The sequence below is a fragment of the Streptomyces sp. SID12488 genome (assembly GCF_010548275.1).
GTDB lineage: Bacteria > Actinomycetota > Actinomycetes > Streptomycetales > Streptomycetaceae > Streptomyces.
This window is the reverse complement of sequence record NZ_JAAGLT010000001.1, coordinates 850,024-905,673: the sequence shown is the minus strand read 5'-3', so window position 1 is coordinate 905,673 and position 55,650 is coordinate 850,024. Positions and strand designations below refer to the sequence as shown.

The window sequence follows — 55,650 nt, the reverse complement described above, 5'->3', positions numbered from 1 at the left end:
TGGTGGCCGGCGCGACCTCGTAACTGACCGCGAAGTCCTCCGTGGTCTCCCCGAAGTTCCAACCGGCCCTGAACGCGGCGATGTTCGCCGCCGCGATCTCGGGCTTCTTGGCGAACTTGGCCTTCAGGAACTTCTCGGTGCCCTCGGTGGGCCGGTGGTACATCCAGCTCAACAGGCCCAGCGCGAACATGTTCTTGCTGCGCTCGGCCTCCTTGCGGGAGAGCGCGAACTCCTTCAGCGCCTCGACCGTGAGGGTGGTCAGCGGCACAGGATGCAGGCTGTACCCATCCAGCGAGCCGTCCTCCAACGGCGAGGCCGCGTACCCCACTTTCTGCATGGCCCGCTTGGTGAACTCGTCGGTGTTGACGATGATCTCCGCGCCGCGCGGCACATCGGCGATGTTCGCCTTCAGCGCGGCCGGGTTCATCGCGACCAGCACGTTGGGCGCGTCCCCGGGCGTGAGGATGTCGTGGTCGGCGAAATGCAGCTGGAACGAGGAAACGCCCGGCAGGGTGCCTGCGGGCGCTCGGATCTCGGCGGGGAAGTTCGGCAGAGTCGACAGATCGTTCCCGAACGACGCGGTCTCGGAGGTGAAGCGATCCCCCGTGAGCTGCATACCGTCCCCGGAATCCCCCGCGAACCGAATAATCACCCGATCGAGGCGGCGTACGTCCTTCACGCCCGCTGGATTGCGCTGCTCTCCCACGACGGCTCCGACGGCTCCGACGTCCGAGCCGGCCTTCTCCGCTGAACTCTCCGCTGGACTGCTGACCTGGCTGGTCACTGAACTGGACCTCCTTCGAGGCGGCGGCCTGGGACCGGTCCTCCCGCGGACCCTCCCAGGATCAACAGTACGTCGGTAAGGGTGGCCTTCCCGGGACCGATCGCATGATGGACGCCATTTTGAGACGGTACGGCGCCCGGACTTGTCACGATTTCCTGCCCCGCGGCACTGACAGCCTGTCAGGTGTCAAGTGGTCAGGTGTTGAGGTAGGTCAGAACGGCCAGTACACGCCGGTGATCGCCGTCGCTGGGGGAGAGCCCCAGCTTCAGGAATATGTTGCTGACGTGCTTCTCGACGGCACCGTCACTCACGACGAGCTGACGAGCGATGGCCGAATTCGTCCGGCCCTCCGCCATGAGCCCCAGCACCTCGCGCTCCCTGGGAGTGAGCCCGGCGAGCACGTGCTGCTTCCGGCTGCGGCCCAGCAACTGGGCCACGACCTCCGGGTCGAGCGCGGTACCCCCCTGGGCCACCCGCACCACCGCGTCCACGAACTCCCGCACCTCGGCGACCCGGTCCTTCAGCAGATACCCGACGCCCCTGCTGGACCCGGCCAGCAGCTCGGTCGCGTACCGCTCCTCGACGTACTGCGACAGCACGAGCACACCCAGTCCCGGATGCGATTTCCGCAGCTGTACGGCGGCTCGGACCCCTTCGTCGGTATGGGTGGGCGGCATCCGCACATCCGCGACGACCACGTCCGGGAGCTCGTCCTGTGCGGCGAGCTCGGTAATGGTCTTGATCAGCGCGACCCCGTCACCCACACCGGCGACGACATCATGCCCACGGTCGGTCAACAACCGGGTCAGGCCCTCTCTCAGCAGCACCGAATCCTCGGCGATGACCACCCGCACCCTGTCTCCCACGATTCCCGGCTCCCCACCCTGTCCGAACACAAGGCTCCAGCATCCCAGTATTCGGACGAGGAAGGGGTTGTTGTCGACGGGTTTTCCCACCCCCGGGTCGCGAGCGCGAGGCGGCTGCCGCCCAGGCGGTACTTTTCCCACCCAGTGGCATCCCTCAAGCGCCGCCCCGCATTTCCAGCCCGTCCGGCGATTGAGGACAAGGCCCGTTCAGGGCCGGAGGGGGGTCTGGGGGCACAGCCCCCAGGAACAGGATGGGATGGGTAAGGGCGGCGGGGGCGAAACAACCCGACCACCACCCCCGCGCCCACACCAACCTCACCCCCGCCAAGGCAACTCCGCAGTCACCCGAGTAGGCCCACCCACCGGCGAATCCACCACCAGAATCCCGTCCACCGCATCGAGCCGCCCCGCCAACCCCGCCAACCCTGACCCGCCGGAGGCATCCGCACCGCCCACCCCGTCATCCACCACCTGCAGCATCAGCCGGTTCTCCACCCGCCACACATCCACCGACGCCCCCGTCGCCCGCGCATGCTTGCTGATGTTCTGCAGCAGCTCCGACACCGTGAAGTACGCGATCCCCTCGATCGCCGCGGCCGGCCGCTCCACCAGGTCCACCTCCACCCGTACCGGCACCACACACCGCGAGGCCACCGCGGACAGTGCCGCATCCAGCCCCCGGTCCGTCAGCACCGCCGGATGAATCCCGCGCGCCAGATCCCTCAGCTCCTGCAACGCCGTCTTCACCTCACCGTGCGCCTCGCCCACCATCCGCGCCGCCGCCTGCGGATCCTCCGTGAGCTTCTCCTTCGCGAGCCCCAGATCCATGGCCAGCGCCACCAGCCGCGCCTGCGCCCCGTCGTGGAGATCCCGCTCGATACGCCGCAGATCAGCCGCAGCCGTGTCGACGACGACCCCCCGGTCGGACTCCAGCTCGACGACCCGCGTCGCCAGCCGCGACGGGCTGAGCAGCCCCTGCACCATCAGCCGGTCCACGAGGGTCAGTGCCCGCACGATCCAGGGCGTGGCCATGGTGAACAACAGCCCGACCAGCGCGGTCACCGTGATCTCGAACGGGTTGTCGAGATAGATGCTGTGGGTCTCGTCGCCGTACAGCTGCAGGCCGTCCTGTCCGCCGTACATCGGGAGGAGCCAGAACCACACCGGATAGGTGAACAGCGCCCACCCGTACACCCAGAAGATCACCGAGACCACGAACGAGAACACCGCCCACGGCATGTGCAGCACCGAGTACAGCAGATGCCGCCACGAGGTCCCGCTCTTGAGCACGGCCCCCATCCAGGCCGCCGCCCCGGGCTTCCGCCCCCGCACCGGCTCCGGTTCGGCCACATCGAGCCCGAGCAGCCCACGCGCCATCTTCCGCTCCAGCACACCGAACCCCCGGCACCCCGCCAGGCCCACGGCCAGCACCGGAATCCCCAGGAAGGTGATGAGGAGAAGCGAGCCGGTGAAGGCGAGGGTGACGGCGTACGAGAACACCAGCAAGCTGACCGGCAGGCTCAGCAGCACATACCCGAACTCCCGCCAGCTGCGCGCCTCGACGGGCGCCCGCAACGCGGCCGGCAACCGATGCCGCCGCTCCCCGGTGCCCCCGCCGGCCGTGCCGTGGAATCCGGCCCCGGGGCCGCCCTGCCGCCCGTACCCCTGTCCGTACTCCATGGCCATCGGTCCAGTCCGTTCTGCTAGGTCGACTCATCAGTCGTTCGGTTCAGCCGACTGGCCAGCCATCTGCCTGTCTGACCGCTTGCAGGTGTCCTGCTCGTCTGTCATCAGCCTGCTCGCACCGAACGCCACGGACCATGGAGCACGTAGGCGTCTTCCCCCGGGGGTTTTCCCTACCTACGCCTGGACACCCGCGCCCCGACACCTACGCCTCGACCCGTTCCCGCCAGGGCAGCTCGGCCGTGACCGTCGTGGGGCCGCCCTCGGGCGAGTCGATGACGAACAGCCCGTCCACCGCGCCCAGCCGGTCCGCGAGGCCCGCCATCCCCGTACCGCCGTCGAGCCGCGCACCGCCGCGCCCGTCGTCCCAGACCTGGATCAGCAGCCGGTCGTCGGTGCGCCAGACGTCGACGGAGGCGTTCCGCGCCCCGCTGTGCTTGCTGATGTTCTGGAGCAGCTCGGACACCGTGAAGTAGGCGATGCCCTCGATGGCGGCGGCAGGCCTGGCCGGCAGGTCGGCGCTCACCTTCACCGGCACGGTGCACCGCGTGGCCACCGAGGACAGCGCCGCGTCCAGCCCGCGGTCGGTCAGCACGGCCGGATGGATCCCGCGCGCCAGGTCACGCAGCTCCTGAAGCGCGAGCTTCACCTCTCCGTGCGCCTCCTCGACCATCGCCGCCACGTGTTCGTCGGCCTGGCCCTCCAGGAGCTTCTCCTTGGCGAGCCCGAGCCCCATCGCGAGGTTCACGAGCCGGGCCTGCGCCCCGTCGTGCAGATCGCGCTCGATACGCCGTAGATCGGCTGCGGCCGTGTCGACCACGACCCCCCGATCGGACTCCAGTTCGGCGATACGGCGTTCCAGCTCGTCGGAGGGCGACAGCAGCCCACGCACCATCATCCGGTCCACGTTCGTGAGCCCCCGTGCCAGGAACGGCAGCACCGGCCACAGCACGAAGAGCGACGCGAGCACGACGGTGAAGGTGAGGATGCCCCAGGGCAGCCTGATGAAGTCGTACAGCATGGTGCGCCAGCCGACCGGGTCCTTGAGCGCCAGCATCAACCGCCCGAAGAACCCGAGCTGTTGGCTGCGGGCGCCCCGCCCGGCACTCAGCGGCAGCGGACTCGGCTCGTCCACCCGCACTCCGAGCAGAACCCTGGCCCGCGCCCGTTCGAACCGGCCCAGCAGACGCGCGCCCATCAGTGCGGCGGCGAGCACCGGAAGACCGATCACGGTGAAGGTGAGGGCGGAACCCACGCTCACCACGGTCACCACGTACACGAAACCGAACAGCGCCATCGGCAGGTTGGCCAGAAGGTGAGCGATCTCCTTCCAGGTGTGCGGTTCGAGGGCGAAACGGACAGGGGGCAGGCGGTCGCCCTCGGGTTCCGCGCTGGTGGCGGTGATACGTGCGGTCATGCCCGCCAGCCTGCCCGTCGGCGCGCCACGGCGCCATGAGGTGGACCGCCCGGCGACCCGGGGGAAAACCCCACCTTGCGCACCACTTGCACACCAGCCGGACATGGCCATGTGTGACGGGCTGCTTACGGTCTCTTTAGCAGGCCCTAGACTCCCGTCCGTACAGATCGCCGAACACCAGGGGCGAGATGTCACGAGGCCAGGGAGCGAGGGACGGACATGCCGGGACCGACCGCCGTAGCCACGACAGAGCACATCGCAGCGTCGGAGTACTTCCAGTCCTACTCCGTCGTCGGACTGCTCGCCGCCGTCGGCGTGCTCTTCGTCGCGGTCGCCTTCGGGGCCGGGCGCCTGCTGCGCCCCGTGGTCCCGACCCCCGAGAAACTCCTGACCTACGAGTGCGGTGTCGACCCCGTCGGCGAGGGCTGGGCCCACACCCAGGTCCGCTACTACGTCTACGCCTTCCTCTACGTCATCTTCGCCGTCGACTCGATCTTCCTGTTCCCCTGGGCGACCGTCTTCGCGGCTCCCGGCTACGGCGCGGCCACCCTCGTCGAGATGTTCGTCTTCCTCGGCTTCCTGGCCGTGGGCCTGCTCTACGCATACAAGAAGGGCGTCCTGACGTGGACGTGACGCCAGAAGCGAATTCGCCGGCGCCTGTACCTGTACCTGTACCTGTACCTGTACCTGTGCCACCGCCTGTCCCTGTCCCGGTGCCCGTGCTGCTGCCGGAGCCCAAGCGGCTGGGCGCCCTCGCCCGGCTGGCCCCCGAGCCGATGAAGGTGGTCCTGAACTGGGGCCGCCGCTACTCGCTCTGGGTCTTCAACTTCGGCCTCGCCTGCTGCGCGATCGAGTTCATCGCCGCGTCAATGGCCCGCCACGACTTCATCCGCCTCGGCGTGATCCCCTTCGCCCCCGGGCCGCGCCAGGCCGACCTGATGGTGGTCTCGGGCACGGTCACGGACAAGATGGCCCCGGCGGTACGGCGCCTGTACGAACAGATGCCCGAGCCGAAGTACGTCATCTCCTTCGGCGCGTGCAGCAACTGCGGCGGCCCGTACTGGGACTCCTACTCCGTGACGAAGGGCGTCGACCAGATCATCCCGGTCGATGTCTACGTCCCCGGCTGCCCGCCCCGGCCCGAGGCGCTGCTCCAGGGCATCCTCAAGCTCCAGGAGAAGATCGCCCGGGAGTCCCTGGGCGAGCGGTACGCGTCCGGACCTGCGGCGCGCCCCTCACCGGCCGCGCTCCAGAGCCCCCTGGTGCAGCCGCCGACTGCGGGAGAGGCAACATGACGGCGGCAACCGGCTGGCTGCCCGCCCCCACCGAGGACCTCTTCGGTACGGAGGCCACGGCCGAGGAGTCGTACGACGTCCTGACCGTCGACGTCCCCCCGGCGTCCTGGACCGCGGCCCTGGAGACAGCACGCGACCGCCTCTCCTGCACCTACTTCGACTGGCTCAGCGCGGTCGACGAACCGGGCACGGGCTTCCGCGTCGCCGCCCACGTGGTCGCCCTCTCCCCGGTCCGCCGCCTCCTCGTACGGACGACGGTCCCGCACGAGTCCCCCGTACTGCCCTCCCTCGTGAACGTCTACGCGGGCGCCGCCTGGCACGAGCGTGAGACGCACGAGATGTTCGGCGTACGGTTCGAGGGCCACCCCGGACTGGACCACCTCCTCCTGCCGGAGACCTTCGAGGGCCACCCGCTCCGCAAGGACTTCGTGCTGGCGGCCCGCGTCGCCAAGGCCTGGCCGGGCGCGAAGGAACCGGGGGAGTCGGAACACGGCGGCCCCAAGCGCCGTCAGATGCTCCCGCCCGGCGTCCCCGACCCCAACGAATGGGGCCCCCTGAAGGGCCAGTTGCCCCCGGCCCCGACCCGCCCGGCCCGCGCCACCGCAGGCCGCGCGACAGGCGACCGCCCGGTACGCCGCACCCGCACGGCATCGGACGGCTCAGCGAGCCAGCCCCCGGCAAGCGAGACCCCGACACCGGGGGGCACCCCCACAGAGGCCGCGCCGACCACACCGACCCCGACGGCCGCACCCCGCCGAGCGCGCAGCGCGAGCGAGGGCTCGGCATCGCAGCAGCACCCGCGAACACCGGCGACCGAGGCCTCCGAGCCACCACCGACGGCGGACGCCCCCTGGCACCACGCCCGCCCGGCCTTCGACGAACCCACGACGGTCCCCGAGCCGACCGAAGACCCCGCCCCCGAAGACCCCGCCCCCGAGAACCCGGTGCCGGGCAACCCCTCAGGAGGCTCGCAGTGAACGACGCGCTCGACGTCGCCCTGCGACTCCTGATCGTCTTCGTCGTCTTCCTCACCTTCCCCCTGATCGTCGGTCAGGCCGAGCACAAGGTGATGGCCCACATGCAGGGCCGCCTCGGCCCGATGTACGCAGGCGGCTTCCACGGCTGGGCCCAACTCGTCGCCGACGGCGTGAAGTTCGCGCAGAAGGAAGACATCGTCCCGGCCGGAGCCGACCGCCGTATCTTCCAGCTCGCCCCCGCCGTGGCCCTCCTGCCGTACCTCATCGTCCTCCTCGCCATCCCGATCGGCCCGGGCGACGGCGCCGTCGGCGAGGTCGTCGACGCGGGCATCTTCTTCGTCCTCGCCGTCATGGGTGTCGGTGTCCTCGGCTCGCTCATGGCCGGCTGGGCGTCGGCCAACAAGTTCTCCCTCCTCGGCGGCCTGCGCACAGCCGCGCAACTCCTCGCCTACGAGCTCCCGATGCTCCTCACCGCCGCCTCGGTCGCGATGGCGGCGGGAACGGTGTCGCTCCCCGGCATCCTCGACGCCTTCCAGTGGTGGTGGCTGCCCTGGCAGATCGTCGGCGCGATCGTCTTCTTCGTGGCCGGCCTAGCCGAACTCCAACGGCCCCCCTTCGACATGCCGGTGGCCGACTCGGAGATCATCTTCGGCGCCTACACCGAGTACACCGGCCTCCGCTTCGCCCTCTTCCTCCTCGCCGAGTACGCCGGGATCGTCGTCCTGTGCGGCCTGACCACCGTCCTCTTCCTGGGCGGCTGGCACGGCCCCTGGTCCGCCGACGGTCTGGGCTGGGTCTGGACCCTCCTGAAGACGGCGCTGCTGGCCTTCGTCGTGATCTGGCTGCGCGTCACCTACCCCCGCCTGCGCGAGGACCAGCTCCAGAAGCTCGCCTGGACCCTCCTCGTCCCCCTCTCCCTCGCCCAGATCGCCCTCACCGGCATCGTGAAGGTGGTGATCTCGTGACCATGGCCGAGCCGCTCCCGCCCGCCAGGTCCCGCATCCCCGGCATCGGCCTGGCCAAGGGCCTGGCCGTCACCCTCCGCACGATGACGAAGAAGACCGTCACCGCGCAGTACCCCGACGTCCAGCCCGACCTCCCGCCCCGCTCCCGCGGAGTCATCGGCCTCTTCGAGGAGAACTGCACGGTCTGCATGCTGTGCGCCCGCGAGTGCCCGGACTGGTGCATCTACATCGACTCCCACAAGGAGACGGTCCCGGCCGCCGCCCCCGGTGGCCGCGAGCGCAGCCGCAACGTCCTCGACCGCTTCGCCATCGACTTCTCCCTCTGCATGTACTGCGGTATCTGCATCGAGGTGTGCCCCTTCGACGCCCTCTTCTGGTCCCCGGAGTTCGAGTACGCCGAGACCGACATCCACGAACTCACCCACGAACGCGACAAGCTCCGCGAGTGGATGTGGACGGTCCCGGCCCCGCCCGCCCTCGACCCCGCCGCCGAGGAACCGAAGGAAATCGCCACCGCCCGCAAGACGGCGGAGAAACTGGCGGCCACACAGGCCACACAGGCCACACAGGCCGAGCCGAACGAGCCCACAGATCCCACCGAGCCGCAGAAGGGAACGTCGTGACCCTCGCCGCCGCAACCCACGGCTTCCTCTCCCCGACCGGCGTCGAGATCGCCTTCCTCCTCGTCGGCCTCGTCACCTTCGGCGCCGCGCTCGTCACCGTCACCACCCGGCAACTGGTGCACGCCGCCCTGTGGCTGGTGGTGACTCTCGGCGGCCTCGCTGTCGAATACCTCCTCCTCACAGCCGAGTTCATCGCCTGGGTACAGGTCCTCATCTACGTCGGTTCCGTCGTCGTCCTCCTCCTCTTCGGCCTGATGCTCACCAGGGCCCCCATCGGCCACTCCCCGGACGCCGACTCCGGCAACCGGTGGGCCGCCCTCACCGTGGCCCTCGCCTCGGCCGCCGCCCTGGTCTGGGTCGTCGTCGACGCCTTCCGCGCAACCTGGATCGACCTGGACGGCGACGCCGCCGGTTCCACCGCCGTCACCGGCGCGAGCCTCTTCCAGAACTGGGTCATCCCCTTCGAGGCCCTCTCCGTCCTTCTCCTCGCGGCCCTGGTCGGGGCGATCGTCCTGTCCCGCAAGACGAAGGCGGAGTCGAGCTCTCCCCCTGTGAACTCCCGAGCCGCGACCGGTGGTTCCCCCTCTGTCCGGGATTCCCGGAATCACCCGATCGAGCGAACCAACCCGGCCGATCAGGACGGTGCCCTCTGATGCACCTCGCCTATCCCGCCGTACTCTCCGCCCTCCTCTTCTGCACCGGCATCTACGGCGTCCTCGCCCGCCGCAACGCGATCCTGGTCCTGATGTCCGTCGAGCTGATGCTCAACGCCGTCAACCTCAACCTCGTCGCCTTCGACGTCTGGCTCAGCAGGACGGCCCGGGACACCCTGCACTCCGGCCAGGCCCTCACCCTGTTCACCATCGCCATCGCCGCCGCAGAGATCGGCATCGGCCTGGCGATCGTCCTCGCCGTCCACCGCAACCGAGGCACCGCGGACATCGACAAGCTCCGCGACACCGCTGAGCCGCTCGGCCCCGACGAGGCCACCGTCACGGACACCACGGAAGACGAGAAGGCTGAGGCCACCGCGTGACCACGACCACCCTCGCCGTCCTCGTCCCCCTCCTCCCGTTCCTGGGTGCCGCGGCCGGCCTACTCCTGGGCCGCACGGCCCCGGGCTTCGTACGCCCCCTCGCAGCACTGCCGCCCCTCACGGCCCTCGCCCTCGCCGTGGTCGTCGCCGTACGCCAGGGTGGCGACCGGGCCGTCGACGCCGCCACCGAGCTCACGCCCACCGGCTCGGTCCCCGTCGAACTCGCCCTGCACATCGACGGTTTCGCCGCCCTCGTCGCCGTCCTGGTCGCCCTGGTCGCGACCTGCGTGCAGATCTACTCGACGGCCTATCTGCGCGACGACCCGCGCTACCCCTCGTACGCCGCTCTTGTCTCCCTCTTCACCTCCGCGATGCTGCTCGTCGTCTACTCCGGCGACCTGATGGTTCTGCTGGTCGGCTGGGAGATCATGGGCATCTGCTCGTACTTCCTGGTCGGCCACTACTGGGAGACCCCGGAAGCCCGCGCCGCCTCCCTCAAGGCGTTCCTTGTCACCAAACTCGGTGATGTCCCCTTCCTGATCGGCCTGTTCGCGCTCGCCACCGACGCCGGGTCCTTCCGGATCACGAAGATCCTCGGCACCGTCGCGAACGGCGGACTCGACCACCCGACGTTGGTCGCCCTGCTGCTCCTGGCCGGTGTGGCGGGCAAGTCGGCGCAGTTCCCGCTGCACACCTGGCTCCCCGACGCGATGGCGGGCCCCACTCCCGTCTCCGCGCTGATCCACGCCGCGACGATGGTCGCCGCCGGTGTCTACTTCATCGCCCGGCTCCTCCCGGTCTTCGCGGCATCGTCGGCCGCACTGGTCGTCCTCGCCGTCATGGCCGCCGTCACGATGACCGGCTCCGCCCTCGCCGCCCTCGCCCAGGACGACATCAAGCGGGTCCTCGCCTACTCGACGATCGGCCAGCTCGGCTACATGACCGGCGCCCTCGCCGTCGGCGACCGCGGTGCAGCCGTCTTCCACCTCCTCACCCACGGCGCCTTCAAGGCGCTGCTCTTCCTCGCGGCGGGCGTGATCATCCACGCTTCCGGCACCAACTCGCTGGCCGCCATGTCCCGCATGGGCAACCTGCGCGCCCGCATCCCCGACGCCTACTGGACGATGACCGTGGCGCTCCTCGCGCTCGCCGCGATCCCGCCCTTCAGCGGCTTCTTCTCCAAGGAGTCCGTCCTCGGCGCCGCCGAACACGTCACCTCCGGTCACGCCGAGGGCATCCCCGGTGCCGCCGGCTGGATCGTCCTCGTCGCCGGCCTGGTCTCAGCCCTGCTCACCGCCGCCTACGCGACCCGGCTGTGGCTGCTCGCCTTCCGGGGCCGGGGCACCGAAGCCCCCGACCACGGCAGGCAGCCCGTGGCGATGACCGCGGTGCTCTGGGTGCTCGCGATCCCCTCCCTCGCCCTCGGCGGGCTCGCCTATGGCAGGCTGCCCGACTGGTTCGACGGTCACGACCTGACCCCGACGCTCACCACCTCCGTCCTCGGCACGGGAGTGGCCCTCGTCGGCGGCCTCGTCACATACGGAGCCTGGCGCCAGATCACCGCCCTGGCGGCCCGCGTCCCCCTGGGCGCCGTCGCGGCCCACCCGGACGCGGACGGTGCCCAGGTAGAAGCCGAGGCCATCGCCACCCACACCCCCGCCTACGGAGACATGGTCACCGCACCCGACCCGGCGGACCCCGGACGCCTCCTGCTCGGCCCGCTGCACAGCCACGCGGCCGTCGGCTTCCACCTGGACGGCCTGTACACGGCGCTGTTCGTCCGCCCGGTCCAGGCCGCCGCAACCCTCGTCCGGTTCCTGGACCGAGAGGTCGTCGACACCTACGTACGCGGTGCGAGCGCCGTGCCCCGCCTGCTGGGTACCGCCGTACGGCGCGCCCAGACCGGCAACGTCCAGACCTATGTGAGCGCGCTGCTCGCCGGCACCGTCGTCCTGGTGGTCGCCGTCCTCCTCGTCGCCACGGGAGCGTGAGCAGGCGTGATCGATATCAACGAGTCAGTGATGCGGTTCCTTCTGGCATTTCTCGTCGTGGGCCCGCTGATCGGTGCCGTCGCCGCTCTCCTGCCGGCCCCGCCCGGACTGAAGGGGAAGTCGCCCGAGCAGGCCGTGCTGCGGCACGGTGTGACTGTCACCGGCGTGGTGCTCATCGCCGCGATCGCCCTGGCGCTCGGTTTCGACCACGACCATCCGTCGAAGATGCAGGCCACGACCGACATCAGCTGGATCCCCGCACTCGACGTGCGCATCCACCTCGGCGTCGACGGCATTTCCCTCCCCCTTCTGGTCCTGAGCGCGCTCCTGACCTTCCTCTGCGCGCTCTACTCCTACTTCAAGCTGCCCGCCGGGCCCTCCCCGAAGGCCTTCGTCGCACTCCTCCTCGTCCTGGAGTCCGGCACCCTCGCGACCTTCGCCGTCCTCGACCTGCTGCTGTTCTTCCTGGCCTTCGAGATGGTGCTCATCCCGATGTACTTCCTCATCGCCCGCTGGGGCGGTGAGCAACGGACCCGGGCGGCCTGGAAGTTCATCCTCTACACCCTGCTCGGATCCGTGGTCATGCTGCTGGGCCTGCTCCAGATCGGGATCAAAGCGGGCACGTTCGACATCATGGCACTCACCACTGACAACGGCTCAGGACTGAGCACATCCGTGCAGGTCACGGCCGCTTTGGCGATCGGGATCGGGCTCGCGGTCAAGACGCCGATGTGGCCGCTGCACAGCTGGCTGCCGGACGCCCACACCGCCGCCCCGACCGTCGGCTCGGTGCTGCTGGCCGGCGTCCTGCTCAAGATGGGCACGTACGGGTTCGTGCGCATCCTGCTGCCGATCACGCCCGACGGATTCCGGACGTTCGCGCCCTACCTCGCGGCCTTCGCCGTCGTCGGGATCATCTACGGCTCCCTGGCCTGCCTGGCCCTCGCCCGACGGGGCGCGAAGGGCGACCTCAAGCGACTCATCGCCTACTCCTCCGTCGGCCACATGGGCTTCGTCCTGCTCGGCATCTCGACCATGACCCCGACCGGCGTGAACGGCGCGCTGTTCGCCAACATCGCCCACGGCCTCATCACCGGCCTTCTCTTCTTCCTGGTCGGCGCGCTGAAGGACCGCACGGGCACCACCGACCTCGACACCCTCGCCGACCGCACCGGCGCCGCCCTCTACGGTCGGGCACCGCGCCTCGGCGGCCTCGTGGCCTTCGCGGCCGTCGCCTCGCTCGGACTGCCCGGCCTCGCCGGGTTCTGGGGCGAGATGCTGGCCCTGTTCGGCGCGTTCGACCCTGCCGACGACCTCAGCCGCCCCGCGTTCCTCACCTACACGGCGATCGCCGCCTTCGGCACCCTGCTCACCGCCGCGTACATGCTCATCGTCGTACGCCGCGTCTGCATGGGCGCCGCCCCACAGCCGGACGCCCCCCAGCTCGCCGACGTACAGACGTACGAACTCGCGGCTTGGAGCCCTCTCGTCGTCCTCACCGTCGTCGCCGGACTCTGGCCGAAGGCCCTCCTCGGCCTGACCGACCCGGCCGTGCAGCAGCTCCTCTCAGGAGGCCCCCGATGAGCTCCCCGGCCCAGTCCGCGGCTCAGTCCGTCGTCCAGTCCGTCGACTGGCTCGCCATCGCGCCGCCCACCGTCGCGGCCCTCGTGGGGCTCGCCGTACTGGTCGCCGACCTGTTCATCGGCGAGAACAGGAAGGCACTCCTCGGCTGGACCTCGGTCGCCGGCCTGACCGCCTCCGCCCTCTTCCTGCTGCCCCTCCTGGAGGGCGACCGTTCCACCTTCTGTCTCACCGGCAGCACGCACGCGTGCAGCTACACGGCCGACCGCTTCACCCTCGTCATCCAGTTCCTGGTGCTCGGCGGCGCGCTGCTCGCCGCCCTCCTCTCGGTCACCGCCCTCAAGGACGCCGACCGGGGACTCCCCGACGGGGAGTACTGGTTCCTGCTGCTGTCCTCCGCCGCCGGAGCGGCCCTGCTGCCCGCCTCCCGCGACCTCGCGACCCTGATCGTCGCCCTGGAGGTCGCGTCCCTGCCCGCCTTCGCCCTTGTCGGTATCCGGCACGGCGACCGGAGGTCCTCCGAAGCGGCCCTGAAGTTCTTCCTGTCCTCCGTGACGGCGACCGCGGTCAGCCTCATGGGCATCAGCTTCGTGTACGCGTCCACGGGCACCCTCTACCTCACCGAGATCGCCGCCCGGATCCAGCACGTCGACCCACAGCTCCACACCCTCGCCCAGGCAGGCGTCGTCCTCACCCTCATCGGCTTCGCCTTCAAGACGGCCGCCGTGCCCTTCCACTTCTGGGTACCCGACACCTACGTGGGGGCGCCCCTGCCGATCGCCGCCTATCTGTCGGTCGTCGGCAAGGCCGTCGGCTTCTCCGGCCTGATCCTCGTCACGGTCGTCGCCTTCCCGTCGTACGCCGACGTCTGGGGCCCCGCACTGGCGGCCCTGGCCGCGCTCACCATGACCGTCGGCAACGTCGGCGCCCTGCGCCAGCAGACCACGCGCGCGTACAGCGCGGTACGCCTGCTCGCCTGGTCCTCCGTCGGCCAGGCCGGCTACCTCCTGGTGCCGCTCGCCGCCGCCGCGTATTCCGACGACGCCCAGAAGTCGATCGGCTCCACCGTCGCGTACGCCCTCATGTACGCCGCCGTGAACCTGGGCGCCTTCGCGGTGGCGGCCCTGGTGGCCCGTACGAAGCCCCTGAACCGCGTCAGCGACTACCGGGGCCTGTACGCCACCCGCCCCCTGGCAGCGCTTGTCCTGGGCTTCTTCCTGCTGTGCCTCGCCGGACTGCCGCCGGGCATCATCGGCCTCTTCGCGAAGGTCACCGTCTTCTCCGCGGCCGTCGACGCCGGACTCGGCTGGCTGGCCGTGATCATGGCTGTCAACGTGGTGATCGCCCTCTTCTACTACCTCCAGTGGACGGCCCTGCTCTTCCGCACTCCCGAGGGAGCCGAGGAACGCCACCGTGCCCCGGCCCCCCTCACGGCCGCGATCGCCCTGACCGCAGTCCTCGGCATCGCCCTCTCCGGCGCACCCCAACTGGTACTGCGCTTCGCCGACACCAGCCTCTTCTGACCCCCGCCGCCCGCACGCGCGCGTGGCCCTCACCCGGACGGCCCACGCGCGCCTCCGAGCACGCAAGGGAACTGCGAATCCCCGCCTGGCGTTGACCAGTACGGAAGGTTCCACTGGACCTGACGTCAGGGTTCCCCTGCCGCACCACTAGGAGGGCGTACCGTGCACCGCCGGCACAACGGGCTCAGGACAGCCCTGCTCCTCGGGGGACTGTCCGCACTCATCATCGTCTTCGGCAGCTTCTTCGGCCGTACGGGCCTGGTGATCGCACTCTTCGTCGCGATCGGCACGAACGCGTACGCGTACTGGAACAGCGACAAGCTGGCTCTACGCGCGATGCGTGCCCGCCCGGTGAGCGAATTCGAGGCTCCGGCCCTGTACCGCATGGTTCGTGACCTCTCCACCCAGGCACGCCAGCCCATGCCACGCCTGTACATCTCGCCCACCGAAGCACCGAACGCGTTCGCGACGGGCCGCAACCCGCGCAACGCGGCGGTGTGCTGCACCGAAGGCATCCTGCGCATCCTGGACGAGCGCGAGCTGCGCGGCGTCATCGGCCATGAGCTGAGCCATGTCTACAACCGCGACATCCTCATCTCGTCGGTCGCCGGCGCCCTGGCCTCCGTGATCATGTTCCTCGTCAACTTCGCCTGGCTGATCCCGATCGGCCGCTCGAACGACGACGACGGGCCCGGCATCCTCGGCATGCTGATGATCATGATCCTGGGCCCGCTCGCGGCCACTGTCATCCAGCTCGCGATCAGCCGCTCCAGGGAATACGAGGCCGACGCGTCGGGCGCCCAGCTCACCGGCGACCCACTGGCCCTCGCGAGCGCCCTGCGCAAACTGGAAGCGGGCACGAAGCAACTCCCGCTGCCCCCCGAGCCGCGTATCGAGACCGCGAGCCACATGATGATCGCGAACCCCTTCCGCCCAGGCCAGGGACTCTCCAAGATGTTCTCTACGCACCCGCCGATGGCGGAGCGCATTGCCCGGCTCGAAAAGATGGCAGGTCGCCACCAGTGAAGACAATCCTCAACGTCATTTGGCTCGTCCTGAGCGGCTTCTGGCTGTTCCTCGCCTATCTGGCAGCCGGCGCGCTGCTCTGCATCACGATTATCGGAATTCCGTTCGGTATTGCCTCTTTCCGAATCGGTGCCTACGCCCTGTGGCCCTTCGGCCGTACGACGATCGAGCGGCGCGACGCGGGCGCCCCCTCCTGCATCGGCAACGTCCTGTGGCTGGTCCTCGCGGGCTGGTGGCTCGCTCTGGCCCACGTCGTCACCGGCGTTCTCCTCTGCATCACGATCATCGGCATCCCCTTCGGTATCGCCAACTTCAAGCTCATCCCCGTCTCGCTGCTGCCGCTGGGCCGCGAAATCGTGCCGACGGACGAGCCATTCAGCTCGCGCTGGTAGCGCGCGCCCCCAGGTTGTCCACAGGCCGCCGCGATTGTCAGTGGCGGCCTGCATGATGAATCCATGACCGCGATCGAGCAGTTGCTGACACGGGTGGCCGCTAAGGCACGCAACACCCGGCCATGGGGCTGGCCTTCACTCCCCGCCCCCGTGGACGCGGCGACGCTCGACCGCGCCGAGACCGCCCTCGGCTTCTCTCTGCCGCCGCTCCTCGCCGAGCTCTACCGTCGGATAGGAGACGGCGGATTCGGCCCGTCCTACGGCTTGTTGCCCCTGCTCGAGAGCTCGTCCGCCGGTGAGCCGCCCGTGGTCGCCCAGTACCTCGCCAACCGCGCGGAGGCCCGCAAGGACCCAGGCTGGTTCTGGCCCGAGGGGATCCTGCCGATATCCCACTGGGGCTGCGGGATGTACGCGTGCGTGGACTGCCGTACACCGGAAGGCGCCGTCCTGCTCTTCGAGCCGAACGCCGACGACGCCGACCACGCGTGGTACACCGACGCCCCGGGCCTCACGGAGTGGCTGGCCACCTGGCTCGACGGCTCGGGCTGGTACGAGGAGTCCAGCGATGCCACGGACCTGGAGCCCTGGCCCGAATTCCGCACCCGCACGGCGACAGCGATGCCGCCTGCACCGGTCCAGGCCCCGTAGCCGACGCGGATTCCGTCAGCGGCGAGGTCCGGCCGACGGCCGCGAAGGCGAAGCCGACCACCACCGCCGTACGCCGTACGCGACCACCCCCAAACCCAGCACGCCCGCGCCCACGACCACCGACACCGCCGGAAGCGCGAACGCCAGCGTCACACAACCGAGGAACCCCACCCCCGGCACCACCCGTGACGCCGGAGCCGAACTCAGTGTCCAGGCGGAGGCGTTGGCCACCGCGTAATACGCCAGAACCCCGAAGGAGGAGAAGCCGACAGCGCCCCGTACGTCCACCGTCGCGGCCAGCACCGCGACCACCGCGCCCACGGCCAGCTCGGCCCGGTGCGGCACCTGGAAGCGCGGATGCACGGCGGCCAGGGCGCCGGGCAGATGACGGTCACGGGCCATGGCCAGCGTCGTCCGTGAGACACCCAGGATCAGGGCGAGCAGCGAGCCGAGCGCGGCCACGGCGGCACCGGCCCGGACGACAGGGACCAGCCCCGGCACGCCCGCCGCCCGGACCGCGTCTGCCAGGGGGGCGGTCGCGTGCCCGAGCCCGTCGGACCCCAGCACGGAAAGGACAGCCACTGACACCGCCGCGTACACCACCAGCGCTATGCCCAGGGCCGTCGGGATCGCGCGCGGGATGGTGCGCGAGGGATCCCGGACCTCCTCGCCGAGGGTCGCGATCCGGGCGTACCCGGCGAACGCGAAGAACAGCAGCCCGGCCGCCTGAAGCACTCCGCCCACACCCCCGGAGGCCCCGGCCTCCAGCCGGCCGGCGTCGGCGGCATCGGAGGTCAGGCTCACCACCACCACGGAAGCGAGGACAGCGAGGACCACCGCCACGATCGCCCGCGTCAGCCAGGCGGACTTCTGGACACCGCCGTAGTTCACCGCGGTCAGCGCCACCACGGCCACGACTGCCACCGCGTGCGCCTGATCCGGCCAGACATACGTGCCCACGGTGAGCGCCATCGCCGCACAGGAGGCCGTTTTCCCGACGACGAACGACCAGCCCGCGAGATAGCCCCAGAAGGCGCCGAGCCGCTCACGCCCGTAGACGTAGGTGCCGCCGGAGGCGGGATAGAGGGCGGCCAGCCGGGCGGACGACATGGCGTTGCAGTAGGCGACCACGGCCGCCGTGGCGAGCCCGAGCAGCAGCCCGGACCCGGCCGCGCGTGCCGCGGGTCCCAGGGCCACGAAGACACCGGCCCCGACCATCGAGCCGAGCCCGATGACCACGGCGTCCCCGACGCCAAGGGTGCGGCGCAGTTCAGGGGGCGATTCCGCACCGGACTGTGTCATGCGCCGCACCCTACTGACCGGTGCAACCGCCAGGCACCGCGTTGACGTCGTGTACAGGAACACAACACGAACAACGGATCAACCCGGGCGCACGGACACGACGAGATCGGCAAAGTCGCAAGTCACAGCGCCGGGACAGTTCGAGCACAGCACAGAGGGGCAGGTTCAGGGCATGAGCATCATCGGCTGGATCATCCTGGGGCTGTTGGCCGGGGCCATCGCCAAGTTCCTGCTGCCGGGGCGCGACCCGGGCGGTTTCATCGGTACGACGGTCATCGGCGTCGCGGGCGCGTTCCTCGGTGGCTGGATCTCGGCGCGCTTTTTCGACCACCCCATCAGCAGACAGTTCTACGACGGCACCACGTGGGCGGCGGCGATCGGCGGTGCACTGGTGCTGCTGATCGCGTACCGCATTCTCTTCGGCAACTCGCGAGACTGAGCGCGTACCTGGTCCGCAGCCGGGTCCGCAGTCGGCAGAAGGGAGGGGTGGGTGCCCTGCGCACCCACCCCTCCCTGCAACCCCTCGTGGACTACCGGTAGTTCACGAACTGCAGCGCGAATTCGAAGTCCTTGCCCTTGAGGAGGGCGATGATGGCCTGAAGGTCGTCGCGGTTCTTCGAGCTGACGCGCAGCTCTTCCCCCTGAACCTGGGCCTTCACGCCCTTCGGGCCCTCGTCGCGGATGATCTTCGCGACCTTCTTGGCGTTCTCCTGCGAGATGCCCTCCTCGATCGAGGCGAAGAGCTTGTACTCCTTGCCGGAGAGCTGGGGCTCACCCGCGTCCAGGGACTTCAGTGAGATTCCGCGCTTGATCAGCTTGGTCTCGAACACATCGAGGACCGCCTTGACCCGGTCCTCGGAGTTCGCCTCCATGAGGATCTTCTCGCCGGACCACGCGATCGAGGCACCCACGCCCTTGAAGTCGTATCGCTGGGAGATCTCCTTGGCGGTCTGGTTGAGGGCGTTGTCGACCTCCTGCCGCTCGACCTTCGAGACGATGTCGAAACTGGAGTCGGCCATGTCCTGTGGCTCCTTGTATGGGGTGCTTGTCGGAATCTGTGGGGTGCGTATCGGCGTGCGTGGGGACAGCAGCCGAGCCCGGCGTACGTCCCGGGCCGCATCCGCATAAGGGTAGCCACCCCCTCCCCTCCGGGCGCCGCTCAATCGGGTGGCGGAGCACCCCGGTCCATCAGGTATCGTTTACGTCGTTGCCAAAGAGCACCGCCGAAAAGCGGTTCGAAAGGGCAGCAAACCCTGGCGGTGTGCCCGAGCGGCCAAAGGGAGCAGACTGTAAATCTGCCGGCTCAGCCTACCCAGGTTCGAACCCTGGCGCCGCCACAGGTGAGAGAGACCCTCTTTCCGCTGCGATTACGCAGCGGAAAGAGGGTCTTTTCGTTGCGGTCGCACACTGAGGCCATGAGGGAGAGTGACCCCATGTCATCGCTGTCACGGCCGTCGTTCGTGTCGTCGTCCCGTCGCCGGAGCTGTCCCGAGTGCCGGCGGGAGATCGCTGTCGTCGCCGGGAGGTTCGCGCGGCACGATCCGCAGGGAGCCCGGGGGAGCGGGGAGCTCGTTTCGTGTCCGGGGTCGCGGCGGCAGGCGGAACTCGGGGCGGTCCAGCCGTCGTTGGACGGGTACGTCCAACCCGAATTCCCCGGCCAGCTGCCCCTTTTCTAGCCCTGTCGGCCCTGTCGGCCCTGTCGGCCCTGTCGGCCCTGTCGGCTCTGCCAGTCCTGCCAGTCCTTGCCGATCTTCTGGTCCCGGGCCTCTCGACCGTTCGCCCTAGTTCCCCGCCACCGACTTCACCGCCACCGAAACCGGCGTCGAACCGCCGATCAGCTCCAGCGTCAGGCCCGCCGTCGCCGGAGTGTCCAGCAGCTCGGTGAGGACGGCGGCCACGTCGTCGCGCGGGATCGCGCCGCGCCCTGTGTCGGCCTCCAGGCGGACGCGGCCCGTGCCGGCGTCGTCCGTCAGGGCGCCGGGGCGCAGGATCGTCCAGTCGAGCGCGGCCAGCCCACTGACGTACGCGTCGGCCTCACCCTTCGCCCGCTGGTAGACGTCGAAGACGTCGTCGCCCCGGTGGGCCGGATCCGCGCCCATGGACGACACGACCAGATGTCTGCGTACTCCCGCCCGAACCGCCGCATCCGCGAACAGCACCGCCGCGCCCCGGTCCACCGTGTCCTTGCGGGCCGTGCCGCTGCCCGGGCCCGCGCCCGCCGCGAAGACCGCCGCGTCGGCGCCCCGCAGCAGCTCAGCGACCTCGTCCACCGACGCCGACTCCAGGTCGCACACGACCGGTTCCGCACCGGCCGCCCGCAGATCGTCGCCCTGTTCGGGGCGGCGGATGATGCCCACGACCTCGTCACCGCGCGCGGCGAGCAGTCGCTCCAGCCGCAACGCGATCTGACCATGACCTCCAGCGATGACAATGCGCATGCCTTCGACCGTACGCCCCGCCGAACCCGTTCGCCGTACAGCCCGCACGATGTCCGTCCGCGCTGCCGAAGCCTCACCGTTCCCTCACCTCATGACTGCCCCGTACGCCCCTGCCGTGGTAGGTCCAGCGCTGCCACTGTCGGTGTGTTGCAGTACTCCCGTACCGCGCTCGTCCGTGCCACAACGCGCCCCCTGTGCACCACGATTCGGCTGTAGCCGAGGGACAGCGCGCCGGCCAGACGGTCGCCCCGGACCGCCAGCAGCTCCGCCGGGAAGCCCGCCTCCACCCGTACCTCCGGCAGGCCGAGCACCGCCCGCGCCGACGCGCTCACGGCGTCGTACGCCTCCTCCGGGCGCAGGCCGTGACGGGACGCGAGCAGGTACGCCGCCTCCAGGGGGTCCCCGCGGCCCACCGGGTTCGACACGTCCCGCAGTGCGCCGCTGCCTGCCGCCACGCGCACTCCGGCCGCCCGCAGCAGACGTACCGGAGCCGTGGCACGCCGTTCAGCGCCCCCGCAGCCGCCCTGGGGGAGGCATGTCACCGTCACGCCCGCCGCGGCGAGCTGGTCCGCGGCCCGCGAGGCCACCTCGGCGGGCAGTCGGCCGAGGCCGCCGCAGGGGCCGATGCTCACGCCCGGGCGCAGGCCGCCCGCCATCGCCGCGAGACGAGCCAGCCGGGCCGGGTCGTCACCGTCCGTGTGCAGATCGACCGGGCAGCCGTGTTCCGAGGCGACCTCCAGGACCGCCTCCACATAGCCGGTCGGATCGGGGTCGCGGTCCGGGCAGCCGCCCACCACCGACGCGCCCATCTTCACCGCGTCTCGCAGCATCGCCAGACCGTCCGCCCCCGCGACGCCGGTCAGCACGCGCGGCATCGCCACTGCCGTCAGCTCGGCCAGGCCACGCAGCGCCCGCCGCGCCTGCAGTACGGCGGCCAGGGCACCCAGCCCCGGTACGTCGCCGATACGGACGTGCGAGCGCAACGCGGTGGCCCCGTGGCCGAGTTGCAGCAGAGCGGCCTCGGTGGCCCGGCGCTGGACGTCCTGGGGGTCGTACGAGACCGGGCCGTCGGCATCGGCGGACAGGGCCGTGTCGCCGTGCGCGTGCGGTTCGGCGGGGGCCGGCAGGAGGAGGTAGCCGCTGAGGTCCACGCGGGTGGCGTACGCGCTGAGACTGCCGACCGTCCCGACCGCCTCGATACGACCGCCGCCCAGCCGTACGTCCACGGTCCGGCCATCGGTGAGCCGTGCCCCGCACAGCAGAAGGGCGGCCGGGTCCCCGGAGGAGGCGGGTGACGAGGGGGAGGACGAGGAGTGGGGCGGCTGCGGCTGGCTGTCGGGCATCGCGCTCCTGTGCTCGGGGGCGGCTGCGCGCAAGCGGGGACACAAGATCACGCAGAGTGAGTCGAGCCTAGGGTGGGCGTCCGCCCCTGTTGCGGAGGAGCGCAATAGTCGTACCGGTGTGGTCCGCCGGATGGGAAAGATTGCTGGCGAGGGGGTGTGAAAGTGGCCTGCGGGGGCGGTTGCGGGAGGGGGCTTTGAGGCCGCTGGGGGAGGGGTTTTCCCACCGCGGACGGAGCGTGCGCGCAGCGCGGAACAGGGGCCGGAACAGGCCCGGGTGGGTGCCGCGAAACGGATTTGGGTGAACGGTGGCGAGCGTGTAATGTCTTCATCGCTCGCCCCAATAGCTCAGTCGGTAGAGCGTCTCCATGGTAAGGAGAAGGTCTACGGTTCGATTCCGTATTGGGGCTCTGGTGTGAGAGGTCCCCGTCGCAAGGCGGGGTCCGATCGCATCACAGCGGTGTAGCTCAGTCGGTAGAGCAAGCGGCTCATAATCGCTGTGTCACCGGTTCAAGTCCGGTCACCGCTACTGACAGTAGCCGATTGCGGGGTCGGTCCTTCGATCGGCTATTCTGTTATGCGTACAACGTCCCATCCGTTCGTCAAGGAGCACTCCTGTGGCTGCCACCGACGTCCGCCCGAAGATCACGCTGGCCTGCGTGGAGTGCAAGGAGCGGAACTACATCACCAAGAAGAACCGGCGTAACAACCCGGATCGAATGGAGATGAAGAAGCACTGCCCGCGTTGCAATGCGCACACCGCGCATCGCGAAACGCGATAATTCAGGCTCGTACGTGAGGCCGTCCCCTGTTGGTTGGGGGGCGGCCTCACGTCGTTACAGCGGCACACCAGCGCACCGGCACATCATCACCCCGCACGCCGGCTGCGAACCTCGCGGCTGCGCGACCACGCGAACCAGTGCGTATCCACTTCGATTCAGGAGGTGCCGAGTCCATGGCGCTCGACCAGTCCTTCGTGGGGCGGTCCTATCCGCCCACCGAGCCCTATGAGGTCGGCCGGGAGAAGATCCGCGAGTTCGCGGAGGCGGTGGGAGACCGTAACCCCGCGTACACGGACCCCGAGGCCGCCAAGACCCTCGGTCACGCCGATGTGATCGCCCCACCGACCTTTGTGTTCGCGATCACCTTCAAGGCGGCGGGAGACGTGGTGGCGGACCCGCGGCTCGGCCTGGACTACAGCCGAGTGGTGCACGGAGACCAGAAGTTCGCCTACGTCCGCCCCGTCCGTGCGGGCGACCGGCTCACCGTCACCTCGACCATCGAGGCCATCAAGTCCATGGCGGGCAACGAGATCATCGACATCCGCGGCGAGGTCCACGACGAATCGGGCGAGCACGTCGTGACCGCCTGGACCAAGCTCGTCGCCCGCGCGGCCGAGGAGGGCTGACCCCATGACGGCCAATTCCGCGAACGGCTCCACGAACCACTCCACGAGCGGCTACGCGAAGATCTCCTACGCCGACGTTGAGGTCGGCACCGAGCTGCCCGCACAGACGTTTTCCGTGACCCGCGCCACCCTCGTCCAGTACGCGGGCGCCTCCGGGGACTTCAACCCCATCCACTGGAACGAGAAGTTCGCGGTCGAGGTCGGTCTGCCCGACGTCATCGCGCACGGCATGTTCACGATGGCCGAGGCGATCCGCGTCGTCACCGACTGGGTCGGCGACCCGGGAGCGGTCGTCGAGTACGGCGTCCGCTTCACCAAGCCGGTCGTCGTCCCGAACGACGGCGAGGGCGCCACCCTCGAGGTCAGCGGCAAGGTCGGGGCCAAGCTCGACGACAACACGGTCCGCGTCGACCTCCTCGCGAGGTGCGCGGGACAGAAGGTGCTGGGCATGTCGCGGGCTGTTGTCCGGCTGGGCGAGTAGGGCAGGTCGGGGAACTCCGGTTCCGGGTCGGGTAAGGGGCGTTCGCCATTGGCGGGCGCCCCTTACCCGAACTCCTCGCTCGGGTCTCCTCGCCGGATCTTCCCCTCGGATACCCGTTGACGTAGTTAGTGATTGAGTACTAACTTACTCGCATGGTCAGGATGAGCGCAGAGGAGCGACGTGAGAGCGTCATCCGCGCGGCGATCGCCGAGTTCGCGCAGAGGGGCTACTACGGCACCTCCACCGAGGCGATCGCGAAGCGGGTGGGTGTCTCGCAGCCGTATCTCTTCCGGCTCTTCCCGGGCAAGAAGGCGATGTTCGCCGCCGCCTCCCAGCGGTGCATGGGTGATGTGCGCCGGGTCCTGGAGGGGGCGGCCGAGGGGCTGGAGGGCGAGGAAGCCCTGTTTTCCATGGCGGGCGCTTACGCGCAGTTGATCGGCGAGCATCCCGAGCTGCTGCAGATGCAGATGCAGACCTTCGTGGCTGTCGCCGCCGCCGAGGCCGAGGGTGAGCATGAGTTCGGCGAGGTCGTACGGGCCGGCTGGATGAAGCTCTGGGACGCCGTGGAGGCGCCCGTGGGGGAGGAGACGACGACCTTCCTGGCGTACGGGATGCTCATCAACACCCTTGCCGCCATGGGGTTTCCGCCTGGGCACCGGGTCTGGCAGGGGATGTGGCCCTCGGCGCAGATCAAAGGGCGGGTCGAAGCCTGAGGGAAACCTGAGGGGCGTGGGTCCGGGCTCATGTGTCTTTTCTTGTGTTTTTTTGCCCGTGAAAGTTAGTGATCAATAACTAAACCCGAGGGGGAGCGATGTCACAGCAGCAGAGCAAGCGGCGAGAGCAGAGCGGGACCGGCGCACCGCGCGGCGGAGCCGTCTGGGCGCTCGTCATCACCAGCGTCGCCGGGTTCATGGCGGCCCTCGACAACCTCGTCGTCACCACCGCGCTGCCCTCCATCCGCAAGGATCTCGGGGGAGGGCTGGGCGACCTGGAATGGACAGTGAGCGCCTACACGCTCACCTTCGCCGTGCTGCTGATGTTCGGCGCGGCACTCGGTGACCGCTTCGGCCGCCGCCGGATGTTCCTCGCCGGACTCACCGTCTTCACCGGCGCCTCCGCCGCCGCGGCCATGGCACCCGGCATCGACTCGCTGATCGCGGCCCGCGCGGTCCAGGGCGTCGGCGCGGCGATCATGATGCCGCTGACGCTGACCCTGCTCACGGCCGCCGTCCCGGCCGCCAAGCGCGGAATGGCGTTCGGTATCTGGGGTGCCGTGAACGGGCTCGCCGTGGCCTCCGGGCCCCTCATCGGAGGCAGCCTCACCGAACACATCTCCTGGCACTGGATCTTCTGGCTGAACGTCCCGCTGGGCCTCGCCCTGCTGCCGCTCGCCCGGCTGCGCCTCGCCGAGTCGCACGGCACCGGTGCCCCGCTCGACGTCACCGGCACCCTGCTGGCCAGCGGCGGCCTGTTCGGCATCGTCTACGGACTCGTGCGCGGTCCGGCTGACGGCTGGACCAGCTCCTACGTCCTGACCGGGCTGGTCGCGGGCGGCGCCCTCCTCGTCGCCTTCGTCGTCCACGGCACCAGGGCGAAGAACCCGATGCTGCCCATGCGGCTCTTCCGCTCCCGCGCCTTCGCCGGGATCAACGCGGCCTCCCTGCTGATGTTCCTCGGGATGTTCGGGTCGATATTCCTGCTCAGCCAGTACATGCAGGGCGTGCTCGGCTACTCGCCCACCGAGGCGGGCCTGCGGATGCTGCCCTGGACCGGCATGCCGATGCTCGTCGCCCCGATCGCCGGCATCCTCTCCGACCGGATCGGTGGCCGGCCCGTCGTCGCCACCGGCCTCTTCCTCCAGGCCGCCGGCCTCGGCTACATGGCCTTCGTCGTCACCGCGGACGCCTCCTACGCCATCCAGCTGCCAGGCCTGATCATCAGCGGCATCGGCATGGCCCTGTTCTTCGCCCCTGCCGCCAACCTGGTGATGTCCAGCGTCCGCCCGAGCGAACAGGGCATCGCCTCCGGCGCCAACAACGCCCTGCGCGAGGTCGGCGGCGCCCTCGGAATCGCCGTCATGGGATCGATCTTCGCGGCCCAGGGCGGCTATGAGACCGGCCAGACCTTCGTCGACGGCCTCCGGCCCGCCCTGGTGGTCGGCTCCGCGGTGGTCGCCCTCGCGGGCATCGCGGCCCTCCTGATCCCGGCCGCCCGCCGCCCCACTCCGGTCCCGGAGTCCGACGAGCCGGCGCCGGTGCTGGAGACGGCCGCCCACTGAACGACGTAGGACAGCGGCACGCGCGCGTACGGACCCGAGGCTCACCGGCGGGGCCCTACGCGCGCGTGCCGCTTGTCGTCGCGCCCCCGCCTGGGCTGTCAGTGGGGTCTCGTAGTCTTGGCGGGTGCAGGCAATCCACGACGCGCCCCTCGCCCCGCTGACCACCTTCCGGCTCGGCGGTCCCGCAGACCGGCTGATCACGGCGACGACCGACGCCGAGGTCATCGCCGCCGTCCGCGAGGCCGACGACTCCGGAACCCCGCTGCTGGTCATCGGCGGTGGCTCGAACCTGGTCATCGGCGACAAGGGGTTCGCGGGGACCGCTCTGCGGATCGCCACGACCGGCGTCGATCTCGACGGCACAGGGGTGGAACTGGCCGCCGGTGAGGTGTGGACCGACGCCGTCGCACGCACGGTCGAGGCCGGGCTCGCCGGGATCGAGTGCCTCGCCGGGATCCCCGGTTCCGCCGGCGCGACGCCCATCCAGAACGTGGGGGCGTACGGGCAGGAGGTGTCCTCGACGATCACCGAGGTCTTCGCCTACGACCGGGTCACCCGCGAGACGGTCACCCTCACCGGCGCCGAGTGCGCCTTCTCGTACCGCCACAGCCGCTTCAAGGCCGACCCCGAGCGCCATGTCGTCCTGCGTGTCCGCTTCGCCCTGGAGGACGCCGGAGGGCTGTCGGCGCCCCTGAAGTACGCCGAGACGGCCCGCGCCCTGGGCGTCGAGCCCGGCGAGCGGGTGCCGCTGGAGGCGGCCCGGGAGACCGTGCTGAAGCTGCGCGCCGGTAAGGGCATGGTGCTGGACCCCGAGGACCACGACACCTGGTCCGCCGGGTCCTTCTTCACCAACCCGATCCTCACCGACGCCGAGTTCGCCGCGTTCCACGCGCGCGTGGCGGAGCGGCTCGGCGCCGACGCCGTACCGCCCGCCTACCCGGCCGGGGAGGGCCGCACCAAGACCTCTGCGGCCTGGCTGATCGACAAGGCCGGCTTCACCAAGGGGTACGGCACCGGCCCCGCCCGTATCTCCACCAAGCACACCCTGGCCCTCACCAACCGGGGCCGGGCCACCACGGAGGACCTGCTCGCCCTCGCTCGCGAGGTCGTCGCCGGGGTCCGGGACGCCTTCGGGGTCACCCTCGTCAACGAACCGGTGACGGTCGGCGTCAGCCTCTGAGGCCCTCCAGGGCTACGAGGTCAGCCAGTCGTCGATCCCCGCCAGCAGTTTCGTCCGTACGCCCTCCGGCGCCGCCGAACCGCGTACGGACTGCCGGGCCAGTTCGGCCAGTTCCGCGTCCGTGAAGGCGTGGTACTGGCGGGCGATCTCGTACTGGGCCGCCAGACGGGAACCGAAGAGGAGTGGGTCGTCGGCGCCCAGCGCCAGCGGCACACCGGCCTCGAAGAGCTTGCGCAACGGCACGTCCTCGGCCTTCTCGTACACCCCCAGGGCGACGTTCGACGCCGGGCAGACCTCGCAGGTGATCTGGCGGTCCGCGAGGCGCTTCAGCAGGCGCGGGTCCTCCGCCGCCCGCACACCGTGGCCGATCCGGGTCGCGTGCAGGTCGTCCAGGCAGTCGCGGACCGACGACGGGCCCGTCAACTCGCCGCCGTGCGGGGCCGACAGCAGACCCCCCTCGCGCGCGATGGCGAAGGCCCGGTCGAAGTCCCGGGCCATGCCCCGCCGTTCGTCGTTGGAGAGCCCGAAGCCCACGACACCCCGGTCCGCGTACCGCACGGCCAGACGGGCCAGCGTGCGCGCGTCCAGAGGGTGCTTCATACGGTTCGCGGCCACCAGGACCCGCATCCCGATCCCGGTCTCCCGGCCCGCGGTCTCCACCGCGTCCAGGATGATCTCCAGCGCCGGGATGAGACCGCCTAGACGAGGGGCGTACGACGTCGGGTCCACCTGGATCTCCAGCCAGCCCGAGCCGTCCTTCGCGTCCTCCTCGGCGGCCTCGCGGACCAGCCGCTGGATGTCCTCGGGTTCCCGCAGACAGGACCGGGCCGCGTCGTACAGTCGCTGGAAGCGGAACCAGCCCCTCTCGTCGGTCGCCCGGAGTTTCGGCGGCTCACCACTGGTGAGGGCGTCGGTCAGCGCCTCGGGCAGCCGCACACCGTACTTGTCGGCCAGTTCCAGCAGGGTCGCGGACCGCATCGACCCGGTGAAGTGCAGGTGCAGATGGGCTTTCGGCAGTTCAGAGACATCACGTACGTGCTCCATTCGAGGATCCTGCCGTACGTCCGGCTCGTATCGGTACCGCTTTCCCTGAACGTGGTCTTGCTCGCACTGAGAGACGAAAGAAGGCCGCTTCCCAAAGGGAAGCGGCCCACTCACGTCACAGGGTTCAGTCCGTCGCCTCGGCCAGCAGCTTCTGCACGCGGCTGATGCCCTCGACGAGGTCCTCGTCGCCCAGGGCGTACGACAGACGCAGGTAGCCCGGTGTGCCGAACGCCTCACCGGGTACGACGGCCACCTCGACCTCGTCCAGGATCAGCGCGGCCAGCTCGACCGAGTCCTGGGGGCGCTTGCCGCGGATCTCCTTGCCCAGGAGGGCCTTCACCGACGGGTAGACGTAGAAGGCGCCCTCGGGCTCCGGGCAGACCACGCCGTCGATCTCGTTGAGCATGCGCACGATGGTGTGACGGCGGCGGTCGAAGGCCACGCGCATCTCCGCGACGGCGTCCAGGTTCCCGGAGACGGCGGCGAGAGCGGCGATCTGGGCCACGTTCGACACGTTGGACGTGGCGTGCGACTGGAGGTTGGTCGCGGCCTTGACGACGTCCTTCGGGCCGATGATCCAGCCGACCCGCCAGCCCGTCATGGCGTATGTCTTGGCGACGCCGTTGACCACGATGCACTTGTCGCGCAGCTCGGGGAGGATCGCGGGGAGCGAGGTGAACTTCGCGTCGCCGTAGACGAGGTGCTCGTAGATCTCGTCCGTCAGCACCCAAAGGCCGTGCTCCACGGCCCAGCGGCCGATCGCCTCGGTGTCCTCGGGGCTGTACACCGCGCCGGTCGGGTTGGAGGGGGAGACGAACAGGACGACCTTCGTCCGCTCCGTGCGGGCCGCCTCCAGCTGTTCCACGCTGACCCGGTAGCCGGTGGTCTCGTCCGCGACGACCTCGACCGGGACACCGCCGGCGAGACGGATCGACTCCGGGTAGGTCGTCCAGTACGGGGCCGGGACGATGACCTCGTCGCCCGGGTCGAGGATCGCGGCGAACGCCTCGTAGATGGCCTGCTTGCCGCCGTTGGTCACCAGGACCTGGGAGGCGTCCACCTCGTAGTTCGAGTCGCGGAGCGTCTTGGCGACGATCGCGGCCTTCAGCTCGGGCAGACCGCCGGCCGGCGTGTAGCGGTGGTACTTCGGGTTCGAGCAGGCCTCGACGGCGGCCTGGACGATGTAGTCCGGGGTCGGGAAGTCCGGCTCACCGGCGCCGAAGCCGATCACCGGGCGCCCGGCGGCCTTCAGGGCCTTGGCCTTGGCGTCCACGGCGAGGGTGGCGGACTCGGAGATCGCGCCGACTCGGGCGGAGACCCGGCGCGCGGTGGAAGGGGTTGCAGCGCTCATGGTGCCCATCGTTTCAGACCGGAAACCTCCCCGGCACACGGGTTTCACCTATTGGTCGGACCGGATCACCTAAGGGACGTCGGACGGACGCCGGGCCGGGTGCACGGCTGGACAAGCGTCCGGATCCGGCGCCTGGGCTGGGCGATCTTCCGCCCGCAACGGCCCGGCGGGCGCTTTCTGTTCGACGACCGGCTCCGAAGCACGTACACTCTCACCTCGTTGGCCTTCAGCGGCCCGCGCTTATCCGGTGCACACCCTGCATCCGGACGAGTACGGTACGTTGGAGTAACCACAAAGGGTCGTAGCTCAATTGGTAGAGCACTGGTCTCCAAAACCAGCGGTTGGGGGTTCAAGTCCCTCCGGCCCTGCTACACGCGCCTTTCACCAGGCGGTGTGCGCATGTACCACTTGCATAGTTTTTGCATCGCCGTGCGGCTCGGACCGGGCGCGGCACGGCCACGACCCGGGAACAGGTGAGGACGAATGGCGGACGCCGTGGGCTCCATCGATATGCCTGATGCCCAGGATGAGGCGCCCGAGTCGGACAAGAAGACTCGCAAGGGCGGTAAGCGCGCCAAGAAGGGCCCGCTGAAGCGTCTCGCGGTTTTCTACCGCCAGATCGTCGCGGAGCTCCGCAAGGTCGTCTGGCCGACGCGCAACCAGCTGACGACGTACACGACCGTGGTGATTGTCTTTGTGATCGTCATGATCGGCCTGGTGACTGTGATTGACTTTGGCCTCAACAAAGCCGCCAAGTACGTCTTCGGCTGAGCCAAGAGCGAAGGGCGCCGGGTGCGGCGCCCCTTTCGCATGTTCCACCCACATGTATCCAGGAAGAAGCAGCCACCGTGTCTGACACTGACCCGAACCTGAACGACGCCATCGTGCCGGACGAGTCCGTGCATGACGAGCTCGACATCGTCGAGGGCGTTGACGAGGTCGAGGACGAGGTCGACGCTGCGGACGCCGCCGTGGGGGAGCCCGCCGAGGAAGACGCCATCCACATCGAGGCCGATGAGGCTGAGACCGATGGGGATGAAGACGGCGATGTAGCCGCGGCCGATGCCGACGAGGACGAAGAGCTCGTCGAGGCCGATGCCGAAGGCGCCGACGAGGCCGAAGCCGAGGCTGAGGAAGCCGAAGAAGAGGCCGAGCCCGTCGACCCCGTCGCGGCCCTCCGCGAGGAACTGCGCCTTCTCCCCGGCGAGTGGTACGTCATCCACACGTACGCCGGTTACGAGAACCGCGTGAAGACCAACCTCGAACAGCGTGCCGTCTCACTGAACGTCGAGGACTTCATCTTCGCGGCCGAGGTGCCGCAGGAAGAGGTCGCTCAGATCAAGAACGGTGAGCGCAAGACGGTCCGTCAGAACAAGCTTCCCGGATACGTTCTCGTCCGCATGGACCTGACGAACGAGTCCTGGGGTGTCGTCCGCAACACCCCCGGTGTCACCGGCTTCGTGGGCAACGCGTACGACCCGTACCCGCTGACGCTGGACGAGATCGTCAAGATGCTCGCCCCGGAGGCCGAGGAGAAGGCCGCCCGTGAGCTCGCCGAGGCCGAGGGCAGGCCGGCTCCGGCCCGCAAGCTCGAGGTCCAGGTGCTGGACTTCGAGGTCGGCGACTCGGTCACCGTCACCGACGGTCCGTTCGCGACGCTGCAGGCGACGATCAACGAGATCAACGCCGACTCGAAGAAGGTCAAGGGCCTCGTCGAGATCTTCGGACGCGAGACTCCGGTCGAGCTGTCGTTCGACCAGATTCAGAAGAACTAGCACTCACCACTCAGCTTCCGTCCAGGTCAGGTCGGCTCTTGGAGCTTGCCTGACCTGCTCGGTTTCACGCCTCGCCATGGTGTCGCTTATCGTGGTGCGGTTGCCTGGCTGATGCCAGGCACAGCGAAGACCGAAGAAAAACGAAGATAGAGGACCCGGAATGCCTCCCAAGAAGAAGAAGGTCACGGGGCTCATCAAGCTCCAGATCAACGCCGGTGCGGCGAACCCCGCCCCGCCGGTCGGCCCCGCGCTCGGTCAGCACGGCGTCAACATCATGGAGTTCTGCAAGGCCTACAACGCCGCGACCGAGTCGCAGCGTGGCTGGGTGATCCCGGTGGAGATCACGGTCTACGAAGACCGCTCCTTCACCTTCATCACCAAGACGCCGCCGGCCGCGAAGATGATCCTCAAGGCCGCGGGTGTCGAGAAGGGCTCCGGCGAGCCGCACAAGACCAAGGTCGCCAAGATCACCCAGGCGCAGGTCCGCGAGATCGCCACGACCAAGCTTCCCGACCTGAACGCCAACGACCTGGACGCCGCGTCGAAGATCATCGCCGGCACCGCCCGTTCGATGGGCATCACGGTCGAGGGCTGAGCCCCACCTCGTAAGCCTTAGTAGTGCGTGGCAGGACCTGCTCGGTCCGTACCACGACTCCTCAGAACAACATCAGGAGCAGTAGTGAGCAAGCGCAGCAAGTCTCTCCGCGCTGCGGACGCCAAGATCGACCGGGACAAGCTCTACGCCCCGCTCGAGGCCGTCCGTCTCGCCAAGGAGACCTCCACGAGCAAGTTCGACGGCACCGTCGAGGTCGCCTTCCGCCTGGGTGTCGACCCGCGCAAGGCCGACCAGATGGTCCGTGGCACCGTGAACCTCCCGCACGGCACCGGTAAGACCGCCCGGGTCCTGGTCTTCGCGACCGGTGACCGTGCCGAGGCCGCGCTCGCCGCGGGCGCCGACATCGTCGGCTCCGACGAACTGATCGACGAGGTGGCGAAGGGCCGTCTGGACTTCGACGCCGTCGTCGCCACCCCGGACCTCATGGGCAAGGTCGGCCGCCTCGGCCGCGTCCTCGGCCCGCGTGGTCTGATGCCGAACCCGAAGACGGGCACGGTGACCCCGGACGTGGTCAAGGCCGTGACCGAAATCAAGGGCGGCAAGATCGAGTTCCGCGTCGACAAGCACTCGAACCTGCACTTCATCATCGGCAAGACGTCGTTCGACGACACCAAGCTGGTGGAGAACTACGGCGCCGCGCTGGAGGAGATCCTCCGTCTGAAGCCGTCCGCCGCGAAGGGCCGCTACATCAAGAAGGCCGCCCTCAGCACCACGATCGGCCCCGGCATTCCGCTCGACTCCAACCGCACCCGCAACCTCCTCGTCGAGGAGGACCCGGCCGCCGTCTGAGCCTCCCGCTCACCCCGGTAGCCGCGCGTACGCGTTTCGTACGACGGGCCCCGCAACCTTTCGAGGTTGCGGGGCCCGTTGTCGTACCGAGGGGTTAGCGTGAAGATCACGGGGTGTGCGAGGGGGGTTGGGGCCGGATGACGGACAGCGGCGTACAGGGTGTACGGGGCCTGCGGCGGGGAGTCCGGCCGGTCGTGGTGACTGCGGCGCTGGTCGCGGTGGGCGTGGCGATGTCGGCGTGCAGTTTCTCCGGGGGGCCCGAGGACGAGGACATCGAGCCGACCGGCGCGGCCCGCCTCGACGCCCGTACGGCCGCCGCGCTGCATGCCGTGGAGAAAGCCACCGAGCTGGCCGGTTCCGCCCGGGTCAGCTCCTCCTCCGTCATGGGCGACCTGCTCTCCATGCGTACGGCCGGTGTCCTCGGCTGGGCCGGTGAGCCGGTCGGCAGGCTCAGCATCACCTACACCGGTGGAGAACTGGCCGAGTCCATGCGGGCGCTCAACAGTTCCTCCATGGAGGCCCGGCTGCTGCCCGACGCCTACTACGCCAAGGTCGGCGACAAGTTCGCCGCCCAGATGCACGGCAAGCACTGGATCAGGTACGACTACGACGACCTGGCGGACCTGCCCGGCGGCTCGGGGACGTATCTGAAGGACCAGTTGCGCAACACCGCCCCGATCCAGCCGGTCAAGCTCCTGCTGGCCTCCGGTGACGTCCGCAGGGCCGGGACGGAGACCGTGCGCGGGGAACGTACGACGCACTACTCGGGCGCGGTCGAGGTGGCCGCCCTCGCCGACTCCGCCCTCAAGGAGCAGCTCGTCCAGGCCGGCGTCGCCACCGAGACGGTCGACATCTGGGTCAACGACCGGAACCTGCTGGTCAAGAAGGTCGAGCGGGGCGAACTGTCGAGCGGACGGATGTCCTCGACGGCGTACTACAGCGCGTACGGGGTGAAGGCGGCGGTGGCGGCGCCGGAGGGCGGGGACACCGCGGACTTCAAGGACCTGCTGGGGAATTCAGAGGCTTCGTCCGCCCCACCGGGTTAGGCTCACGGTCGTTTCTGTGAATCGACCGTGTGTTCACAGTGTTCTTTGTTCCTTGGGGGAATCATGGGTAGTTCTTCTGTGCGTGCAGGACGTGTGGGCCTCGCTGTACTGCTTCTCGGTACTGGCGCTGTCGCCTGTTCCAAGGGGGCTTCGGAGGAGTCGCCGAAGATGACGCCGGCGGCGGCCGTCGCCAAGGCGGCGAAGAACGTGGAGGACATCACCTCCCTCAGCTACCGGATGACCGGCAAGATGCCGGAGGAGGGCCGCGTCAAGGCCGAGGCAAAGATGCGCCTCAAGCCCGACGTGGCGATGAGCATGAAGATCACCGCCCTGGACAAGGGCGCTGACGGCACCGCCGAGATCCGTCTAGTCGACAAGGCGCTGTTCATAGGCGGGGGCGCGGCAGCTGCCAAGGAGATGGACGGCAAGAGCTGGATCAAGTTCGACATGGCCGCGCTGGGCGCCGCCGGTGAGTCCCTCGGGGCCGCCGGGCAGGCCGACAAGAACCCCGCCCAGGAGTCCACCTTCCTCACCGGCTCCAAGGACGTGAAGGAGGTCGGCACGGAGACCGTGGACGGGGTCAAGACCACCCACTACAAGGGCACGGTCAGCCTCGACCAGTTCCGCGACTCCCTCAAGTCCCAGAGCAAGGTGACCCGCGAGCAGCGCGAGAAGAGCCTTGAGCAGTACGAGAAGCTGGGCATCGACAAGTTCACGATGGACATGTGGATCGGTGCGGACGAGCGGACCAAGCAGTTCCGGATGCGTGGCGCGGCGGACAAGGGTCCGCTCGACCTGACGATCACCTTCGACGACTTCAACAAGCCGGTGAACATCGCTGCGCCGGCCGCCAAGGATGTCGCCGACCTGGCGGAGATGATGAAGGGTGCGCAGGCCGGCTAGGAGTTCGGCTGGTTGCGCGGCTCGTTTGTCTGCGGGCCCGGTGGGGGGCTGGTCGCGCCCACGCGGCGGAGCCGCACATCGAACACAGCCCCGCGCCCCTTGGGCGCGACCCTGGCGGGGGCGCGGATTTGCTTGACGGGGACGCCCTCACGTACTCTCGTCCAGAAGCCAAAGACCGCTGGTCGTTGCCTTGTTCTCGTAAGGGGACTTGGTGGCCGAAGGATCCGCTGAACTGCGGACGACCCGCGCAGGTGTGACTGTGGATGTGCTCCCGGACGAAATCCGCTCACGGAATTCGGTTGGTCGAGCTCACGCCCCGAGCGCCTGCGCCGGGGCGTTTCGTTTTCCCAGTCTCCTTCTGAGCGGTCCTCATCACCCGGAAGGAGGCCACGCTTATGGCAAGGCCCGACAAGGCTGCCGCGGTAGCCGAGCTCGCGGACCAGTTCCGTAGCTCGAACGCCGCTGTGCTGACCGAGTACCGGGGTCTCACCGTGGCGCAGCTCAAGACGCTGCGTCGTTCGCTCGGTGAAGACGCCCAGTACGCCGTGGTGAAGAACACGCTGACCAAGATCGCGGCCAACGAGGCCGGGATCTCCACGCTCGACGACCTGTTCAACGGTCCGACGGCGGTTGCCTTCATCACCGGTGACCCGGTGACGTCGGCGAAGGGTCTTCGTGACTTCGCCAAGGACAACCCGAACCTCGTCATCAAGGGCGGTGTCCTTGACGGTAAGGCGCTGTCCGCCGACGAGATCAAGAAGCTTGCGGACCTTGAGTCCCGCGAGGTTCTGCTCAGCAAGCTGGCAGGTGCTTTCAAGGGCAAGCAGTCTCAGGCTGCCTCGCTCTTCCAGGCGCTTCCGTCGAAGTTCGTCCGCACCGCGGAAGCACTTCGCGTCAAGCTCGCCGAGCAGGGCGGTGCCGAGTAATTCGGCTCGCACTTTGACCGCCGCCTGACGTGGCGGTCGGCGCGGGCCGAACATACGCCCGCCGACACTTACCTCGGCACCTGCCGAATTGACTGGAAGGATCGCCCATCATGGCGACGAAGCTGTCCCAGGAAGAGCTGCTCGCGCAGTTCGAGACCCTCACCCTCATCGAGCTCTCCGAGTTCGTGAAGGCCTTCGAGGAGAAGTTCGACGTCACGGCCGCCGCCGCGGTCGCCGTTGCCGGTCCGGCCGGCCCCGCCGCCGTTGAGGCCGTCGAGGAGCAGGACGAGTTCGACGTCATCCTCACGGGTGCCGGCGAGAAGAAGATCCAGGTCATCAAGGTCGTGCGTGAGCTGACCTCGCTGGGTCTCAAGGAGGCCAAGGACCTCGTGGACGGCGCCCCGAAGCCCGTTCTCGAGAAGGTCACCAAGGAGGCCGCCGAGAAGGCTGCCGAGTCCCTCAAGGCCGCCGGCGCGGGCGTCGAGGTCAAGTAACTCCACTGAGGGTCCGTCGAGGGCTCTCGTGACAGCTGACGTAGGGCTTCTGGTAGCCCTGTAACGCTGACGCGGTGAAGAGCGATCATCCATCTGGGTGGTCGCTCTTCGGCGTTCGAGGGGTCGGGTCGTGGCTGCCTTGCACGGTCGGTGACGGCGAGTAAGGTGATCTTCGTCGTGCCTCCGGACGCCCCTGATGCTGTGCCGCACGTGACGATGGCAGCACCGGGTTTGGGCTTGGAGGCCTTGACGAACCGCACGGAGCGCGCAATTCTCAGGACGCGTCGTCACAAGGATCCGAATCCGAGGTTGGATCGGTGGCGAAGAGGGCAGTATCGATGTGGCATCGAGGCGTGGCTTGCAGCAGGGGTTGAGAGCAACGAGGGTCTTCAAAAACCCGCACTGGACATCAGTGGGCCTAGTGGCTACACTGACCCTTTGCGCTGCCTGTTAGCTGCCTCCTGCCCGTCACCAGGGGCATGCCCTCGCTTGAGCACCGACGATCGGACCTTCTACGACCTGGCCTTTTCCGGCTGGTCGTGAAGCGCCTGTCTCTGTGCCCCTGTGAGGGGCCGGTACGCGCGTAGTGAGTCCGAGCCCTCGGAAGGACCCCCTCTTGGCCGCCTCGCGCACTGCCTCCGCGAATACAAACCACGGCGCCAGCACTGCCCCGCTGCGCATCTCTTTTGCAAAAATCAAGGAGCCCCTCGAGGTTCCGAACCTCCTTGCGCTGCAAACCGAGAGCTTCGACTGGCTGCTCGGCAACGCCGCGTGGAAGGCTCGTGTCGAGGCTGCTCTGGACAGCGGACAGGACGTCCCCACCAAGTCCGGTCTGGAGGAGATCTTCGAGGAGATCTCCCCGATCGAGGACTTCTCAGGGTCGATGTCCCTGACGTTCCGCGACCACCGCTTCGAGCCTCCGAAGAACTCGATCGACGAGTGCAAGGACCGTGACTTCACGTACTCCGCGCCCCTCTTCGTCACGGCCGAGTTCACCAACAACGAGACCGGCGAGATCAAGTCCCAGACGGTCTTCATGGGCGATTTCCCGCTCATGACGAACAAGGGCACCTTCGTCATCAACGGCACCGAGCGTGTCGTCGTGTCGCAGCTGGTCCGTTCGCCGGGTGTCTACTTCGACTCCTCCATCGACAAGACGTCCGACAAGGACATCTTCGCGTCCAAGGTGATCCCCTCCCGGGGTGCCTGGCTGGAGATGGAGATCGACAAGCGCGACATGGTCGGTGTCCGCATCGACCGCAAGCGCAAGCAGTCCGTCACCGTCCTCCTCAAGGCTCTCGGCTGGACGACCGAGCAGATCCTCGAGGAGTTCGGCGAGTACGAGTCGATGCGCGCCACCCTGGAGAAGGACCACACCCAGGGCCAGGACGACGCGCTGCTCGACATCTACCGCAAGCTCCGTCCTGGCGAGCCGCCGACCCGTGAGGCCGCGCAGACGCTTCTGGAGAACCTCTACTTCAACCCGAAGCGTTATGACCTCGCCAAGGTCGGCCGTTACAAGGTCAACAAGAAGCTGGGTGGCGAGGCCCCGCTGGACGCCGGTGTGCTGACCGTCGAGGACATCATCTCGACGATCAAGTACCTGGTGAAGCTGCACGCCGGTGAGACCGAGACCGTTGGCAACAACGGCACGTCGATGGTCGTCGAGACCGACGACATCGACCACTTCGGCAACCGTCGTCTGCGCAACGTCGGCGAGCTCATCCAGAACCAGGTCCGTACGGGTCTGGCGCGTATGGAGCGAGTCGTCCGTGAGCGCATGACGACCCAGGACGTCGAGGCGATCACGCCGCAGACCCTGATCAACATCCGGCCGGTCGTCGCCTCCATCAAGGAGTTCTTCGGCACCAGCCAGCTGTCGCAGTTCATGGACCAGAACAACCCGCTGTCGGGTCTCACCCACAAGCGCCGTCTGTCGGCGCTTGGCCCGGGTGGTCTCTCCCGTGAGCGGGCCGGCTTCGAGGTCCGTGACGTGCACCCCTCGCACTACGGCCGCATGTGTCCGATCGAGACCCCTGAAGGCCCGAACATCGGTCTGATCGGCTCGCTCGCCTCCTACGGCCGGGTCAACGCGTTCGGGTTCGTCGAGACCCCGTACCGCAAGGTCGTCGAGGGTGTCGTCACCGACGACGTCGACTACCTGACCGCCGACGAGGAAGACCGCTTCGTCATCGCCCAGGCGAACGCGATCCTCTCCGACGACATGCGCTTCGAGGAGTCCCGCGTTCTCGTCCGCCGCCGTGGCGGCGAGATCGACTACATCCCCGGCGACGACGTCGACTACATGGACGTCTCCCCGCGCCAGATGGTGTCCGTCGCGACCGCGATGATCCCCTTCCTGGAGCACGACGACGCCAACCGTGCCCTCATGGGCGCGAACATGATGCGCCAGGCCGTGCCGCTGATCACCGCCGAGGCTCCCCTCGTCGGTACGGGCATGGAGTACCGCTGCGCCGTCGACGCCGGCGACGTCATCAAGGCCGAGAAGGCGGGTGTGGTCCAGGAGGTCTCCGCGGACTACGTCACCGTCGCCAACGACGACGGCACGTACACCACGTACCGCGTCGCGAAGTTCTCGCGCTCCAACCAGGGCACCTCGGTCAACCAGAAGGTTGTCGTGGACGAGGGCGACCGGGTCGTCGAGCACCAGGTGCTCGCCGACGGTCCGGCCACCCAGGAAGGCGAGATGGCGCTGGGCAAGAACCTGCTCGTCGCCTTCATGCCGTGGGAGGGTCACAACTACGAGGACGCGATCATCCTGTCGCAGCGCCTCGTCCAGGACGACGTCCTCTCCTCGATCCACATCGAGGAGCACGAGGTCGACGCCCGTGACACCAAGCTCGGCCCCGAGGAGATCACCCGGGACATCCCGAACGTCTCCGAGGAGGTCCTCGCCGACCTCGACGAGCGCGGCATCATCCGTATCGGTGCCGAGGTCGTCGCCGGTGACATCCTCGTCGGCAAGGTCACGCCCAAGGGTGAGACCGAGCTGACCCCCGAGGAGCGCCTGCTCCGCGCGATCTTCGGTGAGAAGGCGCGCGAGGTGCGCGACACCTCGCTGAAGGTGCCGCACGGTGAGATCGGCAAGGTCATCGGCGTCCGCGTCTTCGACCGTGAAGAGGGCGACGAGCTGCCGCCGGGCGTGAACCAGCTGGTTCGGGTCTACGTGGCGCAGAAGCGCAAGATCACGGACGGTGACAAGCTCGCCGGCCGCCACGGCAACAAGGGTGTTATCTCGAAGATCCTGCCGATCGAGGACATGCCGTTCCTCGAGGACGGAACTCCGGTCGACATCATCCTCAACCCGCTGGGTGTGCCGTCCCGAATGAACCCGGGACAGGTGCTGGAGATCCACCTCGGCTGGCTCGCCAGTCGCGGCTGGGACGTCTCCGGGCTGGCGGACGAGTGGGCGCAGCGTCTCCAGGCCATCGGGGCCGACGTGGTCGCCCCCGGCACCAACGTCGCCACCCCCGTCTTCGACGGTGCGCGTGAGGACGAGCTGTCCGGTCTGCTGAACCACACGTTCCCGAACCGCGACGGTTCGCGCATGGTGCTCCCGACCGGCAAGGCGCCGCTGTACGACGGCCGCTCCGGCGAGCCGTTCCCGGAGCCCGTCTCCGTCGGTTACATGTACATCCTCAAGCTCCACCACCTGGTCGACGACAAGCTCCACGCCCGTTCGACCGGCCCGTACTCGATGATCACCCAGCAGCCGCTGGGTGGTAAGGCCCAGTTCGGTGGCCAGCGATTCGGCGAGATGGAGGTGTGGGCGCTGGAGGCATACGGCGCCGCTTACGCCCTCCAGGAGCTGCTGACCATCAAGTCCGACGACGTGACCGGCCGCGTGAAGGTCTACGAGGCCATCGTCAAGGGCGAGAACATCCCCGAGCCCGGCATCCCCGAGTCCTTCAAGGTGCTCATCAAGGAGATGCAGTCTCTCTGCCTCAACGTGGAGGTGCTGTCCAGTGACGGTATGTCCATCGAAATGCGTGACACCGACGAGGACGTCTTCCGCGCGGCGGAGGAACTCGGCATCGACCTGTCCCGGCGTGAGCCGAGCAGCGTCGAAGAGGTCTGACGGGAGTTCGGCGGGCTCTTGAACACCTTTGGAACAGGTGAGACAAGGCCCGCCGGCCCCAGGACCCCCGTATCAGACCCCATGACTTACAACCCTGAGAGGGATTGACGCATAGTGCTCGACGTCAACTTCTTCGACGAGCTCCGGATCGGTCTGGCCACCGCTGACGACATCCGTCAGTGGAGCCACGGCGAGGTCAAGAAGCCCGAGACGATCAACTACCGCACGCTCAAGCCCGAAAAGGACGGACTCTTCTGCGAGAAGATCTTCGGTCCGACCCGGGACTGGGAGTGCTACTGCGGCAAGTACAAGCGTGTCCGCTTCAAGGGCATCATCTGTGAGCGCTGTGGCGTCGAGGTCACTCGCGCCAAGGTGCGCCGTGAGCGGATGGGCCACATCGAGCTCGCCGCTCCCGTCACCCACATCTGGTACTTCAAGGGCGTTCCGTCGCGTCTTGGCTACCTGCTCGACCTCGCCCCGAAGGACCTCGAGAAGGTCATCTACTTCGCGGCGTACATGATCACGTACGTCGACGACGAGCGCCGTACGCGTGACCTGCCCTCGCTGGAGGCGCATGTCTCCGTCGAGCGGCAGCAGATCGAGAACCGTCGTGACTCGGACCTCGAAGCCCGCGCCAAGAAGCTCGAGAGCGACCTGGGCGAGCTTGAGGCCGAGGGCGCCAAGGCCGACGTACGCCGCAAGGTGCGCGAAGGTGCCGAGCGGGAGATGAAGCAGCTGCGGGACCGTTCGCAGCGCGAGATCGACCGTCTCGACGAGGTGTGGACCCGGTTCAAGAACCTCAAGGTCCAGGACCTTGAGGGCGACGAGCTGCTCTACCGCGAGCTGCGCGACCGCTTCGGGACCTACTTCGACGGTTCGATGGGTGCCGCGGCGCTGCAGAAGCGCCTGGAGTCCTTCGACCTGGACGAAGAGGCCGAGCGGCTTCGCGAGATCATCCGTACCGGCAAGGGCCAGAAGAAGACCCGTGCGCTCAAGCGCCTCAAGGTCGTCTCCGCGTTCCTGCTGACCAGCAACAAGCCCAAGGGCATGGTCCTCGACTGTGTCCCGGTCATCCCGCCGGACCTTCGCCCGATGGTGCAGCTGGACGGTGGCCGCTTCGCGACCTCCGACCTGAACGACCTGTACCGCCGTGTGATCAACCGGAACAACCGTCTGAAGCGGCTTCTCGACCTCGGTGCTCCCGAGATCATCGTGAACAACGAGAAGCGCATGCTTCAGGAGGCCGTCGACGCGCTGTTCGACAACGGTCGTCGTGGCCGTCCGGTCACCGGTCCCGGTAACCGCCCGCTGAAGTCCCTCAGCGACATGCTGAAGGGCAAGCAGGGTCGATTCCGTCAGAACCTGCTCGGCAAGCGTGTGGACTACTCCGCGCGTTCCGTGATCGTCGTCGGTCCGCAGCTGAAGCTGCACCAGTGCGGTCTGCCGAAGGCGATGGCGCTGGAGCTCTTCAAGCCGTTCGTGATGAAGCGCCTGGTCGACCTGAACCACGCGCAGAACATCAAGAGCGCCAAGCGCATGGTCGAGCGTGGTCGCACCGTCGTGTACGACGTCCTCGAAGAGGTCATCGCCGAGCACCCGGTGCTGCTGAACCGTGCGCCCACGCTGCACCGCCTCGGCATCCAGGCCTTCGAGCCTCAGCTCGTCGAGGGCAAGGCCATCCAGATCCACCCGCTCGTCTGCACCGCGTTCAACGCGGACTTCGACGGTGACCAGATGGCCGTCCACCTGCCGCTCTCCGCGGAGGCGCAGGCCGAGGCACGCATCCTGATGCTGTCCTCGAACAACATCCTCAAGCCCGCCGACGGCCGTCCGGTGACGATGCCGACCCAGGACATGGTTCTCGGTCTGTTCTTCCTCACCACCGACGGTGAACTGCGTGACGTCAAGGGCGAGGGCCGTGCGTTCGGCTCCACCGCCGAGGCGACCATGGCGTTCGACAACGGTGAGCTGGCGCTGCAGTCGGCGGTCGACATCCGCTTCCCGGTGGGCACCATCCCGCCGCGCGGCTGGACCCCGCCGGCCCGCGACGAGAACGAGCCCGAGTGGCAGCAGGGGGACACCTTCCGCCTGCGCACCACCCTGGGCCGCGCTCTCTTCAACGAGCTGCTGCCCGAGGACTACCCGTTCGTCGACTACTCGGTGGGCAAGAAGCAGCTCGGCGAGATCGTCAACGACCTCGCTGAGCGCTACCCCAAGGTCATCGTGGCGGCGACGCTCGACAACCTGAAGGCGGCGGGCTTCTACTGGGGCACGCGCTCCGGTGTCACCGTGGCCATCTCCGACATCGTCGTTCCCGAGGCGAAGAAGGCGATCGTCAAGGGCTACGAGGCGCTGGACGAGAAGGTCCAGAAGCAGTACGAGCGCGGTCTGATCACCAAGGACGAGCGCACGCAGGAGCTCATCGCGATCTGGACCAAGGCGACCAACGAGGTTGCCGAGGCGATGAACGCGAACTTCCCCAAGACGAACCCCATCTTCATGATGGTTGACTCGGGTGCCCGAGGAAACATGATGCAGATGCGCCAGATCGCCGGTATGCGTGGTCTGGTGTCGAACGCCAAGAACGAGACGATCCCGCGCCCCATCAAGGCCTCCTTCCGTGAAGGCCTGTCGGTGCTCGAGTACTTCATCTCGACTCACGGTGCCCGTAAGGGTCTCGCCGACACCGCCCTGCGTACCGCCGACTCGGGTTACCTCACCCGTCGTCTGGTGGACGTCTCGCAGGACGTCATCATCCGCGAGGAGGACTGCGGCACCGACCGCGGCCTCAAGCTGGCCATCGCCGAGGTCGACGATGCCGGTGTGCTGCGCAAGACCGAGAACGTCGAGACGTCGGTGTACGCCCGTGCGCTGGCCGAGGACATCACCATCGACGGACGTGTGCTGGCCCCGGCCAACACCGACCTCGGTGACGTCCTCATCGACGAGCTGGTCCGGCACGGCATTGTCGAGGTCAAGACCCGCTCGGTCCTGACCTGCGAGTCCGCCGTCGGCACCTGCGCCATGTGCTACGGCCGTTCGCTGGCCACCGGCAAGCTGGTCGACATCGGTGAGGCGGTCGGCATCATCGCCGCCCAGTCCATCGGTGAGCCCGGTACCCAGCTGACGATGCGTACCTTCCACACCGGTGGTGTGGCCGGTGACGACATCACCCAGGGTCTGCCCCGTGTCGTCGAGCTCTTCGAGGCTCGCACGCCCAAGGGTGTCGCCCCGATCTCGGAGGCGGCCGGCCGCGTCCGTATCGAGGAGACCGAGAAGACCAAGAAGCTCGTCATCACCCCGGACGACGGCAGCGAGGAGACGGCGTTCCCGATCTCCAAGCGTGCCAAGGTCATGGTGCGTGAGGGTGACCACGTCGAGGTGGGCCAGAAGCTCACCTTCGGTGCCACCAACCCGCACGACGTGCTGCGGATCCTCGGTCAGCGCGCGGTCCAGATCCACCTGGTCGGCGAAGTCCAGAAGGTCTACAACTCGCAGGGTGTGTCGATCCACGACAAGCACATCGAGATCATCATCCGGCAGATGCTCCGCCGCGTGACGATCATCGAGTCCGGCGACGCCGAGCTGCTGCCCGGCGAGCTGGTCGAGCGTGGCAAGTTCGAGACCGAGAACCGTCGTGTGGTCCAGGAAGGCGGCCACCCGGCCTCCGGCCGTCCGCAGCTGATGGGTATCACCAAGGCCTCGTTGGCGACGGAATCCTGGCTGTCGGCCGCCTCCTTCCAGGAGACGACCCGAGTTCTGACGGACGCGGCGATCAACGCCAAGTCCGACAGCCTCATCGGCCTCAAGGAGAACGTCATCATCGGTAAGCTCATCCCGGCCGGTACGGGTCTGTCCCGCTACCGCAACATCCGGGTCGAGCCGACCGAGGAAGCGAAGGCCGCGATGTACTCGGCCGTCGGCTACGACGACATCGACTACTCGCCGTTCGGCACGGGCTCCGGCCAGGCTGTTCCGCTGGAGGACTACGACTACGGTCCGTACAACCAGTAGGCGGTAGTGGTCAGCCACTAGTCGGTAGTACGAAGGGCGGTCACCCCTGTTGGGGGGTGACCGCCCTTCGGCGTGTCCTCAGTGCTGTTGTTGCAGGTACGGCTGGAGGTGGTGCAGCCGGGTGTGGTGGTCCGGGTGCGAGGAGAGCAGCTTGCTCAGCGGGCTCTCCTCCGGTGCCACGCCGTTGTTGAGCGCGGCGAGCGCGGCCGTCTGCCGCTGCTCCTCCTGGTGGAGCTTGTCGAGTACGGAGGCCAGCATCGGGGCGAAGCCGAGGGCCGCCGCGTGCTCGTCGGCGCGGAGTTCGGCGCGGCGGCCGACGGCGGCGAGGGCGTACGGCACGCCGAGGATCAGCAGGGGCAGGCCGTACAGGGTGCTGACGGTCGCCATGGCGATGCCGCCGAGGACGAGTACGACGAAGCCGACGCCGAAGCAGGAGAAGGCGCGGGACACTTTGAAGACGATCACCGAGAAGGCGCGCAGGAACCGCCAGGCGAGACGGCCGGGCTGCGCGTACCAGTAGCCGAGGAGACCGGACCAGGCGTGGCCGCCGACGTGATGGCCCAGCTCGTGTGCCATCACGGCGGCGAGTTCGCCGTTGGGCAGCTCGTTCATGGCGAAGCGCGTGACACCGACGATGTGGCCGGCGGCGGCGACCGCGTTCAGGCCGTCACTGTCCTCGACCCAGAGCTCGTAGTTGCGGCCCTCGACGCCCGCGCGGGCGGTGACCTCACGCCAGACGGGTTCGAGTTTGGCTCGTTCTTGTGGAGTGGGGTGGCGCAGGTGGAGCAAACGGCGCGCGAGGGCGCTTTCGGTGGGCCGGTGGAACACGAGTGCGCCGCTCAGCAGCCAGGCGATGATCACGAGGAACGCGAGGTCGCCGAAGAAGAGGGAGAACATGCTGACGACAAGGAGGCTGCAGAGGAAGTTCGGGAGGTAGAGGAGGAGGTTGCCCACGGCGGTGGCGTCGGTACGGCGCTGGTGGGCGGAGATGTGGACGCGCCCGCGGTCGGTGGAGATGTGGTGGGGGTGGGCGGCGCCGCCGGGCGCCGGAGGCGTGGGGGAGGTGGGGCTCGCTGTGGAGGGTGTTAAGGGCGAGGCGGGTGTGGTTGATGCGGTCGGGGGGTGCTGTGGGGGAGCGTACTGCGGGGGGATGGGCTGGGCGGTTGCCTGGGGGTGGGGCGGGGGCTGGGTGGGGGTCGCGCCGGGGTAGGCGGGCGGCTGGGGTTGGGGCTGCTTCGGGGTCGCGCCCGGGTAGGCCGGGGGGTGAGCGGCGTTCGGGTACTGGGGTTGCTGGTTCGCGCCGGGGTAGGTCGGGGGCTGGGCGGTGCCCGGGTGCTGGGGTGGTGTGGCCGAGTCCGGGTAGGGCGGAGGCTGGGCGCTGTTCGGGTACGGGGGTGGCTGGGTGGCGTCTGGGTAGGGCGGGGGTTCGGTGGGGCCCGGGTAGCGGGGTTGCTGGGCGCTGTTCGGGTACGCGGATGGCTGGGTCGCGCCCGGCGAGGTCGGCTGCTGGGCGGGGTCCGAGTACGAAGGGGGCTGGGTCGCGCCAGGGTAGGTCGGGGGTTCGGCGGGGACCCGGTACGGGGGTTGCTGGGTGGCGCCCGGGTACGCGGATGGCTGGGCCGAGTCCGGGTAGGGCGGGGGTTCGGCGGGGTTTGGGTACCGGGGTTGTTGGGTGGTGCCCGGGTGCGAGGGGGGCTCGGCGGGGTCCGGGTACCGGGGTGGTTGGTGCCTGGTCTGTGGGTGCGGGGGAGTGGGCTGGGCGGGATATGTCGGTGGGGCTGTGTGCTGGGCTGCTGTCTGCTCGGGGTACGTCGGTCGGAACAGGGGCTGATCGGAGGGCTCGGGGTATTCCGGGGGTGGCTGGGTCATGGTCTTCCTTCACGTGCGGGGACGGTGCTGAGCGGTCCGGTCCGATGTGTTCAGCCGATGAGCAGGGAGGCGGGGAGGAGGAGCGTGCCGGCGCAGAAGGAGATCAGGCCGGTACGGATCCACTGGTGCTTGCGTGCGGCGATGCGGCTCGTCTCGGTGAGTGCCAAGGTGAGCGCGGCCGTGGGGTCGCGCTGGGTGTCGGCGAGCGCTGCCGCCAACTGGCCGAGCCGCACGGCCTGTTGGATGTCGCCGAAGTAGGAGAGGGGCTGGCCCGGAGCCCACGGTTCGGAGCGGTAGCGGGGCAGCACCGCGAGGAGCAGCGCGAACAGGGACAGCACCAGGGACGCGGCCCCGAGGGCCCAGGCGACGGTGCCGCCAGTGCTGAGCGCGGCCGGGTTCCAGTTCCGCCCGGCGAGCAGCCCGCTGAACACACCGGCGGTCATCCCCAGCGCGGCGACCAGGACGGACGCCTTGCTGTCGGCGCGGGCGATCTCCGTACGGAGGTCCGTGAGGAGGCGCTCGCAGAGCTGGATGGGGGCGGCGGGGGGCGCGGGGGCGCCTGGTGGGGGCGGTGTCGGGCTGGGGTTGGGGCTGGGGTCGAGTGTCGTCACGTAGCGCCGCCTGTCCTGTCCTCCTTGGGTCCGGTATCGGGGACCTCGGCCGGCTTGTCCGGCGCCGCGCTCTGCTGGTCGGGGAGGGTCGGGGTGCTGCCGTAGCCCGGGGGCGGCTGCCAGGCGGGGGTCGCGGGAGTGCCGTAGGGGCCCGGCGTCCGGGGAGCGGAGTACGGCTGCTGGTACGGGCCCGGGGCGCCGTACGAGGGGACCGCTCCGTAGGGGGTGGCGGTGGGCGGCATCAGGGGCTGGGCCGCAGGTGGCTGCGGGGCGCCCGGGTGCGGGCTCGCCAGGGGTGTGTCGCTTCGGGGCTGGTCGGCGGGTTCGGGGTGGCGGCCGGGTTGCGTGTACGAGGGGTCCAGATGGCCGGGTACGGGTCCCTGCCGGCCCGGGGCGGTTCCCGGTTGCCCCGGGACGAACCCGGGCTGTGCGGACGCCCCGGGTGCCCCGGGTGCCTCCTGGCCGTACGTCGGGTACGGGTCGCCGCCTGGGAGCGGGGGAGGTGTCTGGGGGACGCCCGGGAGGCGTTGGGTGAGGATGTCGCTGACTGTGCGCAGGGCCAGCTGTTTGGGGCCCTCCAGCTCGAACTTCTCCGCGTTGTCGCCGTGCAGCAGGTCCTTCACCAGGTCCATCTGGGCCTGGATCATGCGAAGTTGGTCGTCCCGCATGCTCGTCATGACCATGCGGGAGTCCTCGGGGTGCTGGGCGAGGTGCAGGGCCCAGGCATGGACGCCGCCCTGTTGCAGGTGCCACTGGTAGAAGGCGACCTTCTGCGCCTCGATCTGCTGCAACTCCAGTTCCTGGTGGCCCTGTTGGATGGAGAGCTGGTGCTGCTGGCCGCTCTGCAGGGACGCCTGTTCGTAGTCCCAGCGCTGCTGCTGGAGGGCCAGGTGCTGTTGCTGGGCGCCGTACGCCATCGAGCGCTCGATCTGGAGGGCGTCCTGCCCCCGGTTGCGGCGGTCCACCTCGACGTCGATGTCGGCGCCGCGCTGGGCCGCCCACACCTGCTCGGTCGCCGAGTGGTCGATGGCCTGGAGGCGGCGCTGGTGGTCGATGTTCTCCTGGTCGCGGCGCAGGCGCAGGGTCCAGGTGGTCTGGAGGCCGGCCGGGGCGCCCAGCGGACCCAGGACGTTGATCGCCTGAAGTAGCTCCCCCTCCGCCGCCGCGCTGTCCGCGATCGGGAAGCGCCGGCTCACCGGGCGTGCCGCGCGCTGGAGTTCGCCGATGAGCAGGCCCGGTACGTCCCGGTGGCCGCTGCCCACGAACCGGGCCGGGTCGACGACCTGCCAGGACATGTCGATCTCGGCCGAGAACTCGAACGCGTCGTTGTCACTGGGGAGCGTGAGCGTGCCGGCGCATGGGTGCACACCCATGTCGACCTCGTACACCGCCGTGTAGTGCCGGGCCGCGATCTCGCTGCGCGTCGGGCGGCGGGGCGGGAGATAGGCCTCGTAGCCGCCCTTGGCGGTCGAGAAGACGAGGGCGTGGTCGATGCGGACCGTCGACTTCAGGGAGAGTTCGAAGCGTGACAGTTGGCGGACCGTGAGTACCGGGTCGATCAACTCGGTGTGCCGGTCCGCGGATTGCTGCCACTCGGGCGGGCGATGGAAGGCGGGCATCGTACGTTGCTCCTCGGTGAGCGGTAGCGGTAGCGGTGAGCAGGGATGTGCCTGGCGGGCTAGCGGACGGGGAGCGTGGTGACGAGGCGGGCCGCCACCGCGGGCGGTTGGGCGCCGTCCTCGCCCGGCATCGTCCGCAGGAGATGGTCCAGGCGCTGGTACTCCGCCGGGGTGGTGACCAGGGCCGGGAGCAGGGCCGCCAGGGCCCACTCGGTGGCCGTCGAGCGGTCGGCGACCAGGACCCACTCGCGCAGCACGTCCAGGGCGTGCCGGGTCTCGTTCGGGTCGCCCAGCGCCGCCCGCCACAGGAACGGGATGCCCTGGGCGGCGGCGGAGCCCTCGGTGGCCGACCGCGCGTACCAGCCGAGGACCAGCGGATGGCCGTACCGCTCGTCGTCCTGGGTGTGGCGGCAGGCGCTGACGAAGCCGCCGACGGTCAGGTCGTGCACCGCTCGGTCGTCGTGGAGGTGCCGGCGCAGTTCGGCGAGCACGTGGTCGCCGGCCTCGGAGAGGAGCAACAGGGCGACCGCTTCACGCAGTTCGCCGGCCATCTCGCGGTCGAAGGCGTCCTGGGCGGCTGCGTTCCCGTTGTGCCCGTTGCTCCCGTACAGACCGCGGGCGGCGGTGCGCAGGGCGGCCAGGGCCTGTTCGGGGCGTTCGGCGCCGATCAGCGCGTACGCCCGGACGGCCACCCAGCGCAGTCGCCGGTCCTCGCCCTTGGACCACTCGTCGAGGATGCGCGGGATGTTCGGCGTGTCGATGAGGTGGGCGAGGGTGAGCGCGTTGACGGCCACCAGGCGGTGCCGGAAGCGGTTGGAGGTCGCCCAGGGTTCGATGACCAGGGCCATGGCCGAGGGCAGGTCCGTACGGGCCAGGACGGCCACCGTGGACGCGGCCCGGGTACGGACGAGAGGGCGGCCGTCGTCGGCCAGTCGACGCAACCAGTCGATCAGCGCGGGGCGCGCGGAGGGGTGGCCCGTCCAGACCTCGCGCAGGAGTACGAGGGAGGCGCGGTCGTCGGTGAACCGGGCCTTCTGCTGGGTGACCGGGCCCCACTCGGTGTGCTCGTCGTCCTCGTACCGCTCGGCGCGGGCGAGTTGGAGGCGTTTGCCGATGTGGGTGCCGAAGACGGGGACCTCGGGGACGCTCGCCGGGTTCTGGGTCTGCTGGAGGAAGCGGTAGAGCAGATCGCTGAGTTCGGCGGTGAGGGCGTACGGGCCGTCGTCGAACGCGGCCAGCGCGACCAGGAACGCCTTGTCGCGCAGATGGACCGACGCCTCGTCCTCCTCGAACCACTCCTGGACCTGGTTCTCCAGGGAGATCAGGGAGAACTGGGCGACGGCGCTCTCGGTGACCTCTCCGGCCGTGTACCGGCCGAGCAGCTGGGCGAAGTTGGCGACCTCGCGGAGCTGGTGGCTGCGGCTCAGGAACTCGGTGACGTCGGGGAGTTCGAGCAGCTTCGCCGCCGTCGCCTCGGTGTCGACGCGGGTGCGGAGGTGGGCGGCCAGTACGTCGGCCGTGTCCGGCGGCTGCCAGTGGACGACCGGTACGTCCTCCAGGACGGCCGTCGGGCCCACGGTGACGACGAGATACGCGTCCTGGGCGGTGAGGCGGTCGCGGGCGGCGAGGAGATGGTGCTCGCGGAGGGGGCGGTCGCGGCGGGTGGCCAGGTCGGCGAGGACGTAGCCGCGGGGGTGGGCCGGGGCTCCTCCGGGGGCCGATCTGTCGGCGGCTGTCTCGGCGGTCGCGTCCGGCACCGTGAACCTGTCCGCCAGAGTGCTCGGGTTCGTGTCGCGGTCGAGCGTGTGTACGGGGGCCGCCCCGAGCCGGTGCAGGAGCATCAGGGCGGCCGTGTGTCTGCCGGTGAAGCGGGCGCCCGACAGGACGAGGACGCGGTCCCTGCGCAGCCGGGTGAGCAGGGCCTCGACGGTCGCGTCGGCGGCGACGGCCAACGAGGCGGCGAGCCGGTCGAGCGTGTTCCGCGGGACCTCACCGGACGCGGAGGCGGTGGCGGACGGGGCGGACAACCCGGGTATCGACCACTGGTGGATCTCCGTCTTGCTGCCCATGATCACGTCACCGGCGACCTGACCGCCGCTGACGCCGTGCTGGTTGCCGGCGACCGCGCTTCCGCCGAAGCCGGCGCTGCCGCCGAACTGCATCGTCCGGGGGCTGTGGTCGATCAGGTCACGCCGGGCCGACCAGGCGGTCTGGGGCTGCTCACGCTCCTCCGCTCCCTCCGACCCTTCCGAGCCCTCGGCCTCCTTGGACTCCTTGGAACTCCTGGAGTCCTTGGAGTCCTTCGCGGCGCCGTCACTGCCTTCGTCGGAGGCGGACGTGTCCTCGGATCCTGGGCGGGCGGCCTCCGACGCGTCCGGGGCGCTCATGAGCCGTCACTCCCGCTGCGGCCACCCAGGTTGACGTCCCCGGTGACCTGACCGCCGCTGACGCCGTGCTGGTCGCCGGTCACCACGCCGCCGCCGATGGTCACGGCGCCGTTGAAGTTGAGGACGGGGCCCGGGGCGGGACGGCTCTCGGGGGCAACGCCCTGTGCGGGCACTCTCGGAGCGGGCGGTGTCTGTGGCGCCGGGCGGTCCCCCGGACCGCCCGGCGCCTCCCCCGCCCCCGTGTCACGGTGGTCTTCGTCGGCCGGGGCTGCCGGGGCCGTTTTGTGGCCGCTGGGCAGCGGGCCGTGCAGCCAGGCACTCATCGGGCCGTTCTTGGTGTCCACCCCGACCGGGTGGAACTCGTCGGCCGGGATGCCGTGATGGCTGTGCCGTACGACGCCGGTGTACAGGGCGTCCGAGACGATCAGCGCGAAGTCGTGGGGGCGTTCGCGCAGGGCCGCCCGCAGCAGCTGGGCGTCCAGCAGACGGCAGGCGTTGTTCAGGTCGGTGCCGACCCAGCCGTCGTGCTCGTCCACGGCCACGTACCCGGTGGCGACGACCCCGCGCAGCCGGATCTGGGCCGAGCTGGACGCCATGCGGTTGACGTCCCGCAACTGCGCCGGCACCTCCACGAGCAGGGCCCGCAGCAGGGCGGTGACCGGGGCGTTCGCGTCGATGAGCTCCATCACGGAGTCCCCGCGGTCGGCGCGCAGGCGACGGGTCTCGTCGATGCCGGCGCTTTCCAGTGCGCGGTCGGTGATGGCGTAGAGCATGCGCCGCAGGTACGCCTGTTCCACGTCGTCCCGGTCGCTGAACCTCTCGATGTCCAGCAGCAGGATCGTGCGGCTCACGGGGTCGGTCATGGTCACCCTTCGACACGGGATTGCTTGCAGCAAGCGTGGCGGTGGTGTGGGTTGCGGAGTGAGGGCGGATGACGCAGTCGGAGTGTGACGGGATACACAGAAGGGGTGTTTCGAGGTGCGGGTTGGCTGGTGTTGCCGTCTGCTGGGGGCTGCCGCCCCCAGACCCCCGCTTCGGCCCTGAAGGGGCCTCGTCCTCAAACGCCGGACGGGCTGTTAGTCGCCGGCCGCTGCGATCCTTCGCAGGATGTCCGGGCGGCGTATCAGCATCGCCCGCCTTCCCGTTTCCACCGCCTCCTTCTCGCGGAGCTCGCGCAGCAAGCGCTGGACCATCTCCCTGGAGGCGCCCACCGAGCCCGCCAGTTCCTGCTTGCTCAGGGGGACGGAGAGTTCGATGCCGTCGGGGGTGCGGCGGCCGTGGGTGCGGGCGAGGTCGAGGAGGAGTATCGCGAAGCGCTCCCTTACGTTCATGGACGCGAACTCCAGGCGGCGGCGGTCCGCGGCCCGGGTGCGGTCGGCCGTGAGGCCCAGCAGTGCGAACGAAACAGCTGGTGAACGGCCCAGGAAATCCTTGAAGCGCTCGTGTTCGACGACCACCGCCCGCACCGCCTCCAGCGCGGTCACCGTGGCCGAACGGGGGCGCCCGGTGAGCGCCGCCGACTCGCCGACGATGTCGCCGGGGCCGCGCAGCGAGAGGAGCGCCTCGTAGCCGTTGGCCGCCGACGCGGTGACCTTCGTCCAGCCCTCGACCAGGAAGAGGACGTGTGAGGAGGGCTCGCTCTGGTGGATCAGGGTCACCCGGGTGGCGAAGTTCAGATCGCGCCCCAAGGCCAGGAGGGCCGTGCGGTCTTCCTGTTCGAGGCGGGCGAGGAAGGGCACCCGGTCGTCCAGGCCCCCGTCGTCCGGTGAGTACGCGGCCGTCCTGATCACGCTCAGCCCTCGAATCGTCGCAGAATCCCCGCAGCGGATGGATCAAGGTACTGAACAGGCGGTCTCGCAGGGTCGTAAAGGGTGTGATTCAGCCACCTCGGCCCGTAAATGATCGGAGGATGGCGGAAGCTGTCATAGGCGGTCAAAGGAGGGCTCGCAGGCCGTCCGAAGCCCGGCGTGTCGCACCCGCCTCCATTTGTTTTGACCGAAGTCGTTGAGGTAGGTACGCTCAGACCTTGTGCCTGGGGTGTGCCCTGGTCCTCGTGCGTGCCTTCGAACCGCGCGGGGAGCCGTAAGTGACCACCGCAATCTGCGCCCTTCCCGCCTCGCGGTGGGAGTCTGCAGTATTCGACACACCCGACCGCGTGGGTCGGCGATGTTCCAGGTTAGCTTCACCATCGGCACACAGAAACCGGAGAAGTAGTGCCTACGATCCAGCAGCTGGTCCGGAATGGCCGGCAAGACAAGGTCAAGAAGAACTTGACGCCCGCGCTCGAGAACTCGCCTCAGCGGCGTGGCGTCTGCACGCGCGTGTTCACGACCACCCCGAAGAAGCCGAACTCGGCCCTGCGTAAGGTCGCGCGTGTGCGTTTGACCAGCGGGATCGAGGTCACCGCTTACATTCCGGGTGAGGGACACAACCTGCAGGAGCACTCCATCGTGCTCGTGCGCGGCGGCCGTGTGAAGGACCTGCCCGGTGTTCGCTACAAGATCATCCGCGGTTCCCTCGACACCCAGGGTGTCAAGAACCGCAAGCAGGCCCGCAGCCGCTACGGCGCCAAGAAGGAGAAGTAAGAATGCCTCGTAAGGGCCCCGCCCCGAAGCGCCCGGTCATCATCGACCCGGTCTACAGCTCTCCTCTTGTCACGTCGCTGATCAACAAGGTCCTGATGAACGGCAAGCGCTCCACTGCCGAGCGCATCGTGTACGGCGCCATGGAGGGCCTGCGCGAGAAGACCAGCAATGACCCGGTCATCACGCTGAAGCGCGCGCTGGAGAACATCAAGCCGACCCTCGAGGTCAAGTCCCGCCGTGTCGGTGGTGCGACGTACCAGGTTCCGATCGAGGTCAAGCCCGGTCGCGCCAACACGCTCGCGCTGCGCTGGCTGGTCGGTTACTCCCGCGCCCGTCGCGAGAAGACGATGACCGAGCGTCTGCTCAACGAGCTTCTCGACGCTTCGAACGGCCTCGGTGCGGCCGTCAAGAAGCGCGAGGACACCCACAAGATGGCCGAGTCCAACAAGGCCTTCGCGCACTACCGCTGGTAGTCGCACCCCACATCGAGACCGAGAGAAGACCGAAGCCTTATGGCTACCACTTCACTTGACCTGGCCAGGGTCCGCAACATCGGGATCATGGCTCACATCGACGCGGGTAAGACGACCACCACTGAGCGGATCCTCTTCTACACCGGCGTCAGCTACAAGATCGGTGAAGTCCACGACGGCGCTGCCACCATGGACTGGATGGAGCAGGAGCAGGAGCGTGGCATCACGATCACCTCTGCTGCCACCACCTGTCACTGGCCGCTTGAGGACAACGACTACACGATCAACATCATCGACACCCCCGGGCACGTCGACTTCACCGTTGAGGTAGAGCGCTCGCTGCGCGTCCTCGACGGCGCCGTCACCGTGTTCGACGGCGTTGCGGGTGTCGAGCCGCAGTCCGAGACGGTGTGGCGTCAGGCCGACCGTTACGGCGTGCCGCGCATCTGCTTCGTCAACAAGCTCGACCGGACCGGCGCGGAGTTCCACCGCTGCGTCGACATGATCCGGGACCGCCTCGGCGCGGTGCCGCTGATCATGCAGCTTCCGATCGGTTCCGAGATGGACTTCAAGGGCGTTGTGGACCTGGTCCGCATGAAGGCGCTCGTGTGGTCCGCCGAGGCGGCCAAGGGCGAGATGTACGACGTCGTCGACATCCCGGCCACGCACGTCGAGGCTGCCGAGGAGTACCGCGGCAAGCTGGTCGAGGCCGTCGCTGAGCACGACGACGACATCATGGAGCTGTTCCTGGAGGGCCAGGAGCCCACCGAGGAGCAGCTGTACGCCGCGATCCGCAGCGTCACCATCGCGTCCGGCAAGTCCAACGGCGTCACGGTCACCCCGGTGTTCTGTGGCACCGCGTTCAAGAACAAGGGCGTCCAGCCCCTGCTCGACGCGGTTGTGCGCTACCTGCCGACCCCGCTCGACGTCGAGGCCATCGAAGGCCACGACGTCAAGGACCCCGAGGTCGTCGTCAAGCGCAAGCCGTCCGTGGACGAGCCGCTGTCCGCGCTGGCGTTCAAGATCATGAGCGACCCGCACCTGGGCAAGCTCACCTTCGTCCGGGTTTACTCGGGCCGCCTGGAGACCGGCACTGCGGTGCTGAACTCCGTCAAGGGCAAGAAGGAGCGCATCGGCAAGATCTACCGCATGCACGCGAACAAGCGTGAGGAGATCGACGCGGTGGGCGCGGGCGACATCGTCGCCGTGATGGGTCTGAAGCAGACCACGACCGGCGAGACGCTCTGCGATGACAAGAACCCGGTGATCCTGGAGTCCATGGACTTCCCGGCGCCGGTCATCCAGGTCGCCATCGAGCCCAAGTCCAAGGGTGACCAGGAGAAGCTGGGTGTAGCCATCCAGCGTCTCGCGGAGGAGGACCCCTCCTTCCACGTTCACTCGGACGAGGAGACCGGCCAGACCATCCTCGGTGGTATGGGCGAGCTGCACCTCGAGGTGCTGGTCGACCGTATGAAGCGCGAGTTCAAGGTCGAGGCCAACGTCGGCAAGCCGCAGGTCGCGTACCGCGAGACGATCCGCAAGACCGTCGAGCGTCACGACTACACGCACAAGAAGCAGACCGGTGGTACCGGTCAGTTCGCCAAGGTGCAGATCGCGATCGAGCCGATCGTGGACGGCGACGCTTCGTACGAGTTCGTGAACAAGGTCACCGGTGGCCGTATCCCGCGGGAGTACATCCCCTCGGTGGACGCCGGTGCGCAGGAGGCCATGCAGTTCGGCATCCTGGCCGGCTACGAGATGACTGGCGTCCGCGTCATCCTTCTCGACGGCGGCTACCACGAGGTCGACTCCTCC

At 68.8% G+C, this 55,650-nt stretch carries 50 protein-coding genes and 4 tRNA genes (1 of these 54 only partly in view); 38 read left to right on the top strand and 16 right to left on the bottom strand.

The window, feature by feature from the left end:
* The 4 genes from G3I56_RS04215 to G3I56_RS04200 all read right to left on the bottom strand — a co-directional run.
* Nucleotides 1-784 (bottom strand): 2-oxoacid:acceptor oxidoreductase family protein (locus tag G3I56_RS04215; RefSeq protein WP_343239851.1); only part of this gene is annotated, 784 nt, incomplete at its 3' end.
* Nucleotides 785-978: 194 nt separating this feature from the next.
* Nucleotides 979-1,638, bottom strand: a complete 660-nt coding sequence (locus G3I56_RS04210) for a response regulator transcription factor (RefSeq protein ID WP_343239856.1) — start codon at nucleotides 1,636-1,638, stop codon at nucleotides 979-981.
* 327 nt (nucleotides 1,639-1,965) lie between these two features.
* Nucleotides 1,966-3,336, bottom strand: a complete 1,371-nt coding sequence (locus G3I56_RS04205; RefSeq protein WP_164407165.1) for a sensor histidine kinase — start codon at nucleotides 3,334-3,336, stop codon at nucleotides 1,966-1,968.
* Nucleotides 3,337-3,538: 202 nt separating this feature from the next.
* Nucleotides 3,539-4,750: a sensor histidine kinase gene (locus tag G3I56_RS04200; protein ID WP_164407164.1), complete on the bottom strand. Its 1,212-nt coding sequence runs from the start codon at nucleotides 4,748-4,750 to the stop codon at nucleotides 3,539-3,541.
* Between the two features lie 219 nt (nucleotides 4,751-4,969).
* Here G3I56_RS04200 and G3I56_RS04195 point away from each other — a divergent pair, with 219 nt between their 5' ends.
* The 13 genes from G3I56_RS04195 to G3I56_RS04135 all read left to right on the top strand — a co-directional run bounded on the left by G3I56_RS04195 (nucleotide 4,970) and on the right by G3I56_RS04135 (nucleotide 16,807).
* The gene (locus G3I56_RS04195; protein ID WP_164407163.1) at nucleotides 4,970-5,383 is read left to right on the top strand and encodes an NADH-quinone oxidoreductase subunit A; all 414 of its coding nucleotides are present in this window, start codon (nucleotides 4,970-4,972) and stop codon (nucleotides 5,381-5,383) included.
* An 80-nt stretch (nucleotides 5,384-5,463) separates the two neighbouring features.
* A complete protein-coding gene (locus G3I56_RS04190) occupies nucleotides 5,464-6,045 on the top strand; it encodes an NADH-quinone oxidoreductase subunit B family protein (protein ID WP_343239850.1) in 582 nt (193 codons plus the stop codon).
* Nucleotides 6,042-7,022 carry an NADH-quinone oxidoreductase subunit C gene (locus G3I56_RS04185; protein ID WP_164407161.1) on the top strand — a complete coding sequence of 327 codons (981 nt, stop codon included), beginning with the start codon at nucleotides 6,042-6,044 and terminating at the stop codon, nucleotides 7,020-7,022. The genes G3I56_RS04190 and G3I56_RS04185 overlap by 4 nt, the downstream gene beginning before the upstream one ends.
* Nucleotides 7,019-7,987, top strand: a complete 969-nt coding sequence (locus tag G3I56_RS04180) for a complex I subunit 1 family protein (RefSeq protein WP_164407160.1) — start codon at nucleotides 7,019-7,021, stop codon at nucleotides 7,985-7,987. Before G3I56_RS04185 ends, G3I56_RS04180 begins: the two co-directional genes overlap by 4 nt.
* A 2-nt stretch (nucleotides 7,988-7,989) precedes the next feature.
* A complete protein-coding gene (locus G3I56_RS04175) occupies nucleotides 7,990-8,610 on the top strand; it encodes an NADH-quinone oxidoreductase subunit I (RefSeq protein ID WP_164407273.1) in 621 nt (206 codons plus the stop codon).
* A complete protein-coding gene (locus tag G3I56_RS04170; protein ID WP_164407159.1) occupies nucleotides 8,607-9,263 on the top strand; it encodes an NADH-quinone oxidoreductase subunit J in 657 nt (218 codons plus the stop codon). Before G3I56_RS04175 ends, G3I56_RS04170 begins: the two co-directional genes overlap by 4 nt.
* Nucleotides 9,263-9,646, top strand: coding sequence for an NADH-quinone oxidoreductase subunit NuoK (gene nuoK, locus G3I56_RS04165; protein ID WP_164407158.1), 384 nt, complete (start codon nucleotides 9,263-9,265; stop codon nucleotides 9,644-9,646). Before G3I56_RS04170 ends, nuoK begins: the two co-directional genes overlap by 1 nt.
* Nucleotides 9,643-11,637, top strand: coding sequence for an NADH-quinone oxidoreductase subunit L (locus G3I56_RS04160; protein ID WP_164407157.1), 1,995 nt, complete (start codon nucleotides 9,643-9,645; stop codon nucleotides 11,635-11,637). Before nuoK ends, G3I56_RS04160 begins: the two co-directional genes overlap by 4 nt.
* A 6-nt stretch (nucleotides 11,638-11,643) precedes the next feature.
* Nucleotides 11,644-13,221, top strand: coding sequence for an NADH-quinone oxidoreductase subunit M (locus tag G3I56_RS04155; RefSeq protein WP_164407156.1), 1,578 nt, complete (start codon nucleotides 11,644-11,646; stop codon nucleotides 13,219-13,221).
* Nucleotides 13,218-14,741: an NADH-quinone oxidoreductase subunit N gene (locus G3I56_RS04150; RefSeq protein WP_164407154.1), complete on the top strand. Its 1,524-nt coding sequence runs from the start codon at nucleotides 13,218-13,220 to the stop codon at nucleotides 14,739-14,741. Before G3I56_RS04155 ends, G3I56_RS04150 begins: the two co-directional genes overlap by 4 nt.
* Nucleotides 14,742-14,903: 162 nt before the next feature.
* Nucleotides 14,904-15,767, top strand: coding sequence for a zinc metalloprotease HtpX (gene htpX, locus G3I56_RS04145; RefSeq protein WP_164407153.1), 864 nt, complete (start codon nucleotides 14,904-14,906; stop codon nucleotides 15,765-15,767).
* Nucleotides 15,764-16,159 carry a YccF domain-containing protein gene (locus tag G3I56_RS04140; protein WP_164407152.1) on the top strand — a complete coding sequence of 132 codons (396 nt, stop codon included), beginning with the start codon at nucleotides 15,764-15,766 and terminating at the stop codon, nucleotides 16,157-16,159. The genes htpX and G3I56_RS04140 overlap by 4 nt, the downstream gene beginning before the upstream one ends.
* Nucleotides 16,160-16,222: 63 nt before the next feature.
* Nucleotides 16,223-16,807: an SMI1/KNR4 family protein gene (locus tag G3I56_RS04135; protein WP_164407151.1), complete on the top strand. Its 585-nt coding sequence runs from the start codon at nucleotides 16,223-16,225 to the stop codon at nucleotides 16,805-16,807.
* Nucleotides 16,808-16,822: 15 nt separating this feature from the next.
* On the opposite strand, the gene G3I56_RS04130 is transcribed toward G3I56_RS04135, so the two are convergent.
* Complete coding sequence (locus tag G3I56_RS04130; protein WP_164407149.1) at nucleotides 16,823-18,109, bottom strand: APC family permease; 1,287 nt, start codon at nucleotides 18,107-18,109, stop codon at nucleotides 16,823-16,825.
* 172 nt (nucleotides 18,110-18,281) lie between these two features.
* Between G3I56_RS04130 and G3I56_RS04125 the strand changes: the two genes are divergently transcribed.
* Nucleotides 18,282-18,548, top strand: coding sequence for a GlsB/YeaQ/YmgE family stress response membrane protein (locus tag G3I56_RS04125; protein WP_164407148.1), 267 nt, complete (start codon nucleotides 18,282-18,284; stop codon nucleotides 18,546-18,548).
* Nucleotides 18,549-18,639: 91 nt separating this feature from the next.
* Here G3I56_RS04125 and G3I56_RS04120 read toward each other — a convergent pair whose 3' ends face one another.
* Nucleotides 18,640-19,128 (bottom strand): YajQ family cyclic di-GMP-binding protein, encoded by a 489-nt coding sequence (locus G3I56_RS04120; protein ID WP_164407147.1) that lies wholly within the window; start codon nucleotides 19,126-19,128, stop codon nucleotides 18,640-18,642.
* A 236-nt stretch (nucleotides 19,129-19,364) separates the two neighbouring features.
* On the opposite strand from G3I56_RS04120, the gene G3I56_RS04115 reads away from it, so the two are divergent.
* A tRNA-Tyr gene (locus tag G3I56_RS04115) sits at nucleotides 19,365-19,446 on the top strand.
* Nucleotides 19,447-19,542: 96 nt separating this feature from the next.
* Complete coding sequence (locus G3I56_RS43570) at nucleotides 19,543-19,785, top strand: hypothetical protein (protein WP_164407146.1); 243 nt, start codon at nucleotides 19,543-19,545, stop codon at nucleotides 19,783-19,785.
* A gap of 105 nt (nucleotides 19,786-19,890) precedes the next feature.
* Here G3I56_RS43570 and G3I56_RS04105 read toward each other — a convergent pair whose 3' ends face one another.
* Entirely contained in the window at nucleotides 19,891-20,547 is a 657-nt protein-coding gene (locus G3I56_RS04105; RefSeq protein ID WP_164407145.1) for an SDR family oxidoreductase, read from the bottom strand.
* A gap of 89 nt (nucleotides 20,548-20,636) precedes the next feature.
* Entirely contained in the window at nucleotides 20,637-21,890 is a 1,254-nt protein-coding gene (locus tag G3I56_RS04100) for an amidohydrolase family protein (protein ID WP_164407143.1), read from the bottom strand.
* Nucleotides 21,891-22,224: 334 nt separating this feature from the next.
* Here G3I56_RS04100 and G3I56_RS04095 point away from each other — a divergent pair.
* The 8 genes from G3I56_RS04095 to G3I56_RS04060 all read left to right on the top strand — a co-directional run bounded on the left by G3I56_RS04095 (nucleotide 22,225) and on the right by G3I56_RS04060 (nucleotide 27,234).
* Nucleotides 22,225-22,297: transfer RNA gene (locus G3I56_RS04095), tRNA-Thr, on the top strand.
* Nucleotides 22,298-22,343: 46 nt separating this feature from the next.
* Nucleotides 22,344-22,416 (top strand) — tRNA-Met (locus G3I56_RS04090).
* 88 nt (nucleotides 22,417-22,504) lie between these two features.
* The gene (gene rpmG, locus G3I56_RS43565) at nucleotides 22,505-22,669 is read left to right on the top strand and encodes a 50S ribosomal protein L33 (RefSeq protein WP_018834916.1); all 165 of its coding nucleotides are present in this window, start codon (nucleotides 22,505-22,507) and stop codon (nucleotides 22,667-22,669) included.
* 173 nt (nucleotides 22,670-22,842) lie between these two features.
* Entirely contained in the window at nucleotides 22,843-23,295 is a 453-nt protein-coding gene (locus tag G3I56_RS04080) for a MaoC family dehydratase N-terminal domain-containing protein (protein WP_164407142.1), read from the top strand.
* 4 nt (nucleotides 23,296-23,299) lie between these two features.
* Nucleotides 23,300-23,776 carry a MaoC family dehydratase gene (locus tag G3I56_RS04075; protein ID WP_164407140.1) on the top strand — a complete coding sequence of 159 codons (477 nt, stop codon included), beginning with the start codon at nucleotides 23,300-23,302 and terminating at the stop codon, nucleotides 23,774-23,776.
* 152 nt (nucleotides 23,777-23,928) lie between these two features.
* The gene (locus tag G3I56_RS04070) at nucleotides 23,929-24,489 is read left to right on the top strand and encodes a TetR/AcrR family transcriptional regulator (RefSeq protein ID WP_164407138.1); all 561 of its coding nucleotides are present in this window, start codon (nucleotides 23,929-23,931) and stop codon (nucleotides 24,487-24,489) included.
* Nucleotides 24,490-24,587: 98 nt separating this feature from the next.
* Nucleotides 24,588-26,054 carry an MFS transporter gene (locus tag G3I56_RS04065; protein ID WP_164407137.1) on the top strand — a complete coding sequence of 489 codons (1,467 nt, stop codon included), beginning with the start codon at nucleotides 24,588-24,590 and terminating at the stop codon, nucleotides 26,052-26,054.
* Between the two features lie 124 nt (nucleotides 26,055-26,178).
* The gene (locus G3I56_RS04060) at nucleotides 26,179-27,234 is read left to right on the top strand and encodes a UDP-N-acetylmuramate dehydrogenase (protein ID WP_164407136.1); all 1,056 of its coding nucleotides are present in this window, start codon (nucleotides 26,179-26,181) and stop codon (nucleotides 27,232-27,234) included.
* A gap of 12 nt (nucleotides 27,235-27,246) precedes the next feature.
* Here the strand turns inward: G3I56_RS04060 and G3I56_RS04055 are convergent, their stop codons facing one another.
* Both G3I56_RS04055 and G3I56_RS04050 read right to left on the bottom strand, forming a co-directional pair.
* Nucleotides 27,247-28,278: an adenosine deaminase gene (locus G3I56_RS04055; protein WP_164407135.1), complete on the bottom strand. Its 1,032-nt coding sequence runs from the start codon at nucleotides 28,276-28,278 to the stop codon at nucleotides 27,247-27,249.
* Nucleotides 28,279-28,402: 124 nt separating this feature from the next.
* Nucleotides 28,403-29,629: a pyridoxal phosphate-dependent aminotransferase gene (locus G3I56_RS04050; protein ID WP_164407134.1), complete on the bottom strand. Its 1,227-nt coding sequence runs from the start codon at nucleotides 29,627-29,629 to the stop codon at nucleotides 28,403-28,405.
* Nucleotides 29,630-29,924: 295 nt separating this feature from the next.
* Between G3I56_RS04050 and G3I56_RS04045 the strand changes: the two genes are divergently transcribed.
* From G3I56_RS04045 to G3I56_RS03995, 11 genes are all read left to right on the top strand, one after another.
* Nucleotides 29,925-29,997, top strand: a tRNA-Trp gene (locus G3I56_RS04045).
* Nucleotides 29,998-30,112: 115 nt separating this feature from the next.
* On the top strand, nucleotides 30,113-30,400 hold the full coding sequence (secE, locus tag G3I56_RS04040) for a preprotein translocase subunit SecE (RefSeq protein WP_006383475.1): 288 nt from the start codon (nucleotides 30,113-30,115) through the stop codon (nucleotides 30,398-30,400).
* Nucleotides 30,401-30,477: 77 nt separating this feature from the next.
* Nucleotides 30,478-31,404 (top strand): transcription termination/antitermination protein NusG, encoded by a 927-nt coding sequence (nusG, locus tag G3I56_RS04035; protein WP_164407132.1) that lies wholly within the window; start codon nucleotides 30,478-30,480, stop codon nucleotides 31,402-31,404.
* Between the two features lie 160 nt (nucleotides 31,405-31,564).
* Complete coding sequence (gene rplK / locus G3I56_RS04030) at nucleotides 31,565-31,999, top strand: 50S ribosomal protein L11 (protein WP_006383482.1); 435 nt, start codon at nucleotides 31,565-31,567, stop codon at nucleotides 31,997-31,999.
* Between the two features lie 84 nt (nucleotides 32,000-32,083).
* Nucleotides 32,084-32,809: a 50S ribosomal protein L1 gene (gene rplA, locus G3I56_RS04025; protein WP_164319072.1), complete on the top strand. Its 726-nt coding sequence runs from the start codon at nucleotides 32,084-32,086 to the stop codon at nucleotides 32,807-32,809.
* A gap of 137 nt (nucleotides 32,810-32,946) precedes the next feature.
* Nucleotides 32,947-33,855, top strand: coding sequence for a hypothetical protein (locus tag G3I56_RS04020; protein WP_164407131.1), 909 nt, complete (start codon nucleotides 32,947-32,949; stop codon nucleotides 33,853-33,855).
* 63 nt (nucleotides 33,856-33,918) lie between these two features.
* The gene (locus G3I56_RS04015) at nucleotides 33,919-34,758 is read left to right on the top strand and encodes a DUF1396 domain-containing protein (protein ID WP_164407130.1); all 840 of its coding nucleotides are present in this window, start codon (nucleotides 33,919-33,921) and stop codon (nucleotides 34,756-34,758) included.
* Nucleotides 34,759-35,153: 395 nt separating this feature from the next.
* Entirely contained in the window at nucleotides 35,154-35,684 is a 531-nt protein-coding gene (rplJ, locus tag G3I56_RS04010; RefSeq protein ID WP_164319068.1) for a 50S ribosomal protein L10, read from the top strand.
* 110 nt (nucleotides 35,685-35,794) lie between these two features.
* Entirely contained in the window at nucleotides 35,795-36,178 is a 384-nt protein-coding gene (gene rplL, locus G3I56_RS04005; protein WP_164407128.1) for a 50S ribosomal protein L7/L12, read from the top strand.
* A gap of 616 nt (nucleotides 36,179-36,794) precedes the next feature.
* Nucleotides 36,795-40,277, top strand: coding sequence for a DNA-directed RNA polymerase subunit beta (rpoB, locus tag G3I56_RS04000; protein WP_164407127.1), 3,483 nt, complete (start codon nucleotides 36,795-36,797; stop codon nucleotides 40,275-40,277).
* A 114-nt stretch (nucleotides 40,278-40,391) separates the two neighbouring features.
* The gene (locus G3I56_RS03995; protein ID WP_164407126.1) at nucleotides 40,392-44,291 is read left to right on the top strand and encodes a DNA-directed RNA polymerase subunit beta'; all 3,900 of its coding nucleotides are present in this window, start codon (nucleotides 40,392-40,394) and stop codon (nucleotides 44,289-44,291) included.
* A 78-nt stretch (nucleotides 44,292-44,369) separates the two neighbouring features.
* Here the strand turns inward: G3I56_RS03995 and G3I56_RS44635 are convergent, their stop codons facing one another.
* The 6 genes from G3I56_RS44635 to G3I56_RS03965 form a co-directional block, all read right to left on the bottom strand.
* On the bottom strand, nucleotides 44,370-46,160 hold the full coding sequence (locus G3I56_RS44635; RefSeq protein WP_275406619.1) for a M48 family metalloprotease: 1,791 nt from the start codon (nucleotides 46,158-46,160) through the stop codon (nucleotides 44,370-44,372).
* 50 nt (nucleotides 46,161-46,210) lie between these two features.
* Nucleotides 46,211-46,771 carry a Pycsar system effector family protein gene (locus G3I56_RS03985; protein ID WP_164407125.1) on the bottom strand — a complete coding sequence of 187 codons (561 nt, stop codon included), beginning with the start codon at nucleotides 46,769-46,771 and terminating at the stop codon, nucleotides 46,211-46,213.
* On the bottom strand, nucleotides 46,768-48,390 hold the full coding sequence (locus G3I56_RS03980; RefSeq protein WP_203688975.1) for a hypothetical protein: 1,623 nt from the start codon (nucleotides 48,388-48,390) through the stop codon (nucleotides 46,768-46,770). Before G3I56_RS03980 ends, G3I56_RS03985 begins: the two co-directional genes overlap by 4 nt.
* Nucleotides 48,391-48,449: 59 nt before the next feature.
* On the bottom strand, nucleotides 48,450-50,777 hold the full coding sequence (locus G3I56_RS03975; protein WP_164407123.1) for a hypothetical protein: 2,328 nt from the start codon (nucleotides 50,775-50,777) through the stop codon (nucleotides 48,450-48,452).
* Entirely contained in the window at nucleotides 50,774-51,640 is an 867-nt protein-coding gene (locus G3I56_RS03970; protein ID WP_164407122.1) for a hypothetical protein, read from the bottom strand. The genes G3I56_RS03975 and G3I56_RS03970 overlap by 4 nt, the downstream gene beginning before the upstream one ends.
* 213 nt (nucleotides 51,641-51,853) lie before the next feature.
* Nucleotides 51,854-52,567 (bottom strand): Crp/Fnr family transcriptional regulator, encoded by a 714-nt coding sequence (locus G3I56_RS03965; RefSeq protein WP_164407121.1) that lies wholly within the window; start codon nucleotides 52,565-52,567, stop codon nucleotides 51,854-51,856.
* Nucleotides 52,568-52,990: 423 nt separating this feature from the next.
* On the opposite strand from G3I56_RS03965, the gene rpsL reads away from it, so the two are divergent.
* The 3 genes in view from rpsL to fusA are tightly spaced (at most 39 nt apart) and all read left to right on the top strand, a layout consistent with a single transcriptional unit that may run on beyond the window.
* Nucleotides 52,991-53,362 carry a 30S ribosomal protein S12 gene (gene rpsL, locus G3I56_RS03960; RefSeq protein WP_164319046.1) on the top strand — a complete coding sequence of 124 codons (372 nt, stop codon included), beginning with the start codon at nucleotides 52,991-52,993 and terminating at the stop codon, nucleotides 53,360-53,362.
* 2 nt (nucleotides 53,363-53,364) lie between these two features.
* Nucleotides 53,365-53,835: a 30S ribosomal protein S7 gene (gene rpsG, locus G3I56_RS03955; RefSeq protein ID WP_164319043.1), complete on the top strand. Its 471-nt coding sequence runs from the start codon at nucleotides 53,365-53,367 to the stop codon at nucleotides 53,833-53,835.
* 39 nt (nucleotides 53,836-53,874) lie between these two features.
* A protein-coding gene (fusA, locus tag G3I56_RS03950; RefSeq protein ID WP_164407120.1) for an elongation factor G crosses the window boundary here: on the top strand, nucleotides 53,875-55,650 show its 5' portion. 351 nt of this gene lie beyond the right edge of the window; only the first 1,776 of its 2,127 coding nucleotides appear in the window; the start codon lies at nucleotides 53,875-53,877; its stop codon lies beyond the right edge, outside the window.

What these genes read in the sequence shown, in the direction of transcription:
- G3I56_RS04205 (WP_164407165.1), bottom strand. Translation starts at nt 3,336, where the DNA reads ATGGCCATGGAGTACGGACAGGGGTACGGGCGGCAGGGCGGCCCCGGG.
- G3I56_RS04200 (WP_164407164.1), bottom strand. Translation starts at nt 4,750, where the DNA reads ATGACCGCACGTATCACCGCCACCAGCGCGGAACCCGAGGGCGACCGC.
- G3I56_RS04195 (WP_164407163.1), top strand. Translation starts at nt 4,970, where the DNA reads ATGCCGGGACCGACCGCCGTAGCCACGACAGAGCACATCGCAGCGTCG.
- G3I56_RS04185 (WP_164407161.1), top strand. Translation starts at nt 6,042, where the DNA reads ATGACGGCGGCAACCGGCTGGCTGCCCGCCCCCACCGAGGACCTCTTC.
- G3I56_RS04175 (WP_164407273.1), top strand. Translation starts at nt 7,990, where the DNA reads ATGGCCGAGCCGCTCCCGCCCGCCAGGTCCCGCATCCCCGGCATCGGC.
- nuoK (WP_164407158.1), top strand. Translation starts at nt 9,263, where the DNA reads ATGCACCTCGCCTATCCCGCCGTACTCTCCGCCCTCCTCTTCTGCACC.
- G3I56_RS04150 (WP_164407154.1), top strand. Translation starts at nt 13,218, where the DNA reads ATGAGCTCCCCGGCCCAGTCCGCGGCTCAGTCCGTCGTCCAGTCCGTC.
- G3I56_RS04135 (WP_164407151.1), top strand. Translation starts at nt 16,223, where the DNA reads ATGACCGCGATCGAGCAGTTGCTGACACGGGTGGCCGCTAAGGCACGC.
- G3I56_RS04130 (WP_164407149.1), bottom strand. Translation starts at nt 18,109, where the DNA reads ATGACACAGTCCGGTGCGGAATCGCCCCCTGAACTGCGCCGCACCCTT.
- G3I56_RS04125 (WP_164407148.1), top strand. Translation starts at nt 18,282, where the DNA reads ATGAGCATCATCGGCTGGATCATCCTGGGGCTGTTGGCCGGGGCCATC.
- G3I56_RS04120 (WP_164407147.1), bottom strand. Translation starts at nt 19,128, where the DNA reads ATGGCCGACTCCAGTTTCGACATCGTCTCGAAGGTCGAGCGGCAGGAG.
- G3I56_RS43570 (WP_164407146.1), top strand. Translation starts at nt 19,543, where the DNA reads ATGTCATCGCTGTCACGGCCGTCGTTCGTGTCGTCGTCCCGTCGCCGG.
- G3I56_RS04105 (WP_164407145.1), bottom strand. Translation starts at nt 20,547, where the DNA reads ATGCGCATTGTCATCGCTGGAGGTCATGGTCAGATCGCGTTGCGGCTG.
- G3I56_RS04100 (WP_164407143.1), bottom strand. Translation starts at nt 21,890, where the DNA reads ATGCCCGACAGCCAGCCGCAGCCGCCCCACTCCTCGTCCTCCCCCTCG.
- G3I56_RS04080 (WP_164407142.1), top strand. Translation starts at nt 22,843, where the DNA reads ATGGCGCTCGACCAGTCCTTCGTGGGGCGGTCCTATCCGCCCACCGAG.
- G3I56_RS04075 (WP_164407140.1), top strand. Translation starts at nt 23,300, where the DNA reads ATGACGGCCAATTCCGCGAACGGCTCCACGAACCACTCCACGAGCGGC.
- G3I56_RS04070 (WP_164407138.1), top strand. Translation starts at nt 23,929, where the DNA reads ATGGTCAGGATGAGCGCAGAGGAGCGACGTGAGAGCGTCATCCGCGCG.
- G3I56_RS04065 (WP_164407137.1), top strand. Translation starts at nt 24,588, where the DNA reads ATGTCACAGCAGCAGAGCAAGCGGCGAGAGCAGAGCGGGACCGGCGCA.
- G3I56_RS04055 (WP_164407135.1), bottom strand. Translation starts at nt 28,278, where the DNA reads ATGGAGCACGTACGTGATGTCTCTGAACTGCCGAAAGCCCATCTGCAC.
- G3I56_RS04050 (WP_164407134.1), bottom strand. Translation starts at nt 29,629, where the DNA reads ATGAGCGCTGCAACCCCTTCCACCGCGCGCCGGGTCTCCGCCCGAGTC.
- secE (WP_006383475.1), top strand. Translation starts at nt 30,113, where the DNA reads ATGGCGGACGCCGTGGGCTCCATCGATATGCCTGATGCCCAGGATGAG.
- rplK (WP_006383482.1), top strand. Translation starts at nt 31,565, where the DNA reads ATGCCTCCCAAGAAGAAGAAGGTCACGGGGCTCATCAAGCTCCAGATC.
- G3I56_RS04020 (WP_164407131.1), top strand. Translation starts at nt 32,947, where the DNA reads ATGACGGACAGCGGCGTACAGGGTGTACGGGGCCTGCGGCGGGGAGTC.
- G3I56_RS04015 (WP_164407130.1), top strand. Translation starts at nt 33,919, where the DNA reads ATGGGTAGTTCTTCTGTGCGTGCAGGACGTGTGGGCCTCGCTGTACTG.
- rplJ (WP_164319068.1), top strand. Translation starts at nt 35,154, where the DNA reads ATGGCAAGGCCCGACAAGGCTGCCGCGGTAGCCGAGCTCGCGGACCAG.
- rplL (WP_164407128.1), top strand. Translation starts at nt 35,795, where the DNA reads ATGGCGACGAAGCTGTCCCAGGAAGAGCTGCTCGCGCAGTTCGAGACC.
- G3I56_RS44635 (WP_275406619.1), bottom strand. Translation starts at nt 46,160, where the DNA reads ATGACCCAGCCACCCCCGGAATACCCCGAGCCCTCCGATCAGCCCCTG.
- G3I56_RS03980 (WP_203688975.1), bottom strand. Translation starts at nt 48,390, where the DNA reads ATGCCCGCCTTCCATCGCCCGCCCGAGTGGCAGCAATCCGCGGACCGG.
- G3I56_RS03975 (WP_164407123.1), bottom strand. Translation starts at nt 50,777, where the DNA reads ATGAGCGCCCCGGACGCGTCGGAGGCCGCCCGCCCAGGATCCGAGGAC.
- G3I56_RS03970 (WP_164407122.1), bottom strand. Translation starts at nt 51,640, where the DNA reads ATGACCGACCCCGTGAGCCGCACGATCCTGCTGCTGGACATCGAGAGG.
- rpsG (WP_164319043.1), top strand. Translation starts at nt 53,365, where the DNA reads ATGCCTCGTAAGGGCCCCGCCCCGAAGCGCCCGGTCATCATCGACCCG.